Genomic DNA, 57,671 nt, shown 5'->3' with positions numbered 1-57,671 from the left:
AAGATAAATTACAAGAGTTATCAGAAAAATTACAAATTCCTGTTGTGATCACTGGTCTAGCCAAAGGTAAAGTAGACGATCATTTTGCAGGTAACATGGGTACTTCTAACCGTGCTGCATCTAAAGCAGCCGACGAAGTATTTGGTTCAGCTGACCTAGTTATCGCATTAGGTGCTAACTTCCCATTTGCTAACTTAGTTTATCGGACTCATGACTTTACATTTGTTCAAATCGATAATGATCGGTCTAAATTTGGTCGTCACCACTATCTTAACTACAGTATCTGGTCAGATTCTGGCAAATTCTTGGACAAAGCCCTAAAATTAAGTGAAAAACAACCAGAATCGCCATTCTACAAAGCTGCTGTAGAAGACATGAAAGACTGGAGAGCTTACCTTGAAAGTTTAATGAACAAAACTGAAGGCGCCCTTGAATACGAGCAGATTTACCGTGAAATCAACCGTATTGCTGAGCCAGATGCACTCTTCTCAGTTGATGTTGGTGATAATATCATTAACAGTTTCCGTTTCTTAGATATGAAACGCGGTCAACAAATGACTATTTCAGCTCTATTCGCAACGATGGGCTGGGGGCTTCCAGGTGCTATGGCAGCACAATTCGCTTACCCAAAACGCCAGGTATTTAACATTGCAGGTGATGGTGCGTTCTCAATGGTTATGCAAGATCTTTTGACATTGAACAAATACAACTTGCCTGTCATTAACATTATTACATCTAATCAATACCTCAGTTTCATTAAGTCAGAACAAGATGACTTGACAATGAACAACTTTGGTATCGATTTGAAGGATGCTAAGTTTAAAGATATCGCTGAAGCAATGGGCGTTCATGGTATCGAAGTTAACGACGCTAAAGATTTGAGAGCTGCTTTTGATGAGGCACTTGAAACTTCTAAAGCAGGTAAACCTGTTTTGATCGACGCAAATATCACAGGTAAACGTGGTATTCCAGTTGAAGAATTACAACTTAAGATCGAAGGCGACCACTTTGTTGAATACATTTCAGATGGTTACCAACAAGCTCATGGTAAACGTTCGATCGAAGAATTCTTCGAAGAATATGATGCTTCAGAATTAAAACCTTTCCCATATTACTTGGAAAAATATGGTGTTGAACTCTAAGATCACACCTCAAAGTAAAAAAAGGCACATCATCCGATGTGTCTTTTTTTATGCGTTACCCGCGTAGAGTTTATTTTATTTTTGGAATTTTGTATATTATCATTTAAGTTGTGAACTACAAGTAAAAAATTATTCGAGGTGTAATCAATGACAGTTTTTCCTGCCGAACGATCTTTATTCTTCAGGTATTTATTTCATAGCGTATCCTGCTCACTGAAACCATCGCAATCTATAGTTGCTGTTAATTACTCAAAAACCAATGACAGTGCCTATTTTCTATTAAGATCAGCTCATAATATTTGGCTTACATTACGTTTAGCTGATCACCCTCTTTGGCTTAAAAACGCCCAACAATTAGAATTTAATTTTGGTAACCCGGCAAACCTAGTTTATTTAAAATCACAACTAGAAAAACAATTATCTAAGCCAAAGCTAAACACTTTTTCATTTACAAGACAAGAATTAGCCATGCTACATTTTTTAATGTACCTTCAACAACAAGGATTAGTTTGTGTATTGCATTTACCAAATAAAACTGAAAAAAATAAAAATAACAAAATTGATATAGACAAAGAACTAAATCAAAACTATTTTTTTATTGGTAATAGAAATAATCTAAACCATCTTTTATTGCCAGTCACTGATCACAACTTTCAGAAAGTAATTTCCCAACTATACGGTAGAAACTTTCTTTTTTCACAATTTAATGCCCATGATTTATTAAAACTCTTGCCGACTAATCAGTGGATCAAACCCGTCCTTGCAGATCTTCAGCCAGAAAATTGGAAATGGCAAGACGTATGTAAAACTAATATCTCCGACAAAGTTTTGTTAAGGCAATTAAAAAAAGCAGCTTCGTTGTCTTGACAGTAAAGTCTTATGACAACAAAGCTACCAAATTAGGCTATCCTATTATTCAAACTCTTCGTATTCATTTGGATCTTGTCCGTCGATACGTCCATCTTGTCGATCCAAAGTATTAATTGCTTTAACTTCATCATCAGTTAATTCAAAATCAAAAACATCAAGGTTTGCACGCTGATGTTTTAAATTTGTTGACTTGGGAAGAGGTACGATTCCACGCTGGATATGCCACCTTAATATGATCTGCCCAACATTTTTATCGTATTTTTCAGCAAGCTTTTTAACGATCGGTTCACTTAAAGCTGAACTACCGCGTCCTAAAGGACTCCATGCTTCAGTTACTATCCCACGTTTAGCGTCTTCTTGTACACGTTGGTCATTGACCCAGTATGGGTGGATCTCAATTTGATTAACGGAAGGTGTTACTCCAGTTTCAGCAATGATCTTATCTAAATGCTCAGGCTCAAAATTGGAAACACCGATCGACTTGATCAAGCCGAGTTTTTGAGCAGTAACAAGTGCTTTCCAAGCTTCAACATATAAGCCTCTCTTTGGTAGCGGCCAATGAATCAAGTATAGATCAAAGTATTCCAAGCCCATCCTGGCTAATGATTCTTTGATCGCGTTTAAAGCATCATCATAACCATGATACTTACCAGGAAGTTTTGACGAAACAAATATTTGATCTCGGGGCACACCAGAATCTCGGATCGCTTTACCGACAATTCCTTCATTATCATAATTTGTTGCACTATCAATTGAACGATAGCCGTCTTTGATCGCTGAAATAATTTGGTGATAACCTATTCCACCACGTAGCTGAAAAGTACCTAACCCAACTTTGGGCAGCTTATAACCATCGTTTAATACTACTTTGGGTATTGCCATATATTACTTCCTCCTCTATGATATCCATTATAGATATTGTAACTCATTTTTCTATTAAAATAATGTGATATGTTTATTGTTGAATAGCTGCCTTTCTCATGTCAACCTCAAAAAAAATAAAGCGGTTTGTTATATACAATGTTCTCTGCTATTATTTTTAGAAAAATCAACTTTAAATACTAATATAAAACTAAATTGTAATAAGCAATTTTCGAAAGGAAAACTATCTATGGACATTAAATTTGAATTTGCTCAAAAAAGTGATCTACCTAAAATCGTCGAAATATATAATCAAACTATCAAATTAAAAACGGTGACAGCTGACACTCAGCCAGTTACGGTTGCTGACAGAAAGTCCTGGTTTGAAGAATATAATCAAAATTCATACCCTTTATGGACTATCAAAAAAGATAATATCATTATTGGTTGGGTCGGTCTAGAACCATTTTATGGCAGAGCAGCATATAGTCAAACTGCAGAAATCAGTTTGTACATAGACGAAAATTATCGTGGTCACCATTTAGGAACAAAAACCCTAAATTTTGTAAAGAGCCAACTTAAATATATAGGGATCAAAAATATTGTTGCTTTTATTTTTAAACAAAACCCAGCCAGTCTTGCTCTTTTTGAAAAACAAAATTTTAACCGCTGGGGATTTTTACCTCAAGTGGCACAAATAGACAATAACTACTTAGACTTAGTTATTATGGGTCAACATTTTGATACCGACTAAATTATTTTCCAGTAGAGTCGTTTTCTAAAAAAAAAGTGCTCCATGATCGTTAGACATTAAAAGCTAATGATCATGGAGCATTTTAATTTATTCGGAGTTTTTTTATAAAAAACTATTTAAACTCAATCGGTGCGAGATAATCATAAATTGGATGAGCAGCTGTTAACTTATGAACTTCTTCTTTTATTTTATTTAATTCAAGTTCATTATCATGATTATTAATGGTTCGTACAATTAGCCGAGCAACTTGGCGACAATCATCTTCTTTAAAACCACGAGTAGTGATCGCTGGAGTCCCTAGACGAATACCAGAAGTTTTGAAAGGACTTAATTTTTCAGCTGGAATTGCTTCTTTGTTAGTGGTGATCGAAACAGAGTCCAAAGCTTCCTGAGCTTGTTTCCCATTCAGCTCTGTTTGTGATAAGTCCAAAGTCAGCAAATGATTATCAGTTCCACCAGAAACAACACGAATATGATCATAATGAGAAAACTCATCAGCCATAGCCTGTGCGTTACGAATAATTTGAGCCGCATATTCCTTAAATTCTGGTTGAAGGTCCTCATATAGCATTGTTGCTTTCGCTGCGATCACATGGTCTAATGGGCCACCTTGAGACCCTGGGAAAACAGCAGAATTGATTTTTTTTGCATATTTTTCTTTGGCAAGTATCAAGCCACCACGAGGACCACGTAACGTTTTATGTGTAGTAGTCGTAACAACATCAGCGTACAAAACTGGATTTGGATGAAGCTTTGCAGCGACCAAGCCAGCAATATGGGCCATATCAACCATTAGATACGCGCCAACATCATCAGCTATTTCACGGAATTTAGCCCAATCGATCGTCCGGCTATAAGCTGAAGCACCTGCAATGATCAAATTAGGCTGTACATCACGTGCAACTTTCAAAATTTCAGCATAATCAAGCAATTCAGTTTCTGAATCTAAACCATAAGAAAAAGATCGATATAATTTACCGCTAAAATTGACCTTCGCTCCGTGTGACAAATGTCCACCCGCATTAAGATCCATCCCCAAGATCTTATCTCCAGGATTTAAAAATGCTGCATAAACTTCTTGATTTGCCTGCGAACCTGAATGAGGCTGTACATTGGCATATTCAGCTCCAAAAAGCTGCTTAGCACGATCAATTGCCAATTTTTCAATAATGTCAACATATTCATTGCCACCGTAATATCGTTTACCTGGATAACCTTCCGAATATTTATTAGTCAGTACCGAGCCTTGTGCCGCCCTAACAGCAGGAGAAACAATATTTTCGGAAGCAATCAGCTCGATATTATTCTCTTGCCTTTGTTGCTCATTTTCAACTGCTTGCCACAATTCCGGATCTAATTTTTGATAATTCAACTGAAGATCAGCCCCCTTTTGTTTTCTAAAGTATATAATAACATGATATTGATTCACAAAATCATAATAAATATAAATTAACCTTACATATAAAAAGACAAGGATTCTCATCCCTGCCTCTTTAAACAATTTAATTAAAAGAAATGACGTATAATATCTTTGATCGGTGGTAATTTTGGAATACGATGTTTCTTAGAAAGATACTGCGTACCAAATTTAGTATAACCTTTTGCTTCATCAGCAACAATTTGTCCAGGAAGTGGTGCATCATCGGCAACATATGCATTGATCAAAACTGGACGGTCCTTAACTTTGTAGGCTTTTTTAAGCGCCATATCAAATTCTTGCTTATTAGTTACTGTGTAACCAATACCACCAGCAGCTTCTGCAAATTTGGCATAATCCATATCTTCTAGATCAATTGCATAGTTCAACTGACCAGCCGATTGTTGCTCATATTGAATAAATGCCAATTTACGATTATTCAAAACAATATTGATCAATGGCATTTTATATTTAGCTGCTGTAGCAAAATCTTCCATTACCATTGCAAAAGCACCATCACCATTGATCGAGATCACTTGTCGGTCTGGATAAACTTGTGAGGCCGCAATTGCAGCTGGTAAAGCACATCCCATCGTTCCTAACCAAGACGAGATCGTATATTGTTGCTTAGGACCAACTGGCAAATAACGAGCGCTCCAAGAAGTTGCTGTACCAACATCAATTGCATAAACAGCATCTTTGGGAGCAGTTTTGTAAATTTGGTCAAATAAAACTTCTGGTGCTAAAGGTAGACTTTTTAATTCTCGTTTTTCTTCAACCCAAGAGTTCCAAGTATCCATATGTTTTTGACAGTTAGCCAAGAATGACCCATCAGTTGGTTCTAGTCCACTATTTAAAATTGCTTCAACAACTTCACCTGCATCGCCATGAATAGCGATATCAGCTGGGAAACGTTTATTTAGGTGGCTAGGCTCAAGGTTGATTTGGATGCTCTTAGCTCGACCTGGCTTAGGCAGATATGCGGTATAAGGATAATTAGTTCCGACCATCAAAACTAAATCTGCAGATTTCATTGTTTGATAAGCAGCCTTAGTTCCCAATTTACCTACCTGCCCTAATGAATTAAGATGATCATCTGGGATCAATCCTTTAGCAGGTAAAGTTTGAATAAATGGGATCTTATAAGTCTCCACAAAGCGCTGCATGATCTCACCAGAGTGTTTGATACCTGTTCCAAACAAGGCTACAGGTTTTTTAGCACGATTCAATAAATCAACAGCTTCTTCAACTTCATCTTGAGGAACAACTGGTTTTTGCAACTTAAATGAGCCTGCAGTTGGTTTGAAAGCAGTAGCTAATTTTTGTTGTGGGATATCATCAGGAATAGTCAACACTGCTACACCGTTTTTTTCATATGCAGTACGAATAGCTTCGTCAACAGTTTCAGCCAAATGATCGACTGAAGTTATCGAACGGTTATAAACAGCTACATCTTCAAATAACTGAGGTGTATTTACTTCCTGAAAGAAACCAGTATTAAGCAAGTTAGACTCCACTTGACCTAATAAAGCTAACACAGGTGCATGGTCCATTTTTGCATCATATAAACCGTTTAGCATGTGTATAGCGCCTGGCCCACCGATTGAAAGACAAACTGCTAATTTGTCAGTCAATTTGGCTTCTGCCGCAGCAGCTAAAGCACCAACTTCTTCATGACGAACCTGGATAAATTTAACTTTATCAGATTGGCGTCTAATGCCATCGACTGTCGTATCAATTGAATCACCTGGTAAACCATATACATGGTCCACGCCCCAAGCAGTTAAAACATCTACTAATCTATCTGCTCCATTTTTCATTACGGTACTATCTCCCTCTGTTAAAAATTTACTAGGAACACGGCTTCCTTGCGTAAGACGCTAACGAGAAAAGAAAAAATGTTCTTATATGGAATATTTGATCTTGTCAACTGTCGGTATTAATACCGTGTCTTTAATTACCAATACAGAATATTGTGCAAGATTCAGTTTACCGCAATCTTTTCTTTTTTTCAAAGGATTTTCACAAATTAATGAAAGGAATTCATGAAAATAACTGAAAAAGAATTCAAACTTTGCCAAATGGATGTTAATCCAAATTTTCTTTAATAAAACTAATAATCAAATCAACGATTTCAGGCTGTAAGTAAGCCTCATCCATATGAACCGCACCTTCTAATTCAATTAAATCCGTTACATGTCCATTTTCATTCAATTTTTCATATAATTTTCTTGAATCAGCAACTGGAACAACTTCGTCTTTGGTCCCATGCAAAATCAAAAATGGAACTTTATTTTGGGCAGTATATTGAAGTGGATCAGCTTTTGCATCAAGTTGTGGTGCTTCTTCAGGTTCTGTACCTAATAAGTTACGGTAAACAAAATCAAAGTCAGGTGAAGCACTATTTACTTTAGCAGATAACGGATCTACTACTCCATACCATGGTATAGCAATTGAAACAGCACTACTTTCATCGAGGTAACTCCCCTGATCATATTCAGTCATATCATTAGTTAAAGCCGTCATACTAGCTAAATGACCACCAGCAGATTCACCCATCACGACCACCTGATCTTTATTGATTTGGTATTTATCCGCGTGTGCTTTCAGATAACGAATAGCTGCTTTAGCATCTTCAAGTTGGGCAGGCCAGTTAGCAATATTACTATGCCGGTATTCAACACTTGCTACAACAAACCCCGCACGAGCGAAATCAACTAAATTAGGCAAATGAACATTATGGTCAACATCCATCCAACCCCCACCAGCAAACCAAACTAACAAAGGCATTGATTTTTCCTGTTTTTCAAAGTGCCTGATCACTGTTAATTTCAAATCACGTGTTGCATGACCTAACCAACCTGGTACCTGAGCATAAGTTACATCACTATCTTGCCATAAACCACTGCGTTTTTTATCAATTTTAATAGTTTTCTTCAAACTTTAAACCTCCAATTATTAAATTAACATAGGTAAAATCGATGAATTATATTTCACTCGACTCATAAAATATCTATTATTTTAATTATTCTACAACATGAGAATTAACTACCGGTGCATATTTTGGTCCACAATAATGATTGATTAAGGAGAGATATTCGGCACTGCTTAACGATTTTCCAACTGCAACCAAAAAGTCATAATGAACATCTAATTCAGAAATTTTAAATCCAGCCGATTGAAAATCATTCGCTTCATAAAATGATAAGCGTTTCCGTCGTGCTTGGTAATCTGAATACTTAGGTGCGACCTCTTCAATTAATAGACAAACACGATTTGTTGAATATTTTTCTTTAACTAAGGCTAATGTAGCACTGCCATAGCCTTCCCCTCTTAAATCGGGATCGATGGCTAAAAATCCAATATAAGTCAAATCCCTTTCAGTCATACAATAAACTAAACCAACCCACTGAGCATCATCGTAAATACTCCAAAATTCATTATTAGTATCGGAAAAATGGCTGAATAATAAATCGTCCGGATACAATTCTTCGGCCGGAAAAGCCGCCTGATAAAGCGAATATACTTTTTTAAAATCTTCTTTTTGGGGATCAGTTAAGCTGAGTTTTAAATTCATGATAATTTTCCTCCTAAAATAAAAAACATAATGTCTTTAACATTATGCCATGTGTTTATTAGTTAAAATACCTTACCCATATATGTTCCTAAAGTAATATGGCGAAAATCAAAATCGGCCAATTCAGAAATTTTAATAACTTTTGTCACACCATGAGCCATCATTAAATTCAAAGGCGTTTCATCATCATCAGGTATCACCAAGACAATTGGCTTATTCATGGTTGCCAAGACGCCACATTCATAAGCAATACCATCATCGATATCACCAGGATTGAAGAGCATAATACCAATATCGGAACCCTTGATCCCAGCAATATCAGCCCGAAATGTTTGAACTTGCCATTCTACGTTACCCATTAATTCGGGATGATCATTAACATTTAGATCCTTATACTGAAAATCTAATGGGTAATGTGAAAATTTACGGCTAACAGTTGGATTTGATTCAACTGCTTTTAAACCTGCCTGTCGTAACTTATCTTGTGCTTCACTAAACCAAGCACAACCAATGTAAGCTTTAACCGGTGCAACATCGAAATCAGAAACAACATTATTTTCTTTTGAAAGACTCATCATTTATCTCCTTATTTTCTACTTAATAGACTTACATCAATTCTATAGAAAATGCTCTCAAAAAGCAATTATTCAAAATAAATGTTTTGTCACCTATTTTTATAACAACCCTAATTTTGAACCAAAAAATAGAGATCCAAAAATTGAATCTCTATCTAAAAACATTTTACTTTTTAAAACGATCGAAAAACGATCCGTCACCAGATGGTTTTTCCCCAGAAGCAGATGCAAAATCATGCAAGGCCTCTTTTTGCTTCTTATTAAGCTTTTGTGGTGTAACAACTTTAACCGTAACGCGTTCATCACCGCTACCTTTACCACGTAAACGAGGAGCACCTTTACCACGTAAACGGAAAGTAGTATCAGTTTGAGTACCCGCAGGAATGGTTAACTTAACTTTGCCATGTACAGTTTTAACTTCGATCTCATCACCTAAAGCTGCTTGAACAAAGGAAATATTTTGGTCTAAATAAATTTCAGAACCATCGCGTTTGTAAATCTTACTTGGTGCAACCGTAAAAATAATATATAAATCACCATAAGGTCCACCATTTTTCCCAGCTTCACCTTGTCCTTGTAAACGCATTTGGTTCCCATCTTCAACACCAGCTGGAACAGTGACTTCAACTGCATGTTTTTCTTGAACCCTACCACTACCATGGCAAGTTTCACATTTCTCTTTGATTTCTTTCCCAGTACCGTTACATTGATCACATTGTTGTTGTGTCATTACACGGCCAAGTGGTGTTTGACGTTGTACTTGCACGAACCCTCGGCCACCACACTTAGAACAAGTTTCTGGTGATGTGCCTGGTTTGGCGCCATTACCACCACAAGTTTTACATTGTGCTTCACGGGTATAATCAACCGTAGATTTTTTACCAAAAATGGCCTCTTCAAAAGTTAAATGCATTTCATATTGCAAGTCACGGCCTTGACGTGGACCATTTGGATTACGTCCACGACCAGCACCGCCGCCAAAAAAGGAACCGAATATATCTTCAAATCCACCGAAATCACCGAAACCGCCCTGATCGAAACCGCCAAAGTCTCCGCCACCAAAACCGCCTTGTTGACCGGTTGAACCGAATTGATCATATTGGGCTTTCTTTTTTTCATCACCCAAAATGTCATAAGCATCGTTTACTTCTTTAAACTTTTCTTCTGCACCCTCTTCATGATTTATATCCGGGTGATATTTCTTAGATAATTTCCGATATGCTTTTTTAATTTCATCAGCAGAAGCATCCTTGGAAACTCCAAGAACTTCATATGGATCTCTTTGTTCAGCCATATCCGTCCTCCAATTCATCTTACGTTCTTATCAGCTTATCACATCTAAATTCAAATAAAAAGTCAAAGTCCAGTATCGGACTTCGACTTTTTAAATTACGGTTAACTAATTAGTTCTTGTCGTCCGGATCGACTTCTTTAAAATCACCATTTACTGTGTCATCATCAGAACCATTGTCGTCTGAAGATGATGAGTCACTAGCATCGCCGCCTTGAGCTTTTTGTGCTTCTTGGGCTTGTTGATAAAGTTTAACTGACATATCTTGGACTAACTTAGTTAAGTCATCTTTCTTAGACTTCATGTCATCAACATTGTCAGCCTCTTGCGCTTTCTTCAAGTCGTCACGAGCATCCTTGATTTTTTGAACTTCATCTTCGCTAACAGCATTGTTATCTTTAACTTCATCCAAAGTCTTATCCGTTTGGAAGATCAATTGATCGACTTCGTTCTTCAGATCAACTTCTTCTTTACGTTTCTTATCATTTTCTTCATTTTCTTTGGCTTCATTGACCATACGATCAATTTCGTCATCAGAAAGACCGGAAGAACTCTTGATAGTGATCTTTTGTTCCTTGTTTGTGCCAAGATCCTTAGCTGAAACATTTACGATACCATTCTTATCGATATCAAATGTAACTTGAATCTGTGGTACACCACGAGGAGCTGCAGGAATATCTGCCAATTGGAAACGACCTAATGTCTTGTTATCAGCAGCCATTGGACGTTCACCTTGCAAAACATGGATATCAACGGCCGGTTGGTTATCAGCAGCTGTTGAGAATGTTTGCGACTTAGATGTTGGGATCGTAGTATTACGATCGATCAACTTAGTAAACACACCGCCCATTGTTTCAATACCTAGTGATAATGGAGTAACGTCCAATAAAACAACGTCTTTAACATCACCAGTGATAACACCAGCTTGAATAGCAGCACCCAAAGCAACAGCTTCATCAGGGTTAACTGATTCATTTGGCTTGTGACCAGTTTCTTTTTCAACTAATTCCTTAACAGCAGGGATACGTGTTGAACCACCAACTAAGATAACTTCGTCAACATCGTTATTTGATAAACCAGCGTCAGATAAAGCATTTTGAACGGGGACACGTGTTTTTTCAACTAAGTCAGAAGTTAATTCATTAAACTTAGCACGTGTCAAAGTTGTTTCTAAATGCAATGGACCTGCATCACCAGCGGTAATAAACGGTAAGGAAATTTGTGCAGATGAAATACCAGACAAATCTTTCTTAGCCTTTTCTGCAGCATCCTTCAAACGTTGCATAGCCATCTTATCTTTGGAAAGATCGATGCCATTTTCTTGTTTGAATTCTGCAACTAACCAGTTAATGATCTTGTTATCAAAGTCATCACCACCAAGGTGTGTATCACCATTAGTAGAAAGTACTTGGAATACTCCATCACCTAATTCAAGGATAGAAACATCAAAAGTACCACCACCAAGGTCATAAACCATGATCTTTTCGTCTTTATCTGTTTTATCCAAACCATAAGCTAAAGCAGCAGCTGTTGGTTCATTGACAATTCTTTCTACCTTTAATCCAGCGATCTTACCAGCGTCTTTAGTTGCTTGACGTTGCGAATCATTAAAGTAAGCTGGTACCGTAATAACAGCCTGTGTCACTGATTCACCCAAATATGATTCAGCATATTCCTTTAAATGTTGTAAAATCATTGCGGAAACTTCTTGTGGTGTATAATCTTTGCCATTTGCTGAAACCTTATAATTAGCTTCACCCATATGACTCTTGATTGAAGAAACAGTATCAGGGTTAGTAATAGCCTGACGTTTAGCAACTTCACCAACCTGTGTTTCACCATCTTTAAATGCAACTACAGATGGTGTTGTACGATTTCCTTCAGGATTTGCGATGATCTTTGGGTCTTTACCTTCAAGAACAGCAACTGCAGAGTTTGTGGTCCCTAAATCAATACCAATAACTTTTGACATACAATTCTACCTCTCTTAAAAATTAATTTTATTAATAGTATTTAACAAATTTATTGTGCAACGACGACCATTGCAGGTCTTAAAACACGATCCTTGAGCATATAACCTTCTTGATATACCTCAACGATCATATCAGATTCTTGTCCCTTTTCTACTGGAACTGTCTTAACAGCCTGGTGAAAATTAGGATCGAATTTTTTATTTAAAGCATCCATTTTAACAACGTCATTATTTGATAACGCACTTTGGATATCATTGGCAACCATTTCGACGCCTTTTTTCAATTGCTGAGAACTTTCATCATCAACCTCGATATCCAGTGCACGATTCAAATTGTCTACTGCAGGCAAAATAGCTTTAGCAATATCTTGGCCTTTGTATTTCAATAAGCGCTCTTGCTCTTTTTGATATCTATTTTGTGTGTTAGCAATTTCAGCTTGTGCCCGTAAATACTTATCTTCTGATTCTTCAAGCTTTTTTGACAGTTCATCAATCTTAGCCTGTTGTGGATCTACTTTTTCTTCTGAAACATCTTGCTTAGGATCTTCTTGTTCAGAATTTTTGGCAGTTGCACTTTCTTGCTCTTGTGTTTCTGCCTTTTCATTCATATTTTTTTCGTCGGCCAAATCAACACCCCTTTTCTTTATTCATTAAAGTCACGATAATAATTGCTGAGTCGTTGCGATAATTCAAATCGAAGCGCATCAACTAAACCCAAGACCTTGGAATATTGCATGTTGGTTGGGCCTAAAATAGCAATTAATCCCTCGCCATTGTTACCATCATGGTATTTAGCCGAAATCAAACTATAATCACTTAATAGATTGTCGGATAATTCATCGCCAATGATAACAGCAAAATCACGGTTAGTTTCCAGCAGTTCATCTAAACCAGAACCATGATCAACTAGACTATAAACTGATTTAACCTGTTCAATATTATCGTTAGTTAAATAGTTTAGCAAATTTTTCTTTCCATCCACAAAGACTTGCTGATGCACGGCTTTGCCCAAAACATTATCGAAAACATCAAGTAAACTGATCGACCCACGTAAATATTTACGTAATTTTGGGGCATTCAGCTGCAATTTAGCGCTCACCTCATCAATTGGCAAACCAACAACTTCCTCATTGATCAAACGAACAACAGCTTCTAATTGATCACCATGTATCCCTACTGGAACATTATATATTTGACTTTCAACTGTGCCATCACTCGTTACCATGATCAACATAACTTGTGAACTTCCTAATGGAACTAACCTAAAACCTTCAAGTTTAACATCTTTTGAACCAGGCTTTAATGAAATTGCCGTATAGTCAGTCAAGCGAGATAAAAGTCTAGCGGACATTGCAATGATCTCATCGACTTTAGAAAAATTATTTGCTAAAGCATTTCGGATAACGCCGAGTGCTTTTTGATCTAATTGAGCTGGCTTAACGATATTATCAATATAATAACGGTAGCCACTTAATGATGGGACGCGTCCAGAACTTGAATGTTCTTTCATAATGTAACCAGCTCGCTCTAAAACAGCCATCTCATTTCTGATCGTAGCTGAACTAACATGAACTGGTAACTGTTCTTGTAGTTTCTTAGAACCAATCGGCTGACCAACATTCGCGTAGTCCTGAATAATCGTCTCCAAAATCAGTAATTGTCTTTCTGTTAACATCACAATCACCTCTTTTTAGCACTTAACACACCTGAGTGCTAAGTCAATTATTAATATACACGACATCTGTCGAAACGTCAAGGAAAGTCAATGTTTTTTGAAAGTCTTTCAAAAAGACTTAAAAGCCTATTTTAATGCCTCTATTGGACATTCTCTCTTTAAAATTGCTCTAGAATTTTTTTCATCTTTTTTCATTTGATCAACTAATTCTGCTGCTCCTGAGAATTTGACAGATGGTCGTAAATATTTAAACCATTGGACACGCACTTTTTTGTCATAAAAGTCAGCTTGTACGTCAAACAAATTGATTTCAACTGTGATCCCACGATCAGGTCCAAAAGTTTCATTGCGACTAACTGAAGCCATACCATCAAACCAGTCATGATCAATTTCAACCTTCACAGCGTACACTCCTACGGTAGGGAGCTTTTGTTGTTTACCACTTTTCACATTGATCGTTGGGAAACCAAGTTGTCGACCACGTGCTTCACCGTGAACAACTACCCCTGAAATTTCAAATGGGTATCCCAATAAGTTGTTACCTTTTTCAATTTCTCCATGATCTAAGGCATTCTTGATCTGAGTAGACCCAACTTTTTCTGCACTTTCTTGTAGTTCTGGTACCTCATATACATCAAAACGACCATTCGCATACTGTGGCAACATCTGCATATTTGCAATTGAAGCTTTTCCATAAGTAAAGTCAAAACCAGCTACTGCTGTTACTACATGCAAATCGAAGATATATTTATCTACAAAATCTTGTGGGCTCATTGGCACTAGGTTTTGATTAAATTCCACTACATAGGTAATATCAACACCAATTTCTGCAAACAACTCTAATTTGCGATCCAAAAGCGTCAAATAACGGACTTGCGTTGGATCTAAGCTTTTATATGCTATTTTAGGATATCGGTCAAAAGTCATAACTGCCAACTTAGCACCCTTATTATGAGCTATTTCTTGGGCTTTTTTAATTACCCTTTGATGGCCACGATGAACACCATCAAAAAAACCCAAAGCTAATACAACTGGTTCAGCAGGTATTAAATTCTTGTTATAAGGTTCAGATAAATTAATAACTTGCATTTTCACTTTCCTTTCACACTAAGTCGATCATTTGCTCCGGCTGATATCTTTTTTTAGATGCATTGTAATAATAAAGACAACGTACGCGATTTTCGTAAAACAAAACGAGCTTATCATCCGGAACTTCTTTTTTTTGACAATACATATTTTTTGGTATTAAAAAGCCACCATTTTTGATAGAATTCCATTCCTCATCAGACAGTTCATAGCTAGTATATTTGCGTAAAGCATGACTAGCAGGACGTAAAACTTGTGCAAGTTGTTCCTCGTCCATTTTACCTAACTTTTCAATACTGATCGACTCTTCAAGTGAAAAACCGCCACTTTCTAATCGTGTCAAATCTGACATGACAGCTGGCACTTTAAGCTTTTTTCCCAAATCAACGGCCAAAGTACGCACGTAGGTTCCCTTTTGGCAACCAACTTCAAAAAATATTCTTTGTTGTCCTGTTTCAGGATCGAAAATCGTTGGACGGATCTGTTTAAAATAATCAACCGTAATTTTTCGCTCAGGGCGCTTTACCTGTTCATGATGTCGAGCATAATCGTATAAGCGACGCCCATTGACTTTAATAGCCGAATACATTGGCGGGATCTGAATCATAGTTCCAGTCAATTCTTGCATCTTTTCATCTATCTGAGTAGTTGGTATCTGCCCCTTAATTACTTTTCTATCTATAACATCACCTTCTAAGTCTTCCGTTTCAGTCGAAAAACCAAGCGTGATCTCACCTTGATAAACTTTACCAGAATCCATCATATAATTAACCACTTTTGTTGCATGACCAATACAAATTGGCAATACTCCATCTACATTAGGATCAAGCGTTCCTGAATGACCAACTTTCCTAGTTTTAAAGATTTTTCTACATTTAAAGACTGCGTCGTTACTAGTCATTCCGCTTTCCTTGTATAATGGCAAAATTCCGTCCATCAAAATCCCCTCACCTTTTACGCTAATATTTATCTGAACTAACCTCAAAATTAAAGAATAATTTAACACTTTTTAAAAAAGCCGCTACAAAACAATGTTTTGCAGCGGCACTTTGCCGAATCTGTTTTAAAATAAAGTAATTAACTTATGTCTTTTACTTTACACAAAACATCTTCAGTATATCTATTGTTCCTCTTGATGCAACTTACGCAACAGATCATCAATATGTTCACCATATTGTTCTGATTTATCCTGCTTAAATTCAATTTCTGGAGTCACATAGATACTCAACCTATGCCCAAGTTCTCCTCTGATCAAACCAGTTGCTTTTTTAAGCCCTTTGGCAGTTTTCTCCTGATCAGAAGCTAAATCTGACAAGATACTGTAATATATGGTGGCATGCTGTAAGTCACCAGTCACATCAACGCCCGTAATAGTTATACCCGTTACCCGCGGGTCACGCACACGTTTTTGTAAAATATCGTTGACTTCGCGTTGAATTTCTTGCGCCAAACGACCAACACGTATTTGTTGTGCCATCATTATCCTCCTTTAACTGCTGACTGAGGTCAGTCTATTTTATCCAATTACTATTTTAGTTAACTGGTACTTCTTCCATGATATAAGCTTCGATTTGATCGCCAACTTTAATATCATTATATTTTTCAATCATCAAACCACATTCAAATCCTTGTTTGACCTGCTTAACATCATCTTTGAAACGCTTCAAACTAGCTAATTTGCCTTCATAAATTACGATGCCGTCACGGATCACACGTACACCACTATCACGTTGGATATAACCATTCATTACATAACCACCGCCGATAGTCCCAAGCTTAGAAACCTTATAAGTTTCACGGATCTCGACTTGACCAGTAACTTTTTCTTGATATTCTGGTTCCAACATACCCTTCATAGCAGTTTCGATTTCATCGATTGCTTTATAGATAACATTATGCAAACGAATATCAACTTTATCTGAATCAGCCTGAGCACGCGCTCTTGGTGTCGGACGAACGTTAAAACCAACGATGATAGCATTAGATGCTTCGGCCAAGGTCACGTCACTTTCGTTGATTGCACCAACAGCCTCATGAATAATATTGACACGAACACCTTCAACATCGATTTTTCTGAAACTTTGAGCCAAAGCTTCAACTGAGCCTTGAACGTCAGCCTTAATAATAACACTAACTTCTTTAAGTTCGCCTTCTTTTAAGGTATCAAATAAATTATCCAAAGTAACATGATTTGTTTTTTGACGTTCACGCAATACAGATTGCTCGGCCCGTTTTTGACCGGCTGCACGTGCAGTTTTTTCATCATCAAACCCAATAAACCTATCACCTGAAGAAGGAACATCACTCAAACCAGTAATTTCAACCGGTGTAGCTGGTGTAGCTTCTTTGATCCGTTTACCACGGGCATTCGTCATAGTACGAACTCGTCCAAAGGTATCACCAACAACGATTGGATCACCAGTATGCAACGTACCTTGTTGTACAAGCAATGAAGCAACTGGTCCTTTACCCTTATCTAAACGAGCTTCAATTACAGAACCGGCACCGTGCTGTTGTGGGTTAGCTTTTAATTCTAACATTTCTGATTCAAGTAAGATCATATCTAACAGTTCATCAATATTCTTACCAAACTTAGCAGAAATCTCGACAAAGATCGTATCGCCACCCCAACTTTCAGGGATCAAACCATATTCGGCCAACTGTTCCATCACATGGTTAGGATTTGCACCTGGCTTATCGATCTTGTTAACTGCAACAATGATCGGAACTTCCGCAGCTTTCGCATGGTTGATAGCTTCGATCGTCTGTGGCATTACGCCATCGTCAGCAGCAACAACTAAAATGGTTACGTCAGTAATATCAGCCCCACGTGCTCGCATATTAGTAAATGCTGCGTGTCCTGGAGTATCCAAGAAAGTGATCGTCTTATCATCATGGTGCAATTGATAAGCACCGATATGCTGTGTGATCCCACCAGCTTCGCCTTCTGTAATATGAGAATTACGCAATTGGTCCAGTAATGTAGTCTTACCATGGTCAACATGTCCCATGATCGTCACTACTGGTGGACGAGCTTCAAGATGTTCCTGGTTCTTTTCTTCTTCATCAAAGAACTTATCAATATCAGAAACATCAACTTGTACTTTTTCTTCGGCTTCGATCCCATAGTCAGCTGCTAAAATTTCAATCGTATCTTTATCTAGCGACTGATTTTGATTGACCATAACACCCATCATAAATAATTTTTTGATGATCTCAGCTGGCTCACGGTGAATCTTTTTAGCAATATCAGCTACGTTCATTCCAACTGTATAGATCAGCTTATCTGGTAACGGCTTATTCTTACGTTGTGGTGCCGGATTATGCTTAATATTGACATTCCGATTATTGCGACGGCCATTATTACGACGATTTTTCTTTTTAAAGTTCTTGTTCCGGTTATTGCTATTGCCCGAATTATTGTTGAACCTGTTATTAGAGCGAGGGCCGTTTGAACGAGCGTTTCTAGTTTCATTAGTTTTATTGCTATTATTATGGGTCCGGTTATTTTGTTTATTTACAGGACGATTATTTGTCCCCTTGTTTACAGGCTTAGTTGAACTGTGCCCATTGTTTCTATGAGGATTATTATGCGCACTATTTTTATTCTCACTATGTTGGCCCTTTTGACCAACTGTTTTTTTAGAATGTTCATTTTTCTTTTCGTTCACTTTTTTATTAACCACTTTCCTTTTCGGACGATAAAATTCACGAATCTGTCGCTCTTCATTTTCACCTAAAACAGACATATGATTACCGACACTAAATCCCTTGTCTTCGGCAACTTTAATTACATCTTTGCTGTTTACATTTAATTCTTTAGCTAACTCATAAATTCGTTTTTTGCTCATACCATCAACCTCCGATTAAATTCTGCGGAGTATCTGTCTGTGCTAAACGAACCAAACGATACTCCGTTTGGATCCGTCTAAGTCGACAGTAACTCAAGCATTTTACGACCGAAGCCCTTATCAGTCACCGCGATCACACTTCTCTTTTGTCCGATCGCAGTACTGATCTCACGTTCACTATAAACTTGAGATAGACTAATATCATAGCTCCGGCACTTATCATTAAATCTTTTGCGAGTATTTTCAGCACAGTTATTAGCTACAAAAACTAACACAACTTGCCGTGCTCGCACTTGTTTTAAAACCGTATCCGTCCCTGTAATAACTTTTCTTGCTCGCATAGCGAGACCTAATAAGTTTAAAACTTTTTGTCTATTTTCCATCGCCAAACAATTCCATACGTGCAACCTGATGATCAACATATGCAATCAATTCTTCATAAAATGAAGGATCGATCTTCACACCAAAAGTTTTATCAAAAACTTTATCTGTCTGTGCCTGCTTGGCTACTGGAACATCTAAACGAATATATGCTCCACGACCTTGTTTTTTACCAGTCGGATCAAGGCTAACTTCGTTTTCTTTGTTCTTAACAACACGAACTAATTCTTTTTTAGGAAACATCTCACCTGTTACAATATCCTTGCGCATCGGGATCTTCTTTTTTGCCATGTTAGACCACCCCCTAATTAATTTTTTGAACCTGGGTCTATTTCTTCTGCAGACTCTGATAAATCTTCATTTAGTCCTTCATCATTTGTATCTGTAGCTTGATTTTCAGTATTGTCTGTTTCCACTGTATCTTGTGATTCAGTTTCATCTGCTACCGCTTGGTCATCAGCGGCTTGCATATCTGATTCGGACTTAATGTCGATCTTATATCCAGTTAGTCTAGCGGCTAGGCGGACATTTTGACCACGTTTACCAATTGCCAAGGAAAGCTGGTCATCTGGTACAACTACTGTACAAACATGTTCATTTTCAGGATCGAAGCGAACTTCCAATACATCCGCAGGGTTTAAAGCATTAGAGATAAAATCTGCCGGATCTTCTTGCCATTGAACAATATCCATATTTTCACCTTTTAGTTCATTGACAATTGTTTGAATGCGTTCACCTCTCGGCCCCACACAAGTTCCAACTGGATCAACATTTTCATTATTTGAACGCACCGCAACTTTGGCACGATCTCCTGCTTCACGAGCAATCGACAAAATTTCAACTGTTCCATCATAAATTTCAGGTATCTCTTGTTCAAATAAACGTTTTAACAAATCCGGATGTGACCGGCTAACAAAGACTTGAGGGCCCTTGGAAGAATTTTCAACCTTATAAATATAAACTTTAATACGATCATGCGATTTATACTCTTCGCCTTCAATTTGATCTTGGCGTGATAATAAAGCTTCTACTTTACCCAAGTTTACATAAATATAACGGTTATCACGTCGTTCTACTTCACCAGTCACGATTTCGTTTTCATATTGAATGTACTGATTGTAAATAATATTATGTTCTTCTTCCCGCACCCGTTGCATAATCACTTGTTTTGCAGTCTGAGCAGCTATCCGTCCGAAATCTTTAGGTGTGACCTCAAAACGGATCGTGTCCCCGATCTCGTACGCTTTATTGATCTCAAGTGCTTCTTTCAAGCTAACTTCTAAACGTGAATCAAAGACTTCATTAACGACTTCTTTGACTGCATAAACATGAATGTTACCCCGAACTTGGTCAAATTCAACCTCCACATTTTGAGCTTGTCCATAGTTTCGTTTATATGCCGAAACTAATGCACTTTCCAACGCTTCGATCACTATTTCTTTTTTGACGCCTTTTTCCGTTTCTAAAGAATCTAAGGCTCCAAGTAATTCCTTACTCATTTTATTTTACTCCTTGTTTAACATCTGTATTTAAAATTCTATCGCTAAGCGGGCCTTGGCAATTTTATCACGTGGAATAACAACTTCTTTTTTACGTGTTTTCTCCCGATACTCAATTGTCAATTCGTCTGCTGTTAAATTGATCAAATGACCTTCATATTGTTTATTACCATCGATTTTTTCATATAATGTGACAAAAATATTAGCTTGCTTCGCAGCAGCATTTTCGAAATCGCGTTCTTTTTTCAAAGGACGCTCCGCCCCAGGCGAAGAAACCTCCAAGTAGTAAGCTTGTTGAATTGGATCTGGATCACATGTATCCAATTTTTCGCTAAGCTCATCACTGATCAAAGCACATTCGTCAATTGTAATGCCACCTTCTTTATCAATAAAGACTCGTAAATACCAACTTTGCCCTTCTTTAACAAATTCAATATCAACAAGTTCAAAATTATGTTTCTCTAAAATAGGTGCTACCAAATCCGTTACCGTTTCAACGACACTGCTCACGCCTTGTCCTCCTTACCAATAAACATTTCTGTTAATATATATTTCTGATCGTTTCCAATAAAAAGAGTGAGCATTTCTGCCCACTCATTACGAGTTATCAAGTTACTGTTTTAAATCTTAGCATACTTACCTAAAAAAAGCAAGTCAATCCGCTTTATAGCACTATTTAACTCTGATTTATGCCAAAAGTTTTAGAATAGATTATCAAATAAACTAAGCTGATTTTCATCAGGTAAATCATCTAAAACATGATTTTCTGTCATGTATTCGATCAAAGTATTAGAAACTTTTCCACGTTTGGACAAATCTTCCTTCGATAAAAATTCTTGTTCTTCACGTGCAGCAACAATTTGTTTAGCAGCATTTAACCCTAAACCAGGAATAGCTGAAAAAGGTGCTAATAAAGTATCTCCATCAACAATGAGCCAATCGGCTGCGTCCGATCGGTTTAAATCGACCATCTTGAACTTAAAACCACGCTCGATCATTTCATTAGCTAGTTCTAGCACAGTTAACAAATTCTTCTCCTTAGTTGATGCATCATTCCCCTTTGAATTTATCTCAGACATAGCGGCTTTGACAGATTCTTTGCCATGAACCATCGAAACTAAGTCGAAGTCATCCGCACGTACAGAGAAGTAAGCAGCATAATAAACTAGCGGGAAATAAACCTTAAAATATGCGATCCGCAAAGCCATTAACACATAAGCAGCGGCATGGGCCTTCGGAAACATGTACTTGATTTTCAAGCAAGCCCCAATATACCACTCAGGTACTTCTGCCTCACGCATTTTAGCCTGCCAATCATCAGGAATACCTCGCCCTTTTCTAACATGTTCCATGATCTTAAAGGCCAAATCAGACTCAACACCCATATGGATCAAGTCCATCATGATATCATCACGACAACCAATAACTTCAGGCATCGTTACTGTTTTATTTTTGATCAATTCTTCCGCATTACCTAACCAAACATCAGTACCGTGAGAAAGTCCAGAAATTTTTAGTAATTCAGCAAAAGTTTTAGGATGTGTCTGATCTAACATCCCCCGTACAAAACGTGTCCCAAATTCAGGAATACCTAACGTCCCTGTCTTTGACTGGATCTGATCTTCAGTCACACCTAAAATATCAGTGCCAGAAAAAAGTGCCATGACACCTGGGTCATCTGTGGGGATCGATTTAGGCTCGATTCCTGAAAGATCTTGTAGCATTCGAATCATAGTAGGATCATCATGACCCAAAATATCAAGTTTCAAAATGTTATCATGAATAGAATGGAAATCAAAGTGAGTTGTCTTCCAAGTTGCACTTGTGTCATCAGCCGGATATTGAATCGGAGTAAAATCATATATATCCATGTAATCAGGAACAACTAAGATACCAGCTGGATGTTGCCCAGTCGTCCGTTTTACACCTGTTGCCCCTTTAGCTAAACGATCGACTTCTGCACCACGAATATTTTGTTCTGTATCACGTTCATAAGCTTTTACATAACCGTAAGCAGTCTTATCAGCAACCGTTCCGATCGTTCCTGCTCGAAATACATTATTTTCACCAAACAAAACCTTGGTATAATTATGTGCAATTGGCTGGTAGTCACCAGAAAAGTTCAAATCGATATCAGGAACTTTATTCCCTTTAAATCCTAAGAAAGTTTCAAAGGGGATATCCTGCCCATCCTTAACTAAATGTGTCCCACACTCAGGGCAATCCTTATCTGGTAGATCAAAACCAGAACCATATTCACCATTAGTAAAAAATTGATTCCACTGACAATTTGGACAACGATAATGCGGCGGTAAAGGATTGACTTCTGTAATACCTGTCATCGTAGCAACTAGACTAGAACCGACGGACCCACGTGAACCGACCAAATATCCATCTTTATTCGATTTATATACTAACTTTTGTGAAATCAAGTAAATTACTGAAAATCCATTACCAACAATCGATTTCAATTCAGTAGCCAGCCGCTTTTCAACTACTTCTGGCAGTTGATCACCATACAAAGCATGGGCCTGGTCCATCGTCAGATTTTTAATATCATCTTCTGCCCCCGGCATTTTAGGCGTATACAATTTATCTTTAACTGGCGTGATCTCATCACACATTTCAGCAATTTTTGCTGGAGCACCAACAACAACTTCTTGAGCGGTATCTTCACCTAAAAATGAAAATTCTTCTAACATTTCGTCAGTTGTTCTAAAATGCGCATCTGGTAATTGTCGTAACCTATTTAAGGGATTTGCACCACTTTGTGAATGGATCAAGATCTTGCGATAAATCGCGTCTTCTTTATTCATATAATGGACATCACCCGTAGCAGCGATCGGTAACTCCAATTCATGAGCTAACTGCACCATGTTTTTAATGATCTCTTCCAAATTTTCATTGTCTTTAACCAATTCTTGTTCTAACAAGGGGGCATATAACGCTTTGGGTTGGATTTCCAAATAATCATAAAAACGAGCTTTTTCTTTAGCTGTGTCATAACCTTTTTGCATCATTGCAGTAAATATTTCACCGCCCGAACAGGCTGACCCGACTAACAATCCTTCACGATACTTCTCTAAGACCGAGCGAGGGATCCGCGGAACACGATAGAAATATTCTGTCATCCCTGCCGAGACAGCTTTAAATAAATTCTTTAATCCTGCCTGTGTCTGCGCCAAAATCGTCGCATGAAAAGGATGCTCATGTTTATATGACTCATTTTCCCCAGCATGCTCATTTAATTGGTCATGGTATTTGACAGCAAACTTTTCAGCGGCATCTTTCATCATCGCAAAATAAATAAATCCAGTAGCTTCGGCATCATAAATCGCACGGTGGTGATGTTCCAAATTAACATTTAATTTTTTGGCCAAATTATTTAACTGAAACCTTTTCATCTCGGGATATAAAACACGTGCAAACGGCAATGTATCGATCCAGGGTTCAGATATTTCAGGTAATCCATGCCGTACATAACCTGTGTTCATAAAATCAACATCAAAGGTCGCATTATGTCCAACAATGATCGTATCTTGACAAAAATCTTGAAACATCTTGAAAACTTCTTCTTCACTTTTTGAACCACGTACCATATCGTCAGTTATACTAGTCAAATTTATCGTTGTTTGAGACAAAGGATGGCCTGGGTCAATAAACTGTTCGAAGGTATCAATTACATTGCCATCTTTCATTTTAACTGCAGCAAGTTCGATAACTTTATCATACCGTGCCGACAAACCTGTCGTTTCTGTATCAAATACTACATAAGTTGCATCCTTTAACGCAATGTGACGTGAATTGTAGGCGATCGGTGTTCCGTCATCCACAACGTTAGCTTCGACGCCATATAAAATTTTAACCCCATTTTGTTCACCAGCGCTATGTGCCTCTGGGAAAGCTTGCAGAGTTCCATGATCGGTAATTGCAATTGCTTTTTGGCCCCAATCAGCCGCTTGTTTAACATAGTCAGAAATACTATTAGTTGCATCCATCATGCTCATATTTGAATGCAGATGCAACTCGACCCTTTTTTTATCAGCTGGGGCTGTATCTTTGCGTTTAGGGTGAGAAACAGAATTAAGATCATATGCATTTACGACTAATTCATGCATATAAGAGTCCTCCTGTACACTACCACGAACTTTGACCCAAGAACCTTCTTCTAAAGCAGCAAACATAGCTTCATCGTTTTCATCACGAGAAAACTTCTTGACCACAAATGAAGAACTATAATCGGTAATTTTTAAAATCAATAGTTGACGTTCAGAACGTAAAACGCGGACCTCTTTATCAAAAACGTAGCCCTGAATAACAACTGATCTTTCCTCTTCAGTAATTTCGCTCATTTGACGTGGTTCAATATCGCTTGAGATCTTCTTACCTAATTGTACTGGTCCATCAATTTGTGGCAACTCTTTCTTAGACTTACGAGCTTCTTTTTGTTGATTTTGTTTTTGAATAGCTTGAATTGCTTTTTGAGCTAATTCGGCATCATTTTTAGCTTTTTTTTCTTTGTATTCAGCGATTTTATCTTGTGAGGCTGACTCGTCGACTAAGGTCGTAATATTTTGTGATGGAAAACCAACTTTGCGATAAGTATCTTCCAATGGTCCCAACGCCTGGGTCACTAAAAAGTTTTTAATAATTTCATTGTCAGCTAATAACATGACCCGACCATCTTGCAAGTATGGAACTTTCCCCTCACATAAACTTTGTGTCAAATTCGAACGTAATCCACTGTTAGCCACGACCCATTGCCAATAATCACCCAATTTTCCATTAGTTACTTCCGGGTCAGTAGTATTGATCGTCAATGTCGTTTGTGCGATACCCTGAAAAGCTGAATTTAAATGTTGTTGTAATTGTACAAATAATTGAAATGGTAAAATATCTGACAAAGTAAAAGTAAAATCCCACCGCTTAGAAACCTGATGAACTTCAACGTGTGCGATACTCCCATTTTCAAGATAACGTGCTTCATCAGCTTGCGGTTGTAAATCGATTTGTTGTAATAACTTAGTAAACATTTCCTTCTTATTTAAAGCCAAAATTTACTCTCCTCTCTGCCATAATATTTTTAAATTGGTTAATTGATATTTATTAGTTACAAATAAAGACAGCCGAAACATCAAACTCGTTTCGGCTCGCGTCTTTAATTCTTATTTTCCTTTTTTGTCATCTAGCAAAATGCCAAGTGAATTTAGTAGTTCACCAGTCTGAACTTCCAGCGTTTCACCAGTCTTGCGCAACTTGATCTCAACAATACCATCAGCTGCCTTTTTACCAACCGTAATCCGAACTGGCAAACCGATCAGATCTGCATCCGCAAACTTGACGCCCGCACGCTCTTTACGATCATCAAGTAATACTTGGTAACCAGCATCTTCTAACATGCCTATTACAGTATCTGCTAATTCAGCTTGATCAGCCTTTTTACTATTAACAGGTACAACATGTACGTCAAAAGGCGATAACGAACGTGGCCAAATGATACCATTTTCGTCACAATGCTGTTCAACTATTGCTGATAAAAGACGTGAAACGCCAATTCCATAACAACCCATCTTGACCGGAACTTGACGACCATTTTCGTCTAGGACAGTCGCATTCATATCTTTAGAATAACGTTCTCCTAACTTAAAGATATGACCGATCTCGATCCCACGTTGGAATTTCAAAACACCTTCACCATCAGGAGAAATGTCACCTTCCTGAACCAAACGTAAATCAACATAGTCTTCTACTTGGAAGTCACGGTCGATGTTAGCATTCAAATAATGGTATCCATCTTCGTTAGCACCAATTCCGACATTGACCATCCCATTCACATCTAAATCAGCGATCACCTTAACATCTTTGATCCCAGCAGGTCCTAATGACCCAAAGCCAGCACCAAATACATTTTTTGCTTCTTCTTCTACTGCAGGACGAATATTTTGCGCAGAGAAATAATTTTTAACTTTGGTTTCATTAACCTGATCGTCACCGCGCATTAAAATTACCACATTTTCATCGTCAACCACATATAATAATGTTTTTATTTCGCTATTTGGATCAATTTTCAGATAATCCGCAAGTTCATCGATCGTCTTAACGTTTGGAGTTGCAACTTTTTCCAGCTCTTTTGGAGTCTCGTGAGATTTTTTAGCAACACGCAAATTTTTAGCCATTTCCAAATTAGCAGCATAGTCGCTAGAATCGGAATAAACCACAACATCTTCACCGATCGGGGCCATCGCCATAAATTCTTTTGAATCTTTGCCGCCCATTTGTCCAGAATCAGCCAAAATACCACGGAAGTCAAGTCCTGTACGTTCAAAAATTTGATTATAAGCTTGGTTCATATCCTGGAATGTTTGATTCAAACTCTCATCATCCACATGGAAAGAATAACCATCTTTCATCAAAAATTCACGTCCACGCAAAAGGCCAAAACGCGGTCTTCTTTCATCACGATACTTCATTTGAATCTGATATAAGGTCAATGGTAATTTCTTGTAAGACTTTATCGTATCACGAATGATCGAAGTAAATGTTTCCTCATGAGTCGGGCCTAAAATCAATTCACGTTCATGCCGATCATTTAGTTTATATAAATCTTGACCATACGCCTCGTAACGTCCAGTCTCTTTCCACAACTCAGCTGGCAAAACAGCTGGGACCAACATTTCAACAGCACCAATTTTACTCATTTCTTCACGAATGATTTTTTCAATATTTTTAATAACCATATTGGCCAACGGTAAATAAGCATACATTCCTGCAGTGATCTGCTTAATGTATCCGGCACGTAGCATCAACTGATGACTGATTGCCTCAGCATCACTAGGTACCTCTTTTAAAGTTGGAATCAATAATTGCGATTGTTTCATGTGCTAACTTTTTCTCCTCTCAGTTCTCATATAACAATACCTAGAAAAAATACCTCTGAATATCATTCCAAGTAACTAATATCATTAGAAGCATCATAAATCCAAAACCGATCAAAGTGATGATAGTTTCTTTATTAGGGTCAAGTGGTTTTCCACGAATCGCTTCAATAATGTTCAATAATAGTTTACCACCATCTAGGGCTGGAATAGGTAATAAATTTACAATACCTAGGTTGATCGACAAGAATGCTAACAAATTGATGACACTAATAGCGCCATATTTAGCAGCTTGTTGTGTAAATGAATACATTGCCACAGGTCCACCTAAATCATTTAAACTAAAGCCATGGAACATATTGACCAAGGCATCCCAAACAGCTTTCATCACGGAATATGTCTGTGTAAAACCGTAACTAAGCATGCCTCCAATTGAATGATCAACCTTTTGACCAGCTTTTATACCTATCATACCAACTTGTTGTCCATTTGAATTTTGTTTTTTTGGTGTTAAAATGATTTTTTTCTTTTGGTCACCACGCTTGACCGTTAACTCAGTCTTTTTACCTCCACGATCACTGATCGATTCAGACAAAGAATCCCAGGAATTCGTTTTTTTCCCCTGAACAGCAACGATTTTATCATTTTTTTGCAAGCCTGCCTTTTGTGCAACTGAATTTTCCTGCACAGCACCTACAGAATTGATTGTCGTGATCGAACCACCTTGGATAAAAGCAATCAAAATAAAAGCTAAAATCGCCAAAATAAAATTATTCAATGGTCCAGCGATATTAGTTAAGATCCGTCTGGTCAAACTGACTGACTGAAACTGTACATTTCTTGGAGCAATTTGAACTTCAGTTCCATCAGTCTCAATGATCATTGCGTCTGGCTTGACCTCTAAGCGACGGAGTTTGGTTTCATCTCCATTTTCATATCCTTCAATGTACAATTCATCGATCAAATCCCAATTAGTTACTTCTAAAGGCAATCCATTCAGTAAACTAACTTTACTACTAGTATTAATTTTTTTTACTACCTGATTTTCATCAAGGATCAAATTGACAGGCATTCCTTTTTGCAAAGTCTCTTCATCGTCTTCCAACCCTGCCATTCGTACATACCCGCCTAAAGGTAAGATACGGATCGTATAAGTTGTGCCATTCTTATGAGTCGCAAATAATTTAGGACCCATTCCGATCGAAAACTCACGGACTAAAATCCCAGATTTTTTTGCAACTATAAAATGCCCAAATTCATGGGAAGTCACAATGATCCCAAATACAATTATAAAAGCGATGATCGTAATGAACATCGGCCACCATCCTTCCCATGGGGAAAATTTTATAAATTACAGTAAACCACAAAAATGCATTAGTGGCAAAACAAACAAGATCGAATCAAAACGATCTAAGATACCTCCATGACCAGGCAAGATTTTTCCTGAATCTTTGACATCAAAATAACGTTTATATGCTGACTCTGCCAAATCTCCGAACTGTCCAGCAATCGACAAGATCAATACCATTAATAACATAAGCGGTAGGCTGTATGTAAAGTGTTCCTGTAAAAAGAAAACATAAAGTCCCACGATGATCACAGTAGCAATTGTGCCACCGATCGAGCCTTCCCATGTTTTATTTGGGCTGATGTTTGGAGCCAATTTATGTTTACCCAACTTACGGCCAATTAGATATGCCCCACTATCCGTGATCCAAACAATAAACAATGCAAAAAAGATCATCCAAATACTGTTTTGTCTTGCCCCCATCATATAGTGAAAACCAAGACCGATGTATATTGAACCAATAGTCAACGTACCTGCATCGTCAAATGAAAAACGATTGCGCGTAAATACACTATTTAGCAACAGAAGTAAAATTAGAAAGTAAGCTAGATCTAAATGTGTAATATTTTGTGGTAAAAAATTTAACCATGCACTGGGAACTAAAAATACAGCCGTCAATAAATATGAAATAATAGCTTCAAAGGAAACTAACAATTTCTTTTTCATCATCAATAATTCAGAAGCTGCCACTAGCCCCATTGCAACCACTAAAATATCAAATGGCATTCCACCAACAAAAATCAGTGGTATAAAGATCACTAAAGCCACTATGGCCGTTATAACTCGTTGTTTCATTTATCCTCATTTGCTCCTTTTTATGCCTTAATGCCTCCAAAACGGCGATTACGTTGCTGAAATTTTAAAATATCTTCATACAAGTTCTGTGGTTTGTAATCCGGCCAATAGACCTCCGTAAATACAAGCTCACTATATGCAATTTGCCACAACAAAAAATTCGAGATCCGCTGTTCTCCACTTGTCCGAATCAACAAATCTGGATCATTGTACGGATGAAGTTGTTCACTCATTAAATACTTTGCAAATATTTCGTCATTGATCTGACTTTCATCGAGTTGTTCATCTTTTACATCTCTAGCAATCTTTTTCGTAGCTTCAACAATTTCTGTCCGTGATCCATAATTCAACGCAAAATTTAAAATCATGCCATCACAGCTTTTAGTCTGCTCGATCGCATTATGAACAGCTACTTGAGTCTTTTTAGGAAGCTTGCTTTCATCTCCCATAACATTGACCTGAACATTATGAGAAATCAATTCTGGAACAAAACGGTTAAAAAATTTAACAGGTAGATCCATTAAATAATTGACTTCATCCACTGGACGCTTCCAATTTTCAGTTGAAAACGCATATAAGGTTAAGACTTTTACGCCTAGATTACTAGCTGCTTTCGTGATAACTTCTACTACTTCCATGCCCTGCTTATGGCCAACTACACGTGGCAAATGTCGTTTCTGTGCCCACCGACCATTTCCGTCCATAATAACAGCGATATGATTAGGGATCCTTTGTGGATCCAACGCCTCTTTTTCTAACTGTTCTTGAGAATTTTTCTTTTCCTTATTACTGAACAAAGGGTACACCTCCTGAGTATCAACAGATATTGTATCAAAAATAACACAAAAGAGGCAAAAACTTTCAAGAAAATTAGAAAAACACTAATTATTCCAAAAATTTCTGCCTCTCTTTTGTGTTAGTAATGTTAAAAATTAACCTTCGAGAATTTCTTTTTCTTTATCATCAGCGATTAAATCAAGGTTTTTAACTGATTCATCTGTGACTTGTTGTGCTTGTTCTTCTAAACTATGAAGCTCATCTTCATTAAGGTCCCCGTCTTTTTCTGACTGTTTTAATTGATCCATCATATCACGACGAATATTACGAACAGCAACCTTACCATCTTCAGTCTTAGCTCTAACTTGTTTAGCTAATTCTTGGCGACGTTCTTCAGTAAGTTGTGGGATCACTAATCTAATTGCTGAACCATCATTAGCAGGCGAAATCCCGAGATCTGAAGCCAAAATAGCATGTTCTACATCTTTTAAAGCAGATTTATCATACGGTTTTACCAATAAAACACGTGCTTCAGGTACCGAAATTTGTGCCATTTGGTTTAGTGGTGTTTCGACTCCGTAATAATTAACATTGATACGGCTAAGTAAGCTAGCATTCGCACGGCCAGCTCGGATATTACCTAACTCACGTTGTAAAGAGTCTTCTGACTTTGACATTTTTTCCTGTGCTTCTTTGATGATTGGATTACTAATTTTCATAATCTATTTACCCTCCACTGTAGTTCCGATGTTTTCGCCGAGAACAACTTTTTTGATGTTCCCATGTTCATTCATATTAAACACAACCAATGGAATGTCATTATCCATTGAAAGAGAAGAAGCAGTTGTATCCATCACATGCAGCCCTTTATTGATAACATCTAAATGTGTAAGTGACTGGTATTTCTCAGCATCCGGATCAACATTTGGATCAGCAGAATAAATACCATCAACACCATTTTTCGCCATCAAAATCACATCTGCGTTAATTTCAGAAGCACGTAAAGCTGCGGTAGTATCAGTTGAGAAGTATGGTGAACCAGTACCACCGGCAAAAATCACTACTCGATGTTTTTCCAAATGACGTGTTGCCTTACGACGAATATATGGTTCTGCAATCTGACGCATCTCGATCGAAGTTTGAACTCGTGTCGGAACACCAACATTTTCAAGATTGTCCTGTAAAGCAAGTGCATTCATGATCGTTCCTAACATCCCAATATAATCGGCCTGGGCACGTTCCATTCCCATCTGAGCACCAGCTTCGCCACGCCACATGTTTCCACCACCAACAACGATGGCAATTTCGACACCCAAATCGTAAACATCCTTTAACTCCTCAGCAACTTTACGAATTTCTGGGGGATTAATACCATGGCCCTCCTTACCGGCTAGTGCTTCACCGCTTAATTTAATAATTACACGTTTGTACTTGATTGACATGCTGCTCCTCCTAGTTTTATTCATTCATAATTTTACTATGAAATCACGTTCATTGGTAATTTTAGCACAATTTAATGTTTTATTGAACTAAAGGAAAATAAAAAGTCAATATTTCCTCCAAACAAAATTTTTTTAAATAAAAAATTTACTTTCTAAACTGCAAGAATCATAAAATAAATGCTACAAAAAAAGCCCTTGTATAATTAACAAGGACCAAATAATTATTACTATTTACGACGGCGTTCTGGAATACGAGCTGCTTTACCTTGCAATGCACGCAAGTAGTACAACTTAGCACGACGAACACGGCCATTACGAATAACTTCGATTTTATCAACACGTGGTGAATGAACTGGGAAAGTACGTTCAACACCAACACCACTACTGATCTTACGAACAGTGTATGTTGCAGAAATACCTTCACCACGGCGTTTAATAACAACACCCTCGAACATCTGAACACGTTCACGCTTACCTTCAACGATACGCGCATGTACACGAACAGTATCGCCTGCTTTAAAATCTGGAATGTCATCACGCAGCTGTGACTGTGTGAGTTTTTCAATTAATGGATTAACTGACATTATTTTTCTTCCTTTCACCGATATTCATGTCCAGTTGCAGCGGAATATCGTTAATGTGGCCTTAATAGCCAAATAATAGTTTAGCATAACAATTCTCTTGTGTAAATGAGTTTTGTTACGAATTTTGACTCAATACAATACTTTTGTCAAAATCTCAAATTCTGCCTTGTTGTAACTTCTGTAACCATTGTTTTTCTATCTTAGATAGTTCACGTTTTTCAATCATATCTGGTCGTCTAGCAAAAGTTTTATTAAAAGCTTGACGCTGACGCCATTTTGCTATTTTTTGGTGATCACCAGATAATAAGACATCCGGAACTTTCATTCCTCTAAAATTAGCAGGACGCGTATATTGAGGATATTCTAAAAGACCAGAAGAAAACGAATCTCCTGGGGCAGAGGCGCTATTGCCTAACACTTCTGGCAATAATCGTACAGTTGCATCGATCATAACCATTGCGCCCAATTCTCCACCGGTTAAAACAAAATCTCCGAGTGAAAACTCATCAGTCACCCGTTCTTTTACTCTTTCATCATATCCTTCATAATGGCCACAAATAAACGTTAATTGTGGTTCTTGTGCTAATTCTTCTGCTGCTTTTTGATCAAATTTACGACCCGCAGGATCTAATAATATCACACGCCCTAATCCTTGACGGTCATCTTTAACATGATCTAGAGCATCATAGATCGGCTGAGCCTGCAACAACATCCCCGCACCACCGCCATAAGGATAATCATCTACATGATTTTGTCGGTCAGTGGTATAATCACGAAAATTTGTTAACTGAATGTCCAGTATTTCTTTTTCTATCGCTTTACCAATGATCGAAGAAGAAAGTGGGCCCGTAAACATTTCTGGAAATAAACTCAAAATATCTATTTTCATTGTTCATCCAATCCTTCGAGCCAATCAACGATCACACAGTGTTGGTCAAGGTTGACATTTAAAATTACATCCTTGATCGCAGGTAATAAAACTTCTTTACCATTTGGACGTGCAACGATCCATACATCATTTGCGCCAGTTTCCATAATGTCAGTGATCGTCCCTAGAAATTCCTTTTGTACGGAGTAAACTTTTAGTCCGATTATTTCACGGTAATAAAATTCCCCATTCTCCAAAGGCGTTTGTTGATCACTTGTAATTTGTAATTGGGCGCCCTTATATTTTTCAGCTTCATTAATGTCTGAAACTTCTTCAAAAGTCAGCATTTCAAACTGTTTTTGTCGGCGGTGACGTTGGATCGTTAATTTTTTCGGCTCGTTATCCTTTATTGCAACGTAAAGAGTTTCTCCTGGAGCAAAACGTTTATCAACAAAATCAGTCGTTGCTAAAACCTTGACCTCACCACGGATCCCATGGGTATTTACAATTTTTCCAACATTATTATATGTCATAAACACACTCCTAAAAAAGAAAGCCTCCGTCCAAAACAATTTTGTCTGAACAAGAGGCTGGCTACTATTAGATTATTTTTAGTCCACAATATTTAACCGCACTCGTGCAGAATCATTTAAGTGGACACTATAAACGATCGTCCGAATAGCTTGAGCAACACGGCCATGTTTACCGATAACCCGGCCAACATCTACTGTTGCCACAGATAAATTAAAGTTCAAAAAGTGTGCATCCCGCTGCGTTACAATAGAAACAGCATCCGGTTGTGCAACAAGCGGCTTAACAATCGACATAATTAATTGCTTCACATCTGCTTCATTCATTTAATTTACCTTATTTCTTAGCTAACTTACTTTCGTGGAACTGCTTCATGATACCTTCCTTTGAAAGAATATTACGTACTGTATCTGAAGGTTGTGCCCCATTCCCTAACCATGCCAAAATACGATCCTCATTCAAGACAACTTCTTCTGGTTTAGTTAAAGGATTATATGTGCCGACCGTTTCGATCTGACGACCATCACGTGGTGCACGTGAATCAGCAACAACGATACGGTAAAATGGACGTCTCTTAGAGCCCATCCGTTTCATACGAATCTTAACTGCCATGTTTTAACACCTCCTATATAATTTCTCAACGCTTATAAATATAACAGTTATTTTCTGACCTGTAAAGGGAAATTTCTTGACACTTAAAATATTTTTCAATGAACCAACAAAAACAAGCGAAAATCAGCGACGTTTACGCGCTTTTTTTAGCTTTTTCATTTTTTTCATTTTCTTCTTTTTATTTTTACGAGCCATCTTATTCATAGACATTTTTGCCATCTTACCTTGCATACCGTTGCCAAATAAGTTTTCCATTCCAGAAAAATTCCCATTTGAAACTTTAGCCATCATATCACGCATTTGTTTAAACTGCTTGATCAAACGATTGACCTCTTGGACCGACCGTCCCGAACCAGCTGCGATTCGGCGTCGACGACTAGGCTTTAAGATATCTGGATCTTCACGCTCTTGTGGAGTCATAGAATAAACAATTGCCTTAGTATGATCCATATCTTTTGGATTGATCTCAGCATTTTTCAAGGCAGGGTTATTGGCCATTCCTGGGATCATCTTCATAATGTCTTCCATGGAACCCATATTTTGAACTTGATCGATCTGCTCAAGAAAGTCATTAAAGTCAAAAGAACTAGCCTTCATTTTATCTTGAAGATCTTGTGCCTTTTTCTCATCATAATCTTTCTGGGCTTTCTCGATCAAGGTCATCATATCACCCATACCAAGGATCCGAGATGCCATTCGATCTGGATAAAAGACGTCAAGGTCATCCATCTTTTCACCTTGACCAATAAACTTGATCGGCTTACCAGTTACAGCACGGATCGAAAGAGCTGCGCCACCGCGCGTATCACCATCAAGTTTAGTTAAAATAACACCAGTGATATTCAGCTGTTCATTAAAGCCCTCTGCTACTTCGGTCGCATTTTGACCTGTCATCGAATCAACTGTCAGCAAGACCTCATCCGGTGTCGCTAATTTTTGAATATCAGTCAATTCTTGCATCAGCTTCTCATCGATTTGTAAACGACCAGCAGTATCAATGAAAACATAATCATTTTTATTTTCCTGAGCGACTTTCAATCCTTCTTCAACAATTTTCACTGGAGAAACATCCGTCCCCATATCAAAAACGGGTAAATCATTTTCTTGACCTAATGTTTTTAACTGGTCGATCGCAGCTGGACGATAAACATCGGCCGCGATCATCAAAGGTCGCGCATGTTTTTCATTTTTTAACTTTAATGCTAATTTACTGGCTGTTGTAGTTTTACCAGCACCCTGCAGTCCCACCATCATGATAACCGTTGGGATCTTAGGCGACTTATTCAAGGGGACTGACTCTTGTCCCATGACTTTCACTAATTCTTCATTTACTATTTTAACTATTTGCTGAGCAGGGGTTAAACTTTCTAAAACCTCACTACCGACTGCACGGGTACGTACAGTCTTCACAAAATCTTTGACAACCCCAAAGTTTACGTCGGCCTCTAATAAAGCTAGACGGATCTCACGCATAACTTCTTTCACATCTGATTCGCTGATTTTACCCTTACGGCGTAACTTGCCGATCGCATTTTGCAATCGTTCAGTTAATCCTTCAAATGCCATTATTTATCCTCACTTTCATCCTAGGTCTTCAGTATTCTCTAATTGAGCGACCAATTTTAACAATTCATGATCACTTTGATAATGTTTTTTAACATAATGCATCAAAGAATCCATTCTCTCATTTCTTTCTAGAAAATCCCGGTACAAGTGTAACTTGCTTTCATAATTTTCTAAAGTATGTTCTGTTCTCTTTATATTATCATAAACAGCTTGACGTGAAACATTGAAATTCTCGGCAATTTCCCCCAAAGAATAATCGTCACGGTAATATGAGCCAATATATTGCATCTGCTTATTTGTTAACAATCCTTCATAAAAATCAAATAATGCATTGATCCGGTTAGTTTTTTCAAGTTCCATTTTTCCACCTATTTTGCAGTCTGTGCAACTAGATCTTTGAAAAGGCCATAAACAAACTTCTCAGCATCAAAATCACGTAGGTCATCCATTTGCTCACCTAAACCAACTAATTTAACTGGTAAATGCAGCTCATTTCTAATAGCCAACACAATACCACCTCGCGCTGTGCCATCGAGTTTAGTCAACACGATGCCACTAACTTCAGTAACATCCTTAAATTGCTTAGCCTGAGTTAATGCATTTTGTCCAGTAGTAGCATCTAATGCTAATAAAACCTCTTGTGGACTATCTGGTATTTCTCTTTTTATCACACGCTTGATCTTAGCTAACTCGTTCATTAAATTAACTTTATTTTGTAAACGACCCGCTGTATCAACTAATAAAACATCGTAATCTTCAGTTTGAGCCCGCTTGACTGCATCAAACACGACTGCAGCTGGATCACTTTGCGCTGGCTTTTTAACAATGTCCACATCCACACGCTGGGCCCATTCATCTAACTGTTCAATTGCTCCAGCTCTAAAAGTATCACAAGCCGCCAGCAAAACCTTTTTTCCTTCTTGTTGATACTTATGGGCCAACTTACCGATGGTGGTTGTTTTACCCACACCATTTACACCAACGAACAAAAAGACAGTTGGACCGTTTTTTGCAAAATGTAACGTATTATCCTCTTCTTGGCCTTCCTTCTCATACAAATCAACTAATTTTTCAACAATAGCATCTGACACATCGGATTTCGACTTAGCGTTTCGTAACTTAACTTCATCTTGAAGCTCATCACTGATCTTAACTGCAGTTTCAAAACCCACGTCAGACTCGATCAATGTCTCTTCCAAGTCATCAAAGAAGTCCTCGTCAACATGGCGGAAGTTCGCGAGCAAAGCATTAATTTTTGCACCAAATCCTTGTCGTGATTTTTTCAATCCTTGATCATAACGATCTTCTTCAGTTTCTTTTTTTTCTTCAGCATCTTTAATTTCTTTTGTGTCAGAAGTTTCATCGTCAGAAGTTCTTGCCTGTTTTTTAAGATCTTCTTTTGTTTCTGGTTCAGCTTGATCTTTTGTTGTTTCATCTTCTATTTGAGTTTGTTTTTCATCGTCAACGCTTTTATCAGCCTGATCCGGTGTTTCTTCTTCTGTTTCTTCTTTTTCCTTTTGTTCTTGTGCTTTATCTTGCTCTTCTAACTTCTCTTTTTCTTCATCCTCTGCTTGTTCAGGGCCAGAAAATGCACGCTTTAATTTATCAAAAAGTCCCATGTTATTTCTCCTCCCGTCTAAATACGAACCTATTTTACCAAAATAACTATTAAATTACATCTGCCAACGACACAGATACCATGCGGGAAACGCCTGAATCTTGCATGGTCACTCCATATAAAACATCTGCTTGGACCATTGTACCCTTTCGATGAGTTATTAAAATAAACTGAGTATCATTATCCAGACGACGCAAATACTGCGAATAACGTGCAACATTAACGTCATCTAATGCTGCCTCAGCTTCATCCAAAACGGCAAATGGTACTGGACTAACTTGTAAAATCGCAAATAGTAAAGCAATCGCTGTTAGCGTTCTTTCACCACCAGATAATAAGCTTAATTGCTGCGCTTTTTTACCAGGAGGTTGTGCTGTGATCTCGATTCCTGTTTCCAAGAGATCACTTGGATCAGTCAAGGTCAAATATGCATCACCGCCCTCAAAGATCTGGGGAAATACCTGAGCAAATGAAGCAGCAACTTTTTCAAAAGTATTTTTGAAACGTGCCTTCACTTCACTATCTATTTCATCCATACTACTTTCAAGCTGACTTTTAGCAGTCAATAGGTCTATTTGTTGTTGTTCCAAAAAATCATAACGTTCACTGATCCGTTCAAATTCCTTGATCGAACCCAGGTTAACTTCGCCCAGATCATCTAAGCCCATTTTAAGCAATTTTAGTTGATGCTTAACCTGTTTCGGCTCGCGATTTATTTCCTGCTGACTGGCATATTCATAACTCATACCATATTGTGTTGATAAATCACTCAAATTACGATCTAAAATGGCATTAACTCGGCTTAAAATAATCTGTTTTTGTTGCTTTTCATCTCGTGCTGCTTCTTGTAACTCATTTACTCTTTGGAGTTTGTCAGTCTCCTGATTCAATTTTTCTTTCAGTTCCATTTTATTTTGAGCCAACTGTTCTTGTAATGCACTGGCCTTTTTGATCCTTTGTTTGACCTCGGACAGCTTACCCTTTAAATCTTTTTCACTGCTATTATGAAATTGATCTTTCTTCGTTAAATCTTTAATCATATTTGATTGTTTTTCAATCAAGACTTGCAAATGTTGACACTGATTATCCACTTCTTTTAATTGAACTTGTAATGCATCGACCCGTTCTTTTTCTAGCGCAATTTCTTGATCAAGTTTCGTTTTTTGTACATGATACTGTTTTTGTGAAACTGAAGCTTCAGTAGTAGCTGTTTGCTTTTTTTCAAGGGCTGCTTGGTAAATCGCAATATCTTGTTGAGCTTTTTTTAACCGTTGTTGCGTTGAAACTAATTGTTGCTCTAATTGCTGTTTGCGCTCATTTTGCTGTGCATAAGCACTAGAAATACTATCATGATCAGCCTGGCGGTGTTTCACAACAAATAAAGCCTCAGCGTGTTCCTTAGCCACTTTTTCCCGTTCTTTTTGCACACCTTGCAATAATTCATTGGCTTTTTTTAAATTTTGCTTTGCTTCTCGTTGTTGATCAGCTACTTTTTTACCTGCGACCTCTAATTCTGCCAGTTTATCTTTCATCGTTTGAATATCTGCTTTTAAGTGTAAATGTTGTTGCTTTTGCTCTAAAAGACCCAAATGTTTTTGTTTATTCGTTCCACCGGACATCGAACCACCAGCATTAATTATTTCGCCTTTTAAAGTTACGACCCTTGCAGAATGATTCAAAGTTTCTGCAGCATTTAATGCCACATCCAAATCCGAAACTATCACAGTTGTTCCTAAAAGGTAATCCAAAACTGCTTGATTTTCAGGGTCCATTTTTACTAGATCACTAGCAACACCTAATACGCCGTTTATATTATCAAGCTTATCGACTAAAGTAGCTGATAATTTCCGTGCTCTGACTTTATTACGCGGTAAAAAGGTTGCTTTACCCAAACGATTTTTATTTAAATACTGTATTCCCTGTTTTCCAGCCTGTTCATCAACCGTAACAATATTTTGTAACTGTCCACCCAAAACGGTTTGAACCGCTTGACTATACCGCGGAGATAATTCTAATAATTCAGCCACAGAACCAACAATTCCCGGAAGTTGTTTTTTTCCTCGTAAAACATTTTTAGCTCCCTGATAATAGCCCCCGTAGCTCTCTGCTACGCGATTTAATGTTTCTAATTGGGCTTGTGCTTTATGCATAATGTCACTTGCTGAATACCATTGTTCTTTTTTTTGCTGATAGTCTTGTTCGCTTTGATCTACTTCATTTTGGGCACTATTTACTCTTTTTTTCGCTTCTGTTAATTTCTGCTCACTGATAGCTAATTTGTCGGCTAGAGCTTTTTGTGTAGTAAGGGACTGTTCTAATTTTTCTTTTTTCTTTTGTAATTTACCATCTTGCTCTTTATTTTTTGCAAGATCAGTATCTTTATTTTGCTTTAAATATTCAACTTTGCTTTCAAGTGACGATTGTAGCTGAACCTGAGTCAAAATTTTCTGTCTAATTTTCTCAATTTCATCAGCTAATTGGCTTGGGTCTATATGTTGCTGATTATTCAAATCATTTAATTTTTGTTTTAAGTCACTTAAATTAGCTTTTTTACTATCGACTTGTTTTTGCAGATCCAAAGCTCGTTGCTTACTATCTTGTAGATCGCTTTTATTTTGTGCTAATTGATCTTGCAAGTCAGCTGATCTTTCCTGTTGAAAGAAACGCTCCTGTTGCGACATTTCTTGTTTACCAGTTATCCTCTCTTCTTGGCGCGTTAGTTCTAATAACTCTTTAGAAACGTCACTTGTTTTTTCTTCGATCAGCTCATTTTTACTTGTAAGCTCATCTGTCACCCGTTTTTGCTGATAATTTTGTGTACTGTACTTATTAAATAATTGCTCAGCTTTTTGTAACTCGCTATTGGCAGTATCGGCTTGCTTTTTAAGTTCTTCAATGTTTAAAACCAAATCGCTCAATTTATAATGATCATACTGTTTTTTTTGTTCTAAATAGTCTTTCGCTAAACTAGCTTGCCTTTCCAGCGGTTCCCTTTGTTTATCCAATTCAACGATAATATCTGCTACTCGATCTAAATGATCAGTAGTCTCCATCAGTTCAGCGTGTGCCTTAATTTTTTCTTTTTTATATTTAGATATCCCAGCTGCTTCTTCGATCAAATACCTGCGTTCTTCAGGTTTACTGTTAAAAATAGATTCAACTTTGCCCTGTGAAATAATAGAAAATGAATTTCTCGAAACTCCAGTATCCATAAAAAGTTCATTAATATCACGCAAGCGAACATTTTTGTTATTGATCAAAAACTCGCTTTCGCCACTTCGGTATAAGCGCCGACAAATAACGACCGACTCTGGTAAACCTTGTAAAGTTTGGTCAGCATTGTCAAACTCGATACTAACTTCTGCACGATTCAGCGCAGTCCTTGACTCAGAACCGCCAAAAATAATATCGGCCATTTTATCGCCCCGTAAACTTTTAGCGGACTGTTCTCCTAAGACCCAGCGTAACGCATCGATAATATTGCTTTTTCCACTACCATTTGGACCTACTATGCCTGTCAAACCAGCGGTAAACTCTATCCTAGTTTTGTCTGCGAAGGATTTGAAGCCATTCAGCGTTAACGCCTTTAGTTTCAATAAAAACTCCTCCTTACATTATTTTGTAGCTGTTTTACCAAACTTTTTCAATGCCTGTGCGGCAGCAGCTTGTTCGCCAGCCTTCTTAGAATAACCTATACCTTCACCTAATTTTTTACCATTGGCATAAACGGCCATACGATACTTTCGTTCATTATCTGGGCCTTCTTGATCCAATAACTTGTATTCGATCACACATTCTCCATCTTTTTGTAAATATTCCTGCAATTCTGTTTTATGATCAAAAAAATGATCAAACCAACCCATATCAAGTTTAGGGAAAACAATTTTGGAAATGAAGTCTACTACGGCTTGCTTGCCTTGGTCCAAATACAATGCCCCGATAAAAGCTTCGAAAATATCACACAAAAGCGATGAACGTTTCCTTGCATCTGCTTTTTCTTCACCTTTACCTAAACGAATATATTCATCAAAATGACACTCTTTAGCAAATTTACTAAAACTATCTTCACAGACCATCGCAGCACGCAAACGTGAAAGCTTTCCTTCGGGCATTTTATCGTAACGTTTGAATAGGTACTCCGAAACGCATAATTGCATAACAGCATCACCCAAAAATTCAATTCGCTCATAAAACTTCAAATTTTCCTTTGGATGTTCATTGACGTACGAAGCATGTGTAAATGCTTCGTCCAATAGACTTTCATTTTTAAAATCGATCCCATAATCTGTTTTTAAATGTTGTGCTAATCCTATGATCACTACAATTACTCCTCTTCTTCATTCATGTATCTAACTAACAGTTCAATTAAATATCGACCGGACTTATCTGATTTAGGAGAAACATCCACTTATTTGCCATATTTCTCCTAAGTCCGATATGGATCCATAATAGCCAATTTCGGACTGTTTTCTATTTTCTATAAAAAAAACTGGCACAGTCGGCCAGTTCATCAAAATAATTATCCATCTTAGTTCTTTTGGTGGGCAGTAATATACGAAACTGCTTGACCGACGGTGGTTAACTTTTCAGCATCATCATCTGAGATCTCCGCACCAAAAGTGTCTTCTAATTCTAAGACAAATTCAACAATATCGATCGAGTCAGCGTCCAAATCATCCTGAAAGCTTAATTCATTAGTAACCTTGTCGGCTGAATAATTGAAACGATCCTCAATAATAGTTGCAATTTTAGCAAAAACTTCTTTTTCTGTCATTTTATTTACCTCACTCATAAGTCAGTACTATAATTTTATCTTTTTCACGATAAATTGTCCAGTATCTCAAAGATATCTATCACGATTTACATTATTTGCCGTATCAAGTTCATTTCTTGTCTACTACAGCTGCCTGATCTTCTTTTTGTTGTTGTGCCGAAAAATATTCTGTAAAATTAGGTAACATTTGTCCATCGATCATGCTCTTGATTTGTTTGATCGTATAATAAACAGTTTTAGCATCACTGGCACCATGAGCCTTAACAACTGGCGCTTTTACACCCAACAAAACCGCACCGCCGTACTGTGATTGATCCATTTTACCTTTGATCTCACCTAAACTTGATTTTAATAATAGGGCACCTAGTTTACCCGAAACGCCCGAATTCATGATCGTATTTTTAAGCAAATGCATTACAGAAGAAGCAGTACCTTCTATTGCTTTCAATACAGCATTACCAGTAAATCCATCAGCGATCACAACATCACATACACCTTCAAGCAAGTCACGTGACTCAACATTACCAACAAAATTAATAGATTCATCAGCAGCTATCAGGTCATGTGCTTCGAGCGTTAACTTACTACCTTTATGTGGTTCAGTTCCATTATTTAATAAACCGATCCGTGGTTCTTTGATCCCGCGTACACTTGTAGCATAGTATTTACCTAAAAGTGCATATTGATATAGTTGTTCTGCCTTACTATCAGCATTTGCCCCGCTATCAAGCAAATTAAAAGACTGATCATCTGAACTAACAACTGGCAAAGTTGAAACCAAACCAGGACGCGTAATACCTTTGATGCGACCAACCAATAATAAACCAGCAGCTAATAAGGCACCGGTATTCCCACACGAAAATAATGCGTCTGCTTCACCATTTTTAACAGCAGTCGCCGCCATAACCATTGAGGAATTCTTTTTTCGGCGAATAGCACGAACAGGCTCATCATTCATATCAATTTGTTCGTCTGCTTGAACGATCGAGATCCTGTCAGTGTTATGGATCAACGGATCGATTTGAGCTCGATCCCCATACAAAACAAATTCAACATCTAAAAATTCATCACGGGCTATTTCTACACCTTCAACAATAGTTTGTGGTGCATTGTCTCCACCCATCGCATCTATGGCTATTTTCAAATTTCTCATCCTTTCAATTACCCCAACAACAAATGGTTAATTAATAATAACAAATATTCCATTGTGATACTTTCCATATTTTAATCTAAAGCTGGTTTCTTTAAAATAGTCCTACGCAAATAATTTATTAAACCCGTATTTTCTTTTTTTCTTTCAAAATCATCATCACTTATAATAGCGTATGCTTCTTGTTGAGCGATCTGTAAAATATTTAAGTTTTCAACTGGGTCACCGACTTGAAATTCCGGCATTCCTGCTTGTTTTGACCCTAAAACTTCACCCGGACCACGTAGTTCCAGATCCCTTTGCGCGATCAAAAAACCATCATTAGTTTGAACCATTGTATCCATCCGAGCCTTACCATAATCATTTTTCGGATCGGCTACTAACAAGCAATATGACTGACGGTTACCCCGGCCAACTCTACCGCGTAACTGATGTAACTGTGCTAAGCCAAATCGATCGGCGTCTAAAATCATCATCACCGTCGCATTCGGAATATCTATGCCAACTTCAACGACTGTCGTCGCTACCAAAATAGAATATTCTTTATTCTTAAAATCTTGCATAACTTGATCTTTTTCCTGCGTTTTTAACTGACCATGTAATAACCCTACTTTATACTTGTTCTTAAAAAGCTCACTCATTTTTTGATAAACTTCTTGCGCATTTTGCAGCTCCATCATTTCAGATTCATCGATCAGTGGCGATACAATAAAAGCCTGCGCCCCACTTGCTATCTGCTGGCTTAAAAAGTTGATCGCCTCAGAGGTCTGTTTTTTAGAAAACCACTGTGTTCTTACCGGTTTTCGATTTTTAGGTAACTCATCAATCACTGATACATCCATCTCACCATAGCTAGTAATAGCTAATGTACGCGGGATCGGTGTAGCTGTCATCGCTAAAACATCAGGTTTCGTACCTTTCATTCGCAAAAGTTTGCGCTGCTCAACGCCAAAACGATGTTGCTCGTCGATTACAACTAAACCCAAGTTATGAAATATCACATCAGGTTGGATCAATGCCTGCGTACCGACAACAATTTGAATATCACCGTCCGCTAAGTGCGTCATTAATTCTCTTTTTTGGGCTAATTTGCCGATAGAAGAATGTGTCAATAAAGCAACATTCACATTTAAAGGATCAAACAATTCGGCTAATTTTTCAGCATGTTGTTCTGCTAGAATTTCAGTCGGTGCCATCAAAGCACACTGAAAGCCTGCAGTTACTGCCGCATACATCGCTAAAGCCGCAACCACCGTTTTTCCCGAACCAACATCTCCTTGTAACAAACGATTCATGTGCACCGGATGATGCATATCATCGCATATCTCATTTACAACTTTTTTTTGTGCGTTAGTTAGTTCAAATGGAAGTTGAGCAATAAACTTTTTTAACAACGTATTGTCATATGAAATTATCTGTCCGTTAGAATGCTGATCTCTAACTTTCATAAATTGTAAACCAGCCTGATAGCGAAAGAACTCTTCGAAAATCGCCGATCTTCTGGCAAGGTCAGCAGCTGATCTACTGATAGGAAAGTGCATGTCATGAATCAGCTGCTTGCGGTCCAATAACCGATATTTTTTTCGTAAAGATCGTGGTACAACGTCCTCTATCAAACTAGAATACTGTTCATAAGCCTGACTAACAAATTGTTTGATAGTATTGGGACGAATATCTTTAGAGGAACGGTAGACTCCTACAAAGTCATCATTAGCTTTAGAACTGAACAGTTTCATCCCCGTCATTTTTTGTCTTTTAACATCGTACTTACCATAGACGCCAATTTCTTTACCAGTTTCTATTTTGGAGGCTAAGTAAGGTTGATTAAAGAAAGTAACCATTAAAACATCTTGACCTACTAAAAAGCGAAAATTTAACCGGCTTTTTTTTCGACCAAATCTAGCTAAAACTGGTTCAGAGGCCACTGTTCCTTTGATCGTGGCCTTCTCTTGATCAGCGATCTCATCAAGATTTTTGGTACTTAGATCATCGTATCGAAAGGGATAAAAGGTTAATAAGTCTTCAATAGTGTTAATGCCCAACTTGTTCAAGGCTGTCAGCCTTTTGGGACCAGCACCATTTAAAACTGACACAGGGTCTAAAAGACTTCGTTCCTCCATTTTATTCACTCTCCCATTTACACTATGACCTAATATTTAAATTCTAAATTTATTAATTACTAAAAGCTGACTGACCCCCGACCAGGATCAATCAGCTTACTTTATTCAACAGAGATCAAGTACGGATATAGAGGTTGATCACCTTCATGGATCTCAATTTCTAACTCATCATTTTCTGTTAAAATGGCCTCTTTGACCTTCTGCGCATCAGTCGAATCACCATCTTCACCAATAATGATCGTTACGATCTCGCTGTCATCTTCAAGCATCGATTTAACCGTTGAGACAGTTGTTTGGTACAGTTTTTGGCCTATCACGTTGATATCGCCATCAACAATACCCATATAATCACCCTTCTTGATTTGTTGTCCATCGATAGAGGTATCTCTAATTGACTGAGTTACTTCACCGGAAATGACTGTGTCCAAATCTTCCGTCATCATTTCAACATTATCATTCAGGTCTGAACTTGCATCAAACGACAACATTGCTGTCATTCCTTGAGAGATTGAGCTTGTTTTGACAACACCGACAGGAATATCACTAACTTTTGCAGCTTGTTGTGCAGCCATAAAAATGTTTTTATTATTTGGCAAGATAATAACCTGTTCTTTATTAGTTTGTTTAATAGCTTCAACGATATCTTCGGTACTTGGATTCATTGTTTGGCCCCCATCCAAGATTTTCGTAACACCTAAGCTCTTGAACATTTTTTGCAGGCCATCACCAGAGCTAATTGAAATTATACCGTAGTTACCAGTTTCGACTGTTGCAGCCTCTTCATCGTCGGCTTGTGTTTCCACTTGAGACTGATCATCATTTTCCAAAATCGTCTCATGTTGTAAACGCATATTGTCAACCTTGACCTTAACTAAAGAACCAAATTTTTGACCATAAGCCAAAACCTGCCCTGGATGTTCAGTATGCACATGAACTTTAACTACTTCGTCGTCAGCGATAACTAATAAAGAATCTCCAATTTCAGCTAAATGTTCACGAAATTCATCATAGTCAAACTTAGAGTCAACTAAACGCCCATCCCCTAAGCGAACCATGATCTCTGTACAATAACCATATTTGATATCAGTCGTATTCAACTTGCTTTGTACACTTTTATGGTGCTCAGCATTGACCATTTCATCCATTTCTTGCACAGAAGGTTGATACGTACCGTCTTCGACAGGTTCATTGCCACTTAAAGCATCAAAAAATGCCCCGTAAACAAATGTTAATCCCTGACCACCAGAATCAACTACACCGACCTCTTTTAAAACAGGTAGTTGCTCAGGAGTTTGAGCTAGTGCTTTTTTAGCAGCTTCATACGTATCCGAAATTATTTGGACACAATCATCTGAGTTTTCTACACGTTCCCGAGCAGCTTCTGCAGCTTTTCGTGCGACTGTTAAAATAGTTCCTTCAGTTGGCTTCATAACTGCCTTATATGCAGTTTCTACCCCATTAGAAATAGCATCAGCCAAGTCTTGAGCTGATAAGGTCTTTTTTTTAGCCATACTTTTAGAAAAACCACGAAAGACCTGCGACAAAATCACACCAGAATTACCTCTAGCTCCCATTAGTAATCCTTTAGCAAGAGCCGATGCTAATTCACCCACTTCATTTGAAGTCGATTCGTTAACATACTTAAAACCACTTGCAAATGACAAACTCATATTTGTCCCTGTATCTCCGTCAGGGACTGGAAAAACATTCAAAGAATTTATAAATTCGGCATTATTATTCAAACGGTTTGAAGCCGCCGCTATCATTTTCCGAAATTCTTTATCAGTAATCGTTACAACTTTCAAATCTTACTTCCTCCTTGGCTGCGCTTAGTCTTCGATAACTTTAACGCCTTGAACTAAGACGTTAACCGATTTAGCCTTCAGCCCAAGCATTGATTGTAAATTATATTTAACTTTGTCTTGAACATTCCGACAAACTTCTGAAATTTTTGTTCCATAACCTGCAACAATATATACATCGATCGCGATCCCGTCATCTTCTTGACGGACCACTACTCCTTTAGAGTAATTATCTCTTTTTAATATCTCATTTAAGTTGTCACGGATCTGATTTTTACTTGCCATACCTACGATGCCAAAAATCTCCGTTGCAGCACCGCCAACAACCGTTGCAATCACATCATTGCTGATGTCAATATTGCCTAGCTGGTTCTGAATTTTTACAGCCATGAAAACAGCCTCCTTGCTATTAATAGACAATCATTCATTATTCTAGCATATGCTTTTGTTAAAACCAAACTAACATCTGCTTACCTTCACGATCTCTACCAAAAAAATTATGGTAAGAATACTTCTTATATTATTATCATAGCAAACTTTATCTTTTTTTAGCAAAATATTTTAATGCCTAACATTAACTAAAATTTGTTTACTGCAGACCTAAATGATCCATTTTTAAACTGCCAAGGTATTTTACTTTACAGAAAAATCTTGCAATTAACGGGTTATTATGATAATTTAGTTTAGTGAGTAAAGCGACTATGTTCGCTGAAAAGAGAATAAGGAGGATTATTAATAATGGCAAAAGATCATATTACTGGCCGTAAAACTACTTTTGGCAAGAAGCGTTCACATGCTTTGAACCAAACAAAACGTAGCTGGAAGCCAAATTTGCAAAAAGTTCGCATCATGGTTGATGGCAAACCTAAGAAGGTCTGGGTTTCTGCTCGCGCATTAAAATCTGGTAAGGTTAAACGTGTTTAATCTAAAAAATGGACTCCTTTTGTTGGTGTCCTTTTTTTATACCCTGAAATCACTTTTTAAATATCGCAAAACAAAGCTGGAATATAACTTAACTGACTGTGAGATTCTAAAAGGGCCATCGGTCTATCCCATTAAAATGGTTTAGATCGACGGCCCTTAAACATGTTTCGAAATTTTTTTGTATCAATCTTTTTACGTTTAATCATGAGATTGAATCGTACATATGACTCCACTATCAAATGAAAAGTTAGTAGAATTTCCAACAAATTCATTACTTGATAAAGAAATCGGTTCAGCAAAATCAACCCCGGCTAACTGATATTTTGCATCATACAGATACAGATCAGAAACCGCATTTAAGCAAATAAAAGCTAAATAACGTGTACTGGGTAATTTAGCAAGTTCATGGTGTCCTGGCAGATAAAAATTCAAGTGATTCCAGCGATCGACTATTTCAATTTGTTCACAATAGGGTTTAAATTCCGCCATTAAAACAAAAAACAGATTGCTTAAAAGCTGATCTAACCGTGCACCAGTTGCACCATAGATCACAATTTTTTCAAAATCAAGATCCGAAATGATGTAACGTAAGGCTAACATCGTATCAGTCACATCTTCTTTTTTAGGTCGAATCACACTCTTGTCTGAGTTTTGACGTACCAATTCAATTTCCTTTTCACTCGAAGAATCAAAATCTCCTACTGACAAAACCGGTCTGATCCCAGCTTTAATGAGCCTGACTGCTCCATAGTCAGCGCCGACCCATACTTCATCAGCGTTAGCCGGGTTTAATAAATGATCAGCTAGATCAGTCGGCCAATCAGACGTCGGTCCCCCAACTAACAAATTAACGATCATAACTGTGTTTCGCCGGCTTCCCGGAGTGTCTTAATACGGTCAGCAGGTTCGTCTGCTCCAAAAATATAAGATCCCGCAACTATTACATTGGCACCAGCCGCTAACGCTTGTTTAACAGTTTGGTCATTTAAACCGCCATCGACTTCAATATCATAGTTCCAATTATTTTCTTTTTTAGCAGTTGCGAGTTGTTTGACCTTAGACATCGTTTCTTCTAAGAAACTTTGACCACCTAAACCTGGATCAACAGTCATTACCAACACTTGGTCAACCATTGGTAAAACTTCGCTGATAACACTAACTGGTGTACCAGGATTGATCACAACTTCCGCTTTCATACCTGCTACCTTGATCAAAGACAAAACAGAATGTAGATGTGGTGTAGCTTCCGCATGAACACCCATAATATTAGCACCTGCCTGGGCAAAATCAGCTACATATTTTGTTGGGTCATCGACCATCATATGACAGTCAAAAACTAGATCAGAATGTGGTCGTAATGCTTTCACGACATTAGCACCAAAAGTTAGGTTAGAAACAAAATGACCATCCATTATATCGATATGCAGGTATTCAACTCCTGCCTGTTCAACTACTGCAACATCGTGTGCTAAATTTGCAAAATCCGCGCTTAAGATCGACGGAGCAATTTTCATACTATCACCTCATTAAAATATTCAACCTAAATATTATAGTATAACTTGAATCACGCTTAAAGGTAAATTGCTCACTTACTATTTATATTTTGGTTTTCTTTGTGCAATTTCACCTTGAAATTGCACGTAATTTTCATAACGGCTTGCCAAAATTTTGCCTGCTTCATAGGCTTGTTTGACTGCACATTTTGGTTCTTTTAAATGTAAACAACCACGAAACTTGCAATTATCTTGTAACTCGACAAAATCAGGATAAAACAAGGGTAATTCTTCTTTTTTCACGTCTGAAATTTCAAAAGAAGAAAAACCTGGTGTATCTGCAATCAGATTATTTTCGATTTGTCGTAAAGTAACTTTACGAGTCGTGTGTTTACCTCGACTTAAGGCCTTAGAAACCTCGGCCGTTTCTAATTGTAATTCTGGGGCTATCAAATTTAACAGCGTGGACTTCCCTGCGCCAGTCTGTCCCATCACCACGATCACTTCACAAGTAACTGCACCAAGAAAGTCTCGCCTTATTTTATCAGTATTAGTACCGTCAAAAACAAAACAAGGGTAAAATTTTTGATAATATTGCACTAAATCATGTAACTCATTTTTTTCTATCTCATTAAGAAGATCAGCCTTAGAAAAATAAAGCATTGGCTTAATTTTATTTTTTGTTAAAGCAACTAATTGCCGATCTAATAGGTTAGTCGATAAATTTGGCTCCCTACAAGCCGTTACAATGACAGCTCGATCAACGTTCGCAACTGGAGGTCGAACTAAGCTATTTTTTCTATTTAAAATTTTTAACAGATAGCCTTCATTTTCATTATCTGCCTTAAATTCTACCCAATCTCCAACGTAAGGAGTTTCTTTTTTCTTTCGAAAATTCCCCCGCCCACGTGTGCGATAAATATGTTGATCCGCTAAAACATCGAAATATCCACTTAAAGACTGGACGATCTGTCCTTTAACCAAATTATTTCCTACCCTTCTTAATAAGCGATAAGCATGTGCACGAAATCATTAACGTTCGCTAAAATTTCGTGCACTGACTATTCTTGAGTTATATTATCTTTTTCTTCGACCACTTTTCCGTCACGTTCAATTTTGTATGCACCCTTTTTTCCTTCGTCTAAGTTAAAGGGCAAACGTATATCGCGATCATCTGTAATATTTAAAGTTTGATAGACATCTTTAATTTGATGATCCTTATCGGCAATATAAATCTTGATGTCATTATTTTCTTGTCCATCATTATCTTCAAATGGCAGCTTAATTGTCAAGTTAAACCGTTGGTCACCATTACTCGAACTTGACGTATCTGAAGATGATGAGGAAGAAGATGAAGTTTCAGAACTTTCTGACGAAGATTCTTTATTACGACCTGCTGAGATAGTTACATTGATTTCAGCCCCTTGGATCAAAGTACTGCCAGGAGCAGGGGATTGTTTCATCACCAAACCCTCATCATATTTATCAGAATTTTCACGTATAACATTCAGCGTTAACCCACGTTCATCTGCGTAATCTTGAGCACTTTTTAACGTATAATTTAACAAGTCACGTAGTTTAAAGCTACGCGGTCCTTTCGAGACCTGGAATGTAACAGCAGCTTCGCTCATCAAAACTTTCTTATCAGCTGAAATACTTTGATCTTTGATCTCACCCTTCGGAGTTTTTTTAGAAAATACTTTTTCAGACTGAACTGTAACGTCTCTTTTTTCCAACTGTTTTTTGACTTTCCTGTATTGCTGACCAGTATAGTCACCAAATTTTTCTTTTTTAGGCCCCTTAGAAACTACAATCTCTATTTTGGAGCCTTCTTTGATTTTTGATTTAGCAGTTGGCTTTGAATTTATAACTTGGCCATAATAATAAGTATTACTATGTTCTTTGGTAATTTTACCGAGTTTTAACTTATTATCCTTCAAGCTTTCGCTTGCCTCAGAAGTTGTCATGCCCTTCAGTTGTGGGATCGTAGTATCTTTAGGGATCATCGCATAAGAAAGACCCGTTCCTAATAAAAGTACTGCTAAAAAGCTAAGCAGTAGTACAACTAATTTTTTCTTCTTTGACCATTTTTTTCGTGGCTTGTTATTACTTTTTTCATCCGGATCTGAATCAACTGGCGAAGTTGGTCCTTTTCCATTAATGGTATCAGTTGCCGATTTCCCATTCTTTTGGACATCGGATAAAATTTTAGTTTCATCATCATTCAAAAACTTCGCTTGCCATTTTGGTTCATTAGCACGTTGCGGCGATAAACATGTCTTTAGATCTGCAAACATTTCTCCAACAGTTGCATATCTGTCTTGCAGATCCTTAGCTGTGGCGTGCAAAACGACATTTTCCAGTGGCTGAGGGATCTGTGAGTTTTCCTGTCTGACAGAAGGCATCGCTTCATTATAATGTTTCATTATGATGGAAACTGCATTTTCTCCGCGATAAGGTACATGACCAGTCAACATTTCAAATAAAATAATTCCTAACGAATAAATATCAGTTTGCTTAGTGACTATACTACCACGTGCCTGCTCTGGTGAGATATAATGAACAGATCCCATCACAGTATTTGTTTTAGTCATCGTTGATTGTGAAACAGCTAAGGCTATTCCAAAATCAGTAATTTTGACATTGCCTTTTTGATCAAGCAAAATGTTTTGCGGTTTAAGGTCACGATGAATTATCCCATGTTGATGAGCATCATCAACCGCCTTCAGTATTTGCTGCATGATCTCAATGATTCGATCAGGTGAAAAAGGAAACTCCTTTTTAATGTATTCTTTTAGATTCATTCCCTGCACATATTCCATCACTAGATATTGCAAACCACTTTCTTCGCCGATATCATAGATAGTCACAATATGTGGGTCAGTCAGTTCCGTTAAAGACATTGCTTCTCCTTGGAACCTTCGTACCGCAGTTTGATCGTTACGCATATCCAAGCGTAATAATTTGACCGCCACTGAACGTTTTAAAATTAAATCATATGCAACATAGACGTTAGCCATCCCGCCTTCGCCTAAAGTATCAATTATTTTATAACGACCATTTATAATGTATCCTGACTCCAACAGCTGTTCCCCTCGCTTTCAAAAGAAAGCAATAGGGCAGTAATATTATCAGCACCACCTGCTTCATTCGCAGCTTGGATCAGTTGTTGGCATTTCTCTTTTAAACCTAATTTATCTTGACCTAAGATCCCTGCAATTTGCTGGTCACTGACCATATTAGTCAAACCATCAGTACATAATAGTAATTCTCCTGGAATGATCTTACATAATTTTTGGTCAAGCCGTGCATCACTTGAAACTCCAAGCGTTCTTGTAATAATATTTTTTTGTGGGTGAACTCGTGCTTCTTCCTTGCTTATCTCACCACTTTTGACCATCTCATTAACCAATGAATGATCTTCTGTTAATTGAACTAGCTGACCATCAGCAAATAGATAACAACGACTATCACCAATATTTGAAATTAAGACCTTCTTTTTAAAAACGACCACACAAACTAAGGTCGTACCCATTCCCATTAAAGAATCATTTTGATCAGCCGACTTGAGAATTTTTTTATTCTCAAAAACTGCTTGTTCTTGCAACCAAGAAAATGCATCTTTGGGCGTTTTAAAATCAGAATGCTCAAATTCATATCCAATATTGGATACAGCCATCTCTGAAGCGACCTCGCCTCCCTGATGACCACCTAAACCATCAGCAACGATCGCTAAAGAAATACCCGCTGGATTGTTAAAAAAACCAACGAAGTCCTCATTTTTACTTCTAGTTCGACCAACGTCGCTTAAATAGGAATATTTCACTTTGTACACCTCATTTTTGTTTTACAAGTGTGGCAATAAAGAAGCCATCCGAACCATAGTCATCAGGATAAAGAGTCAAAGATAATTCAGTACGCTGCTGTTTAAGTTGTAAGTTAGTTTCTGTCTTGATCTGAGCAAATTCGGAATTTTCTGCTAAAAACTTATCGATCACAGTTTGGTTTTCATCATTCAATATAGTACAAGTGCTATAAGTTAATTGCCCGCCTTTTTTTACTAAGGGCGCAGCTGCCTGCAAGATCTCTAACTGGATCTGAGCCAATTTTAAAATATCATTCGCATTTTTTTCATATTTGATCTCAGGTTTACGACGTAATAACCCCAGTCCAGAACAAGGAGCATCGACTAAGATCTTGTCAAATGTTTCCGCTGAAAAAACAGTACCACTTTTTCTAGCATCCAAAGCTCTGGTTGTTACACTACCACTCAAGTGCATCCGCTCAACATTTCCCTGAATCACCCTTAACTTGTTTTTATGAATATCTAATGCATCAATATGGCCAGTACCAGTCAATTTTTCCGCTATCTGTGTTGTTTTTCCACCAGGTGCAGCACATACATCTAAAACTTGGTCATCTGGCTTTACCTTCATTGATTCAACACTCAAGATCGCACTTTCATCTTGGACAGTGATTTTTCCTGACTTGTATGCAACACTTTGTGGGATAAAACCACCATGAACCACCAAGGCAGATGGAGAAACTCGGCTTTCATTAGCCGTTATTCCCTGTTTTTTTAACGAGTCTTGCACCTCGGCTAAACTACTAGCACGAGAGTTGATACGAATACTTTGCTTTGGAGTTTGCAAAGTCGATTTTAATAGAGAATCGGTCTTATCTTTACCTAGCTCACCATTTAATTTCTTTACTAGCCATTCAGGCGTACTGGTTTGTACACTAATTTTTTTAATTGGATCATCAATTTCAGAAACAGTAGGCAATCCCTTGCGAACAATCGCATGCAATACGCCCGTTACAAATCTTCTAGTTCCCTCGTGTCCCATTTGCTTTGAGATTTCAATTGCTTCATTAAATATTGCATGTTGCGGGACTCGGTCAAGATAGGCCATCTGATAAACAGAGATCCGTAAAAGCTGTTTTACCCAAAGATCCAATTTATTAGGATCCTTTAAAAAAGGCTTCAAGTAAAAATCCAGAGTCAACTTATTTTGGATCGTACCATAAACTAAATTCGTATATAAATTAACATCGTGGTCTAAAAGTAATTGAGACTCTAATGTTTGATCTACTACTTTATTAGAGTACGAACTTTCTCTTTCGATCCGTGTCAGATCACGAACAGCAAGATAACGCGCACTCTTTTTTATTTTACTTGTCATCTGAAATTATAACCTGCCCTTTTTCTAGTGCCTGATTCATCCCATTTAAGTAGTCCGTAACAGCCAATTTTTGCTTCCCTGCTGGTTGCAATTCATTGATTTGATAAACTGTACCGTCAGCTGCCGCAACTTTTAGTATATGTTTCGTTACTTCCACTACTGTACCTGCTGCCTGTTCTGTTTTTTCGTCTAAAGGGTCAATATTCCATAATTTTGTCCTTTTACCAGCAAAATTATCAAAGAACGCTCCCGGAGCCGGACGGAGCGCTCTTACTTTCCAATCGATCTCTTGTGCCGTCATTGACAACAATAAATGTTCTTCTTCGGGTTTAATAGTTGGAGAAAAAACTACTTGCGTTTCATCTTGTGGCGTAGAAATTAACTCACCTGTGATCAATGCTGGTAACTTTTCTAGTAACAGATCGCGCCCTAGATAGCTTAACTTTTCAAATAAACTACCTGTATCATCATTAAGTTCGATCGGTAATTCAGTCTGGCCCAACATCTCACCTGCATCCATTTTTTTGACCATATAAATCAGAGTAACCCCAGTTTTAGAGTCACCATGCATTAAGGAATATTGGACTGGCGCGCCTCCACGATATTTGGGTAATAAGGAACCGTGAACGTTCACTGCTGCGATTTTTGCGCTATTAAGCAACTTAGTCGGCAAAAACTGACCATACGCAGCTGTAATGATCAAATCAGGGGCCATGTCGATCACGCGTTGCATTTCAGCACTACCGCTAATTTTTTCTGGTTGCAATACTTCTATTTCGTTTGCCACAGCCAATTTTTTTACTGGCGAAGCGGTCAAACGATGTTTACGCCCAACTGGACGATCTGGCTGAGTGACAACTGCTTTAACATCATATTCATTTTCTAAAAGTCCTTTTAGAACCGGAACAGCAAATTCAGGTGTTCCCATAAAAACAATCGAAGTCATAGTTTCACGTCCTTAATTTTTAAATGATTTTTCTAAATAAAGTCGATTGGATCACGATCGATCTTTAATTGTAATTTACGTTGCGCTTCTTTTTGGCTAGTTAACAATAAATTCTCTAAGAACTCGTCCAAATAAGGTTCACTCTTATACTTGATAACTAATTGGTAATAAAACTGATTATTGATCCGCATAATCGGTTTGGGGGTTGGTCCTAAAATAACGGCCTGTTTGGATAAAATTTGCTTTAATTGACCATTGATCTCAAACATTTTCTTGGCTACATCTGCTTCATTAGGCCCACTTGTTACGATCTGTGTCGTAAAGAAATACGGTGGGTACCCTCCTTTGTGACGCATGTTCATTTCAATCCCAAAAAACTTTTCATAATTTTGGCTTTTAGCTAATTGAATCGCATAATGTTGTGGATTAAATGTTTGGATCATCACCTCACCTAATTTATCTGCTCGACCCGCTCGTCCACTAACTTGTGTTAACAGTTGAAAAGTCCGTTCAGCAGAACGGAAATTAGGCAAGCTCAATGACGTATCAGCATTTAAAACACCGACCAAGGTCACATCGGGAAAATCTAATCCCTTAGCGATCATTTGAGTTCCAAGCAAGATCTCAGCTTCTTTATTACCAAACCGTTGCAATAATTTAGCATGTGCTCCCTTTCGTCTAGTCGTATCAACATCCATCCGCAAAATCTTAGTATCTGGTAATAGTTGTTGCAATTCTTGTTGTACTTTTTCCGTACCTGTTCCGTAATAACGAATTTTTTTACTATGGCAACTAGGACAAATTTGGGGGATCGGTTCTTCATGCCCACAATAATGACATTTCATTGAACGGGAATCCATGTGTAACGTTAAAGAAATATCACAATTTGGACATTTTAAAACAAAACCACATTCACGGCACATGATAAATGAAGAATAACCGCGGCGGTTTAACATTAAAACTACCTGCTCTTTTTTCTTTAATCGTTGTTTTATCGCCTCTAATAAGGGCGTCGACACATCAACGACAGGTGCTCTTTTTAATTCTTGACGCATATCGACCAAATTAACTTGAGGCAAAGGCTGCCCATTGATCCGTTGATCTAATCTCAGCCATTCATAAACACCTTTTTGCGCACGTGCACGCGACTCTAAAGATGGAGTAGCACTACCCAAAACTACGGGACAATTATGCCATTGTCCACGTTTTATCGCAACATCACGTGCATTATATTCAGGCATATCTTCTTGTTTATAGCTAGTTTCGTGCTCTTCATCCATGATAATGACACCGATCTGCTCCAAGGGCGCAA

The 57,671-nt window shown here is 37.7% G+C and carries 52 protein-coding genes (1 of these 52 only partly in view); 4 read left to right on the top strand and 48 right to left on the bottom strand.

All coding sequences use genetic code 11. The annotated features are described in order from the left end of the window. Positions 1–1,142: the 3' portion of a pyruvate oxidase gene (spxB, locus tag LACPOB_RS0106800; RefSeq protein ID WP_040532959.1), read on the top strand. It extends 634 nt beyond the left edge of the window; only the last 1,142 of its 1,776 coding nucleotides appear in the window; its start codon lies off the left edge, out of view; the stop codon is at positions 1,140–1,142. Between the two features lie 147 nt (positions 1,143–1,289). Further along, positions 1,290–2,009 carry a hypothetical protein gene (locus tag LACPOB_RS0106795; protein ID WP_017868079.1) on the top strand — a complete coding sequence of 240 codons (720 nt, stop codon included), beginning with the start codon at positions 1,290–1,292 and terminating at the stop codon, positions 2,007–2,009. A gap of 45 nt (positions 2,010–2,054) precedes the next feature. Here the strand turns inward: LACPOB_RS0106795 and LACPOB_RS0106790 are convergent, their stop codons facing one another. Next, positions 2,055–2,894: an aldo/keto reductase gene (locus LACPOB_RS0106790; RefSeq protein WP_017868078.1), complete on the bottom strand. Its 840-nt coding sequence runs from the start codon at positions 2,892–2,894 to the stop codon at positions 2,055–2,057. Positions 2,895–3,123: 229 nt separating this feature from the next. On the opposite strand from LACPOB_RS0106790, the gene LACPOB_RS0106785 reads away from it, so the two are divergent. Beyond that, entirely contained in the window at positions 3,124–3,627 is a 504-nt protein-coding gene (locus tag LACPOB_RS0106785; RefSeq protein ID WP_017868077.1) for a GNAT family N-acetyltransferase, read from the top strand. Between the two features lie 112 nt (positions 3,628–3,739). Here the strand turns inward: LACPOB_RS0106785 and glyA are convergent, their stop codons facing one another. The 39 genes from glyA to LACPOB_RS0106590 form a co-directional block, all read right to left on the bottom strand. Then, a complete protein-coding gene (gene glyA, locus LACPOB_RS0106780; RefSeq protein ID WP_017868076.1) occupies positions 3,740–4,999 on the bottom strand; it encodes a serine hydroxymethyltransferase in 1,260 nt (419 codons plus the stop codon). Positions 5,000–5,133: 134 nt separating this feature from the next. Continuing rightward, on the bottom strand, positions 5,134–6,864 hold the full coding sequence (locus LACPOB_RS0106775) for a pyruvate oxidase (protein WP_017868075.1): 1,731 nt from the start codon (positions 6,862–6,864) through the stop codon (positions 5,134–5,136). A 268-nt stretch (positions 6,865–7,132) separates the two neighbouring features. Next, positions 7,133–7,984 carry an alpha/beta hydrolase gene (locus LACPOB_RS0106770; protein WP_017868074.1) on the bottom strand — a complete coding sequence of 284 codons (852 nt, stop codon included), beginning with the start codon at positions 7,982–7,984 and terminating at the stop codon, positions 7,133–7,135. 85 nt (positions 7,985–8,069) lie between these two features. Next, a complete protein-coding gene (locus LACPOB_RS0106765; RefSeq protein WP_017868073.1) occupies positions 8,070–8,621 on the bottom strand; it encodes a GNAT family N-acetyltransferase in 552 nt (183 codons plus the stop codon). Between the two features lie 62 nt (positions 8,622–8,683). After that, entirely contained in the window at positions 8,684–9,196 is a 513-nt protein-coding gene (locus tag LACPOB_RS0106760; protein WP_017868072.1) for a nucleoside 2-deoxyribosyltransferase, read from the bottom strand. 166 nt (positions 9,197–9,362) lie between these two features. Continuing rightward, positions 9,363–10,490, bottom strand: coding sequence for a molecular chaperone DnaJ (gene dnaJ, locus LACPOB_RS0106755; RefSeq protein ID WP_017868071.1), 1,128 nt, complete (start codon positions 10,488–10,490; stop codon positions 9,363–9,365). Between the two features lie 109 nt (positions 10,491–10,599). Further along, entirely contained in the window at positions 10,600–12,459 is a 1,860-nt protein-coding gene (dnaK, locus tag LACPOB_RS0106750) for a molecular chaperone DnaK (protein WP_017868070.1), read from the bottom strand. Positions 12,460–12,509: 50 nt separating this feature from the next. Beyond that, positions 12,510–13,085, bottom strand: coding sequence for a nucleotide exchange factor GrpE (gene grpE / locus LACPOB_RS0106745; protein ID WP_017868069.1), 576 nt, complete (start codon positions 13,083–13,085; stop codon positions 12,510–12,512). Between the two features lie 17 nt (positions 13,086–13,102). Next, positions 13,103–14,134: a heat-inducible transcriptional repressor HrcA gene (gene hrcA, locus LACPOB_RS0106740; protein WP_017868068.1), complete on the bottom strand. Its 1,032-nt coding sequence runs from the start codon at positions 14,132–14,134 to the stop codon at positions 13,103–13,105. 126 nt (positions 14,135–14,260) lie between these two features. Then, the gene (gene ribF, locus LACPOB_RS0106735) at positions 14,261–15,223 is read right to left on the bottom strand and encodes a riboflavin biosynthesis protein RibF (RefSeq protein ID WP_017868067.1); all 963 of its coding nucleotides are present in this window, start codon (positions 15,221–15,223) and stop codon (positions 14,261–14,263) included. Between the two features lie 13 nt (positions 15,224–15,236). After that, a complete protein-coding gene (gene truB / locus LACPOB_RS0106730) occupies positions 15,237–16,157 on the bottom strand; it encodes a tRNA pseudouridine(55) synthase TruB (RefSeq protein WP_017868066.1) in 921 nt (306 codons plus the stop codon). A 183-nt stretch (positions 16,158–16,340) separates the two neighbouring features. After that, on the bottom strand, positions 16,341–16,697 hold the full coding sequence (rbfA, locus tag LACPOB_RS0106725) for a 30S ribosome-binding factor RbfA (protein ID WP_017868065.1): 357 nt from the start codon (positions 16,695–16,697) through the stop codon (positions 16,341–16,343). A gap of 55 nt (positions 16,698–16,752) precedes the next feature. Continuing rightward, entirely contained in the window at positions 16,753–19,071 is a 2,319-nt protein-coding gene (gene infB, locus LACPOB_RS0106720; protein WP_017868064.1) for a translation initiation factor IF-2, read from the bottom strand. Between the two features lie 77 nt (positions 19,072–19,148). Beyond that, positions 19,149–19,454, bottom strand: a complete 306-nt coding sequence (locus LACPOB_RS0106715; RefSeq protein ID WP_017868063.1) for a L7Ae/L30e/S12e/Gadd45 family ribosomal protein — start codon at positions 19,452–19,454, stop codon at positions 19,149–19,151. Further along, complete coding sequence (gene rnpM / locus LACPOB_RS0106710) at positions 19,444–19,743, bottom strand: RNase P modulator RnpM (RefSeq protein WP_017868062.1); 300 nt, start codon at positions 19,741–19,743, stop codon at positions 19,444–19,446. The genes LACPOB_RS0106715 and rnpM overlap by 11 nt, the downstream gene beginning before the upstream one ends. A 17-nt stretch (positions 19,744–19,760) precedes the next feature. Beyond that, on the bottom strand, positions 19,761–20,951 hold the full coding sequence (nusA, locus tag LACPOB_RS0106705; protein ID WP_017868061.1) for a transcription termination factor NusA: 1,191 nt from the start codon (positions 20,949–20,951) through the stop codon (positions 19,761–19,763). Between the two features lie 30 nt (positions 20,952–20,981). Continuing rightward, entirely contained in the window at positions 20,982–21,461 is a 480-nt protein-coding gene (gene rimP, locus LACPOB_RS0106700) for a ribosome maturation factor RimP (protein ID WP_017868060.1), read from the bottom strand. Between the two features lie 191 nt (positions 21,462–21,652). Next, on the bottom strand, positions 21,653–25,984 hold the full coding sequence (locus LACPOB_RS0106695; RefSeq protein WP_371861876.1) for a PolC-type DNA polymerase III: 4,332 nt from the start codon (positions 25,982–25,984) through the stop codon (positions 21,653–21,655). Between the two features lie 132 nt (positions 25,985–26,116). After that, a complete protein-coding gene (locus LACPOB_RS0106690) occupies positions 26,117–27,829 on the bottom strand; it encodes a proline--tRNA ligase (protein ID WP_017868058.1) in 1,713 nt (570 codons plus the stop codon). A gap of 40 nt (positions 27,830–27,869) precedes the next feature. Then, positions 27,870–29,141: an RIP metalloprotease RseP gene (gene rseP, locus LACPOB_RS0106685; RefSeq protein WP_017868057.1), complete on the bottom strand. Its 1,272-nt coding sequence runs from the start codon at positions 29,139–29,141 to the stop codon at positions 27,870–27,872. Positions 29,142–29,177: 36 nt separating this feature from the next. Beyond that, a complete protein-coding gene (locus LACPOB_RS0106680) occupies positions 29,178–29,969 on the bottom strand; it encodes a phosphatidate cytidylyltransferase (RefSeq protein WP_017868056.1) in 792 nt (263 codons plus the stop codon). 20 nt (positions 29,970–29,989) lie between these two features. Next, positions 29,990–30,766 (bottom strand): undecaprenyl pyrophosphate synthase, encoded by a 777-nt coding sequence (gene uppS, locus LACPOB_RS0106675; protein WP_017868055.1) that lies wholly within the window; start codon positions 30,764–30,766, stop codon positions 29,990–29,992. A 135-nt stretch (positions 30,767–30,901) separates the two neighbouring features. After that, positions 30,902–31,465 carry a ribosome recycling factor gene (frr, locus tag LACPOB_RS0106670; RefSeq protein ID WP_017868054.1) on the bottom strand — a complete coding sequence of 188 codons (564 nt, stop codon included), beginning with the start codon at positions 31,463–31,465 and terminating at the stop codon, positions 30,902–30,904. Positions 31,466–31,468: 3 nt separating this feature from the next. Beyond that, complete coding sequence (pyrH, locus tag LACPOB_RS0106665) at positions 31,469–32,188, bottom strand: UMP kinase (protein ID WP_017868053.1); 720 nt, start codon at positions 32,186–32,188, stop codon at positions 31,469–31,471. Positions 32,189–32,415: 227 nt separating this feature from the next. Continuing rightward, a complete protein-coding gene (rplS, locus tag LACPOB_RS0106660) occupies positions 32,416–32,772 on the bottom strand; it encodes a 50S ribosomal protein L19 (RefSeq protein WP_017868052.1) in 357 nt (118 codons plus the stop codon). 154 nt (positions 32,773–32,926) lie between these two features. Further along, on the bottom strand, positions 32,927–33,661 hold the full coding sequence (gene trmD / locus LACPOB_RS0106655; protein ID WP_017868051.1) for a tRNA (guanosine(37)-N1)-methyltransferase TrmD: 735 nt from the start codon (positions 33,659–33,661) through the stop codon (positions 32,927–32,929). Then, positions 33,658–34,173, bottom strand: a complete 516-nt coding sequence (rimM, locus tag LACPOB_RS0106650; RefSeq protein ID WP_017868050.1) for a ribosome maturation factor RimM — start codon at positions 34,171–34,173, stop codon at positions 33,658–33,660. The genes trmD and rimM overlap by 4 nt, the downstream gene beginning before the upstream one ends. 78 nt (positions 34,174–34,251) lie before the next feature. After that, positions 34,252–34,497 carry a KH domain-containing protein gene (locus tag LACPOB_RS0106645; protein WP_017868049.1) on the bottom strand — a complete coding sequence of 82 codons (246 nt, stop codon included), beginning with the start codon at positions 34,495–34,497 and terminating at the stop codon, positions 34,252–34,254. A 10-nt stretch (positions 34,498–34,507) separates the two neighbouring features. Beyond that, positions 34,508–34,783: a 30S ribosomal protein S16 gene (gene rpsP, locus LACPOB_RS0106640; protein ID WP_017868048.1), complete on the bottom strand. Its 276-nt coding sequence runs from the start codon at positions 34,781–34,783 to the stop codon at positions 34,508–34,510. A gap of 123 nt (positions 34,784–34,906) precedes the next feature. Beyond that, complete coding sequence (ffh, locus tag LACPOB_RS0106635) at positions 34,907–36,349, bottom strand: signal recognition particle protein (protein ID WP_017868047.1); 1,443 nt, start codon at positions 36,347–36,349, stop codon at positions 34,907–34,909. Positions 36,350–36,364: 15 nt separating this feature from the next. Then, positions 36,365–36,709 (bottom strand): putative DNA-binding protein, encoded by a 345-nt coding sequence (locus LACPOB_RS0106630; protein ID WP_017868046.1) that lies wholly within the window; start codon positions 36,707–36,709, stop codon positions 36,365–36,367. Positions 36,710–36,717: 8 nt separating this feature from the next. Continuing rightward, positions 36,718–37,968: a signal recognition particle-docking protein FtsY gene (gene ftsY / locus LACPOB_RS11880; protein ID WP_017868045.1), complete on the bottom strand. Its 1,251-nt coding sequence runs from the start codon at positions 37,966–37,968 to the stop codon at positions 36,718–36,720. A 49-nt stretch (positions 37,969–38,017) separates the two neighbouring features. Beyond that, positions 38,018–41,563 carry a chromosome segregation protein SMC gene (gene smc / locus LACPOB_RS0106620; protein ID WP_017868044.1) on the bottom strand — a complete coding sequence of 1,182 codons (3,546 nt, stop codon included), beginning with the start codon at positions 41,561–41,563 and terminating at the stop codon, positions 38,018–38,020. 18 nt (positions 41,564–41,581) lie between these two features. Beyond that, complete coding sequence (gene rnc, locus LACPOB_RS0106615) at positions 41,582–42,286, bottom strand: ribonuclease III (protein ID WP_017868043.1); 705 nt, start codon at positions 42,284–42,286, stop codon at positions 41,582–41,584. A gap of 209 nt (positions 42,287–42,495) precedes the next feature. Next, on the bottom strand, positions 42,496–42,741 hold the full coding sequence (gene acpP / locus LACPOB_RS0106610; RefSeq protein ID WP_017868042.1) for an acyl carrier protein: 246 nt from the start codon (positions 42,739–42,741) through the stop codon (positions 42,496–42,498). A gap of 109 nt (positions 42,742–42,850) precedes the next feature. Then, complete coding sequence (plsX, locus tag LACPOB_RS0106605; protein WP_017868041.1) at positions 42,851–43,885, bottom strand: phosphate acyltransferase PlsX; 1,035 nt, start codon at positions 43,883–43,885, stop codon at positions 42,851–42,853. A gap of 80 nt (positions 43,886–43,965) precedes the next feature. Beyond that, a complete protein-coding gene (recG, locus tag LACPOB_RS0106600) occupies positions 43,966–46,011 on the bottom strand; it encodes an ATP-dependent DNA helicase RecG (protein ID WP_017868040.1) in 2,046 nt (681 codons plus the stop codon). Positions 46,012–46,112: 101 nt separating this feature from the next. Further along, positions 46,113–47,816: a DAK2 domain-containing protein gene (gene fakA, locus LACPOB_RS0106595; RefSeq protein WP_017868039.1), complete on the bottom strand. Its 1,704-nt coding sequence runs from the start codon at positions 47,814–47,816 to the stop codon at positions 46,113–46,115. 24 nt (positions 47,817–47,840) lie between these two features. Then, positions 47,841–48,203: an Asp23/Gls24 family envelope stress response protein gene (locus tag LACPOB_RS0106590; RefSeq protein WP_017868038.1), complete on the bottom strand. Its 363-nt coding sequence runs from the start codon at positions 48,201–48,203 to the stop codon at positions 47,841–47,843. Positions 48,204–48,551: 348 nt separating this feature from the next. Here LACPOB_RS0106590 and rpmB point away from each other — a divergent pair, with 348 nt between their 5' ends. Then, complete coding sequence (rpmB, locus tag LACPOB_RS0106585) at positions 48,552–48,737, top strand: 50S ribosomal protein L28 (RefSeq protein WP_017868037.1); 186 nt, start codon at positions 48,552–48,554, stop codon at positions 48,735–48,737. A gap of 198 nt (positions 48,738–48,935) precedes the next feature. Here rpmB and LACPOB_RS0106580 read toward each other — a convergent pair whose 3' ends face one another. From LACPOB_RS0106580 to priA, 8 genes are all read right to left on the bottom strand, one after another. Then, positions 48,936–49,595, bottom strand: a complete 660-nt coding sequence (locus LACPOB_RS0106580; RefSeq protein ID WP_017868036.1) for a thiamine diphosphokinase — start codon at positions 49,593–49,595, stop codon at positions 48,936–48,938. Further along, positions 49,592–50,251 (bottom strand): ribulose-phosphate 3-epimerase, encoded by a 660-nt coding sequence (gene rpe, locus LACPOB_RS0106575; RefSeq protein ID WP_017868035.1) that lies wholly within the window; start codon positions 50,249–50,251, stop codon positions 49,592–49,594. The genes LACPOB_RS0106580 and rpe overlap by 4 nt, the downstream gene beginning before the upstream one ends. 78 nt (positions 50,252–50,329) lie before the next feature. Then, positions 50,330–51,214, bottom strand: a complete 885-nt coding sequence (gene rsgA / locus LACPOB_RS0106570; RefSeq protein ID WP_017868034.1) for a ribosome small subunit-dependent GTPase A — start codon at positions 51,212–51,214, stop codon at positions 50,330–50,332. Positions 51,215–51,291: 77 nt separating this feature from the next. Next, positions 51,292–53,313 carry a Stk1 family PASTA domain-containing Ser/Thr kinase gene (gene pknB / locus LACPOB_RS0106565; RefSeq protein ID WP_017868033.1) on the bottom strand — a complete coding sequence of 674 codons (2,022 nt, stop codon included), beginning with the start codon at positions 53,311–53,313 and terminating at the stop codon, positions 51,292–51,294. Further along, positions 53,292–54,056, bottom strand: coding sequence for a Stp1/IreP family PP2C-type Ser/Thr phosphatase (locus LACPOB_RS0106560; protein ID WP_017868032.1), 765 nt, complete (start codon positions 54,054–54,056; stop codon positions 53,292–53,294). The genes pknB and LACPOB_RS0106560 overlap by 22 nt, the downstream gene beginning before the upstream one ends. A gap of 10 nt (positions 54,057–54,066) precedes the next feature. Continuing rightward, the gene (rsmB, locus tag LACPOB_RS0106555; RefSeq protein ID WP_017868031.1) at positions 54,067–55,413 is read right to left on the bottom strand and encodes a 16S rRNA (cytosine(967)-C(5))-methyltransferase RsmB; all 1,347 of its coding nucleotides are present in this window, start codon (positions 55,411–55,413) and stop codon (positions 54,067–54,069) included. Further along, positions 55,403–56,359: a methionyl-tRNA formyltransferase gene (fmt, locus tag LACPOB_RS0106550; RefSeq protein ID WP_017868030.1), complete on the bottom strand. Its 957-nt coding sequence runs from the start codon at positions 56,357–56,359 to the stop codon at positions 55,403–55,405. Before fmt ends, rsmB begins: the two co-directional genes overlap by 11 nt. 32 nt (positions 56,360–56,391) lie before the next feature. Then, positions 56,392–57,671, bottom strand: a 1,280-nt coding sequence (gene priA, locus LACPOB_RS13080) for a replication restart helicase PriA (protein WP_040532929.1), incomplete at its 5' end; no start/stop codon positions are given.

This window comes from Ligilactobacillus pobuzihii E100301 = KCTC 13174 (assembly GCF_000349725.1).
GTDB classification, from domain to species: Bacteria; Bacillota; Bacilli; order Lactobacillales; family Lactobacillaceae; genus Ligilactobacillus; species Ligilactobacillus pobuzihii.
This window is presented reverse-complemented; position numbering and strand designations above follow the sequence as displayed.

Bases quoted from the DNA above. Each gene is read 5' to 3' on its own strand.
- pyrH (WP_017868053.1), bottom strand. From the start codon at position 32,188: ATGTCAATCAAGTACAAACGTGTAATTATTAAATTAAGCGGTGAAGCA.
- LACPOB_RS0106680 (WP_017868056.1), bottom strand. From the start codon at position 29,969: ATGAAACAACGAGTTATAACGGCCATAGTGGCTTTAGTGATCTTTATA.
- LACPOB_RS0106690 (WP_017868058.1), bottom strand. From the start codon at position 27,829: ATGAAACAATCGCAATTATTGATTCCAACTTTAAAAGAGGTACCTAGT.
- frr (WP_017868054.1), bottom strand. From the start codon at position 31,465: ATGAAAATTAGTAATCCAATCATCAAAGAAGCACAGGAAAAAATGTCA.
- ffh (WP_017868047.1), bottom strand. From the start codon at position 36,349: ATGGCATTTGAAGGATTAACTGAACGATTGCAAAATGCGATCGGCAAG.
- LACPOB_RS0106590 (WP_017868038.1), bottom strand. From the start codon at position 48,203: ATGGCTGTAAAAATTCAGAACCAGCTAGGCAATATTGACATCAGCAAT.
- ftsY (WP_017868045.1), bottom strand. From the start codon at position 37,968: ATGGGACTTTTTGATAAATTAAAGCGTGCATTTTCTGGCCCTGAACAA.
- hrcA (WP_017868068.1), bottom strand. From the start codon at position 14,134: ATGTTAACAGAAAGACAATTACTGATTTTGGAGACGATTATTCAGGAC.
- rbfA (WP_017868065.1), bottom strand. From the start codon at position 16,697: ATGGCACAACAAATACGTGTTGGTCGTTTGGCGCAAGAAATTCAACGC.
- LACPOB_RS0106645 (WP_017868049.1), bottom strand. From the start codon at position 34,497: ATGAATGAAGCAGATGTGAAGCAATTAATTATGTCGATTGTTAAGCCG.
- dnaK (WP_017868070.1), bottom strand. From the start codon at position 12,459: ATGTCAAAAGTTATTGGTATTGATTTAGGGACCACAAACTCTGCAGTT.
- truB (WP_017868066.1), bottom strand. From the start codon at position 16,157: ATGGACGGAATTTTGCCATTATACAAGGAAAGCGGAATGACTAGTAAC.
- rplS (WP_017868052.1), bottom strand. From the start codon at position 32,772: ATGTCAGTTAATCCATTAATTGAAAAACTCACACAGTCACAGCTGCGT.
- LACPOB_RS0106795 (WP_017868079.1), top strand. From the start codon at position 1,290: ATGACAGTTTTTCCTGCCGAACGATCTTTATTCTTCAGGTATTTATTT.
- LACPOB_RS0106765 (WP_017868073.1), bottom strand. From the start codon at position 8,621: ATGAATTTAAAACTCAGCTTAACTGATCCCCAAAAAGAAGATTTTAAA.
- acpP (WP_017868042.1), bottom strand. From the start codon at position 42,741: ATGACAGAAAAAGAAGTTTTTGCTAAAATTGCAACTATTATTGAGGAT.
- LACPOB_RS0106695 (WP_371861876.1), bottom strand. From the start codon at position 25,984: ATGTTTACTAAGTTATTACAACAAATCGATTTACAACCGCAAGCTGAT.
- rimM (WP_017868050.1), bottom strand. From the start codon at position 34,173: ATGACATATAATAATGTTGGAAAAATTGTAAATACCCATGGGATCCGT.
- LACPOB_RS0106715 (WP_017868063.1), bottom strand. From the start codon at position 19,454: ATGGAAAATAGACAAAAAGTTTTAAACTTATTAGGTCTCGCTATGCGA.
- nusA (WP_017868061.1), bottom strand. From the start codon at position 20,951: ATGAGTAAGGAATTACTTGGAGCCTTAGATTCTTTAGAAACGGAAAAA.
- ribF (WP_017868067.1), bottom strand. From the start codon at position 15,223: ATGCAAGTTATTAATTTATCTGAACCTTATAACAAGAATTTAATACCT.
- LACPOB_RS0106580 (WP_017868036.1), bottom strand. From the start codon at position 49,595: ATGATCGTTAATTTGTTAGTTGGGGGACCGACGTCTGATTGGCCGACT.
- dnaJ (WP_017868071.1), bottom strand. From the start codon at position 10,490: ATGGCTGAACAAAGAGATCCATATGAAGTTCTTGGAGTTTCCAAGGAT.
- LACPOB_RS0106790 (WP_017868078.1), bottom strand. From the start codon at position 2,894: ATGGCAATACCCAAAGTAGTATTAAACGATGGTTATAAGCTGCCCAAA.
- recG (WP_017868040.1), bottom strand. From the start codon at position 46,011: ATGGAGGAACGAAGTCTTTTAGACCCTGTGTCAGTTTTAAATGGTGCT.
- rpsP (WP_017868048.1), bottom strand. From the start codon at position 34,783: ATGGCAGTTAAGATTCGTATGAAACGGATGGGCTCTAAGAGACGTCCA.
- infB (WP_017868064.1), bottom strand. From the start codon at position 19,071: ATGAGCAAAAAACGAATTTATGAGTTAGCTAAAGAATTAAATGTAAAC.
- LACPOB_RS0106630 (WP_017868046.1), bottom strand. From the start codon at position 36,709: ATGGAACTTGAAAAAACTAACCGGATCAATGCATTATTTGATTTTTAT.
- rpmB (WP_017868037.1), top strand. From the start codon at position 48,552: ATGGCAAAAGATCATATTACTGGCCGTAAAACTACTTTTGGCAAGAAG.
- LACPOB_RS0106785 (WP_017868077.1), top strand. From the start codon at position 3,124: ATGGACATTAAATTTGAATTTGCTCAAAAAAGTGATCTACCTAAAATC.
- rsmB (WP_017868031.1), bottom strand. From the start codon at position 55,413: ATGACAAGTAAAATAAAAAAGAGTGCGCGTTATCTTGCTGTTCGTGAT.
- LACPOB_RS0106775 (WP_017868075.1), bottom strand. From the start codon at position 6,864: ATGAAAAATGGAGCAGATAGATTAGTAGATGTTTTAACTGCTTGGGGC.
- LACPOB_RS0106760 (WP_017868072.1), bottom strand. From the start codon at position 9,196: ATGAGTCTTTCAAAAGAAAATAATGTTGTTTCTGATTTCGATGTTGCA.
- trmD (WP_017868051.1), bottom strand. From the start codon at position 33,661: ATGAAAATAGATATTTTGAGTTTATTTCCAGAAATGTTTACGGGCCCA.
- rseP (WP_017868057.1), bottom strand. From the start codon at position 29,141: ATGTTCATTACGATCATCGCTTTTATAATTGTATTTGGGATCATTGTG.
- rpe (WP_017868035.1), bottom strand. From the start codon at position 50,251: ATGAAAATTGCTCCGTCGATCTTAAGCGCGGATTTTGCAAATTTAGCA.
- fmt (WP_017868030.1), bottom strand. From the start codon at position 56,359: ATGACTTCGATTGTTTTTATGGGAACACCTGAATTTGCTGTTCCGGTT.
- rnpM (WP_017868062.1), bottom strand. From the start codon at position 19,743: ATGGCAAAAAAGAAGATCCCGATGCGCAAGGATATTGTAACAGGTGAG.